We start from the raw sequence: 51528 nt of genomic DNA, 5'->3' as shown, positions 1-51528 counted from the left end.
TTTCGCGCTCGGTGATGTAGGCTGCCCGGTTTGTGCAACCATCCGGGTAAGCGATCACCTCGATAACGGAAAACTCCCAGTCGGTTATGTCCGATCCGCCCAAGGCCGCGTGGAACTTGCAGCTGGTTGGGTTGCTCAGGTGCTGCCACCAACGCAGCGTGAACGGCTGAGTGGTCTGGCCGACGTAGACCCGACCGCTGGACTTCTGCCGCACCTGGTAAATCACTGGCGGCGACCGGCCTTCGCTGGCCAGGCGGAACTCCGAAAGGTCACGAAACTTAGCGGCCGCCTGGCACTTCTCGGTGCAGTAGTCGTGGCTTTTCGTTTCGGTGTGCGGGTCGTTGTACTTGTCGATCAACTTGAAAACGGTGCCGCACTCCTTGCACGGCCTGTTCTCGAAGCGCCCCAGCAGGTAGCTGTCGTTCTCGTCGATCGGCTGGATGTGCAGCAAATACTCGTGCGCGTCCATGTCCTTGCGCAGCACGCGCGATGGGAACTGGCGTTCGTACTGATCCTCGACCACTGCCTTAGCCGACTTTCGGTCGGGCGCCTCGACCATTCCGCTGAACACTGGTGGCCAGGCCCACTCAGCCTCGCCGTATGCGCTTGTTGCCGGGCGGCGTCCCTTGATCTGGTAGTAGAACTTCGCCATGGCTTTCTCCATGCATGCGCCGCCCTCCATGGCTGGATGCGGCATGGTGGCAATTAGGGTTGGGATGGGGTATTACGGGGGACCGGCATGGGGCTGGATCAAAAGGAACTTGAAATGAATCACACAGCCAACGGGCCGTTTGAAATCACACTCAATCCGGAGCTCTTAAGCAGCACCGCTAAAGGAACTGGCCTTGGCCGAATGTCTCTAGACAAGCGATTTCATGGTGAGCTTGAAGCCACCAGTCAAGGTGAGATGCTGTCCTTCCGCAGCAGTGTTCAAGGTTCTGCCGGCTACGTTGCTATGGAAACTGTGCATGGAACCTTGCACGGTCGCAGCGGTAGCTTCGTACTTCAACACAGTTCGACTATGAATCGTGGGACACCCGTTCAGTCCATCACCGTCGTACCTGATTCCGGTACTGACGAGCTTTCCGGGCTAACTGGTAGCATGGTCATCACGATCACCGATGGGCAGCACTCATACAAATTTGACTACGCGTTACCGGATCATCAAATCTGATTTTCGTTGGCTGGCTGGCAGCGCAGAAAGGTCAGGCAGTGCGGACTTTGAAGGTCAGCATTGCCGCGGCGTCTTCGAAGCACTCGTCTAGCTCTTGGTAGGCCCGATACTTGGCCTGGCTGCGAGTGGCCGCCCATACGCGCCGAACGTAATGGCGCGCGTCGCCAAGCATGTACTTCACGTCATCCCAGTCATACATGCCGTTGGTGAGCACCTCGAACTGCTTCAGCGGCAGCTTCTCGGCCATCTCGCCGTACTGCATTTCCCAGGTTGGGTGGTAATTGCGGATGCGCTTCTTCGGGTCGCTGTCGAGGATTACGCCGATGTAATGGCCGCGGTCGGCGATGATCACGCCGGGCTCGCCGTTCGCGATTACACGGCGCCCGATCTCGGCTGGCACGTCGTAGTGGCGGCGAATGTAGTCGCAGTTGTAGTTGCTCATGGATCGCTCCTTGATCAGGCCGGGATGGGGAATTGCTTGGTCAGCGCCTGCTGCACTGTCGCGATGATGCGGCAGAGGTGGGCCCAGTCTGGGTTCGGCTCTTCGGCATCAGCCGGCAGAATCCACCACTCATCACCAAACACCTGGCGCATAAACTCGCGGTGTGCACCGCCGCATTCGTCCAGGGATGAGGTGTGGCTTAAGTCCTCGGCTTCGTCGAACAGGTCTCGCGCATCCTCGGCATCCAGGTCGCGGTCACGACGCATCTGCAGGATGATCTTGCGTGCCTTGCTGGCCAAAGCCTCTGCGCTGAATCGGCGTGACTTCAGCGAGCGGTCGAAGTAGCCGATGATGTAGGCCTCGTTCAGCTTGCAGAAGAACTGGCCTACCGTCAGGCCATCCCACATGCCTCCCCATTGGGCGTGCCAGGTCTTGTCGAAGCAGCTGACGGTGATCTTGCCCTTGCAGGGCGCAAAGTCTTCCAGGTAGACGCTGATCGGGTCCAGTCCATCGACGCCTGTGATCAGCAGCTTGGTGACTGTCGAGGTCTCGACTTGCATTGCGGTACTCCATGCATTCGCCGCCCTCCGTGGCCGGATGCGGCATGGTGAATTGATTGTTTGCGCTGTAGTCAGGCCAGGTCGGCGAGCAACAGCAGGCCTGTGTCGTCCGGGTCGTCGCCGAGTTCCAGGCCGGGCGCGCGAAGTTCGCGGCTCAGGCGGAACTGGTCGAGCCTGCGCACCACGGAACTGGAAAGCGTGATTTCGTGGCGCGGAGCACTGAGGAAGTGGCGGGCCGCTTCAGGCCCTAATTCATGGATACGGTGGATCAGCAGGGTCATGGCCTCGCCGTTTTCCTCAACTTCGGCCCATTCCATGATTTCAGCCAGGGCCTGGCGGGTGCCTCGTCCGGCTTTCATCCGCAGATCTTCGATACCGGCCTTGGCCTCCTTCTTCTTGCGCTTCTCGTCGCGCTCCTGCGGCGTCATCGCCATACACCACCTCCTTCAATCCGCTAGGCGGCAAGTGAGCTTGTGCCCGGTGCTGGTGGCGCTGCAGGGCCATTCGTTTGAGTTTCATGCGTGAGTTCCATATCGGCGTCGTGCCAGCCTGCAAGCCACCACCCGCCGTCTACGGTCATGTTTCCGTAGGGCTGGGAGAGGCGGCACTTTCCGTCTTGGCGGCAGGCCCGGCCCTGGTAGTAGGCCGTGGGGTAGATGAGGCGGAACCGTCGAGCCTTCATGGCTACGCCCCAGACAGGTGATGCAGCGGGGCGAAGGGGATGTCGTCGTCGAAGCTGTCGTAGTCCGGGCCCGGGGCGCCTTGCTGGTTCTGCGGCTGGGCCTGCGGGCGGCTCTGCTGGCGCTGCTGCTGGGGCCGAGGCTGTTGCTGCTGGGTTCCCTGCTGCGCCTGTTGAGGTGGGCTACCGGCGAACTTGATGATGATCACTCGGCCGGTGAGCTTCACTCCCTGGGAGTGGTCGGCCTTGGTGTAGGTCTCGACGTGGGCGTCGTCGATGGTGAAGTGCAGTTGCTGGCCCTTGAGCAGGTAGGGCGCCATGGCTTCGGCCTGCTTGCCCCAGAGCGTGGCGTCGACCCACTGAGTGGGGCGCTTGCCATCTTGGCCTTTGCGGCCATATTCGCAGGCCAGGGCCAGGTTGCAGACGGCATTCCCTTCAGGCGTGTAGCGCAGTTCAGCGTCGCGGCCCAGGCGGCCGATATCGGTAAGTGTTGGCATGAGCTATCTCTTATTTGATGCGGATCGAGGACTTGCCTCGCTCGATGTGAGCGCCTTTCACGACCTGCCCAGATTTAATGCGGTCGGAAATGGCTTTCTTGTCGGGGACAGTCGTCACCCTTGAGTCAACCAAGTCATCGGGAAGAGCTTTTTCATCGTCGATGATTACCGACTCGCGACCTTTGGCCAGGGTGATAGTGAAAAGAGGGCAACTGATCTTCGTTATGTTTGCCGCCTCCATGTTCTCGCGCAGGAAGTCAATGATCTGGCCCTTGCGGTTAGACATGATCCGTTTGCGCTCTTGAAGACGATTGATTTCCGCATCAACAGCTTCGATGTCTCCATCCATGTTCAGGATGATCCGGCTTACTGCCAACGCCTTGTCGTTGAACTCGGCTTCGATCGCGCCCATGGTGTCGCGAACAGCTATCGCCATATCTTCGTCGGCGCCATCCATCAGAACGGCAAGCTCCTGGAACTGGCCGGTCAATTCGTAAAGGGTGCTCATGCTGCGGCTCCCTTGCTGGCGAGGTTCGCTTCCAGAATGGCCTTGCGCTCATCGAAAGCTTCGGCAAGGCGCCGCAAGAATGCCGTTTCATTACGAGCCACTGCGCTTTTGACGTATCGTGTGTTGAGCGTTTTTAGCTCATGCATGGATACTGCGCCGCTCATGGTTTCAACGGCAGTTTTGAGCCATTCCAGCCTTTCTTGCTTCTGACGCTCTTCCTCGGCGGCCTTGTCTTCAGCCTTCTCGATAGCAACCTCGCTACGAACCGTTTCGACATATGCGGCGTCATCAAACATGCCCATATGAATATCGGCGGCAAATCCGAGGGGTTGGAGGCATTTGCCGATGGCGTCAGTGAGGGACTTTTTCGCCGCCTCCCAATCGGTGATGATTTTGCCTTGTTGAAGCAGTACGAAAGGTGTGTGCCCGTAATGCTGCACCGTGCACTTCTGGCCGTCCTTGCCCAGATACCAGAGCTCAATCTTCAAAGTGTGCAGCTTGGCGTTAATGCGAGGGGCATCCGGCCACTCTTTTGTCGGAGCCTGGAGTGGACCACCTTCGTCGAACCGATCCTCAAGTACCGTCCAGCCCCAGCCTTCACCACAAGGACCGAACACTTCGGTCGCCTTGCGCATCAGGTAGGTTGGTTTGATGGCGGTGCCCTTGAAGCCGCCCATGCCCGTGAAGTTCTTTGTGGCGCTGGGGTCGGTGGTGTCGACCTGGTCCCAGATGCGCATGTTGGTACTGGACATTGATAGCTCCATGCGCAGCTTTGAGCAGCGCTGTAGGTTTGAAGAGTTACTGAGTGACCTTCCCGGCGAATGCGCTTGCAAGCATCCAGGCGGTGCAAAGGAAGAGGGTGAGAGCAGACCCACGCCAGAAGGCGATGCGCTTGGCGCGCTGGTAGCAGGTCATGGGCATGACCTCGACCTGGCAATCGGCCGGCGCTTCAGCCAGTCAGCCTTGATCGGGTAGGGCAGATCCGCAACGCGCATGCCGACTGGGAACCGAACGGTTCCGCGGACTTGGGCAGCCATGACTTCCTCAATCTGCTCATCGATGAGCGATTTAACCGGTGCAGTGCTCATGCAACCTCCTTGCGCCGCTCGGCAACCCGGCGTGCGCGCTCGCAGTAGTGTTTGAACTCGTCGGAATCGAGAGCGCCGGCGGTGAAGTGATTCACGATCAGCGCCTCGAGCCGCTTATCTGCGCGGAGCGTGTACCGTTGCTCCAGCTGCGCTATTGCTTCACCGATGAGAACGTGGGGGCTCATAGCTCGGCATCCTCTGCATCCGCCTCGACCCCGGTCTGCGCATACTGCTCAAGGATCGACTCGGCGATTTCGTAGAGCTTGCCGCGGCTGTGGTCGCTCTGGCCGACGACTTCCCCGACCATGTTCTTCACGGAGCCGCCTGTTTCAGCTTGAAGCAGGAGCAGGGCCAAGGCGTTGAGGTCGTCTTGCTCGGCCTCCTGCAGTGCCTTGAGGTGCTCGGCGACCTTGGCAACGAACTGGTCTTGGCGGATGCCCACCGGTGGGCCAAAGCGTTGGCGGACCAGAACGTCAGCACCGCCAATCAATTGCTCTGCCTTGTCTTCAATCCATGCCTGGATCGCTTCTTGATGAGCTGAATCGTCTTCAGGCTCGGCGTTGTCGTAGAGCCATTGGGCTTTGCGTAGTGCTGACATGGTCGCCTCCAGGTGGTGGGTTACTCGGTGGGTGGGGATGGGAGGGGCTGCCAGTGGGTTGGCTCGTCGTCATCGCGGAAGCCACCATCCCAAGAAAGCCAGGAAGCGCCAGAGTCATACTCAACCTGCCCAAGGTAGGCGCCGGTGGAGCCGTGAAACTCGGCTTCGGACTTGCTCCACTCGATCCAGGCGCCCGCCGTGACTCGGTCCCCTTTTCGCAGGATGATTTCGGTGCCGTCACGCGGCGCCGAGTCGATCGTTTGCCAGCCGCTCATGCCACCTCCGGCCAATGGCGATTGATGCTCTCTTTCGCGTAAGGGGAAAGTCGCTGGAAGCTTTTCACCGTGCCGCATCCGGGCATGGTCCCCTCCAGTTCAACGCAGGCCTTGATGTCGCAGCGCCGGGAGCAGACCCAGCCGCCGTAGTGGCAGCGGTGCACTTCGCCGTCTGGCTCAGGGTGGTAGGCCAGGCCGCCCTTCCAAGAAGGCGACCCGCGCAACTTGAGGCCGCAGCCCCGGCACACGGCCTGGGTATCGGTGCAGTCATGCATGTACTGATCCTCTGGACCGCATTGGTCAGGAGCCAGGCGCGGGTGACCAAACCCAGCCATAAGACTGGCCTGGCACCTGCCAATGCGATCGATATGAAGGGAAGGGGATGCAGGCGCCCGGCGCTGCCCGGGAAGCATCTGGTCTGGCCGGGAAGGCCCCGGATTCGCCTGCGGTGATGCGATCTGCATCGGGGTGTGATCTGGCCGGGATTCGAACCCGAAAGGCTTACGTCGACTTCGGCAGCGCTACCTTATCGACCGCACTCTGCACGCAGAGCGCCCCTGTACCAAACGAGGCAAACGCCAAATTACACCCCGATGCAGCCTGCGATGGGGGGCAGGGCATCGGGCCGTCTTTCCGGCTGTCAGGGAATACAGCCTGTTTTTACAGGGTCAGGCTCCCTGTTTCCTCGCTTTCCACAGTCGAGGGAAACCGGCTAGGATCTTGGATCCACAGTCGAAATAAGGAACATCGTTATGACGGATTACATGGTGCGGGTTGAGCTGCTCAAAGCGAGCTGCGATGACTATGAAGATCTTCATGCCGGGATGGAGTCCCTAGGCCTGAACAAGACGGTTACCTTTGAGGACGGCAGCATTCGAAAGCTACCGATCGGCACTTACTATGGATCAAGCAAGCTTGAGATCACCGATCTTCGCGAGAGGATCAGGAACCTTGCAAATCCGCTCTCTGCACCCGGCGGGCCTTGGATTTTCGTATCTCAGTCCGAGACATGGTCTGCTTGGTTACCAACGACCTGAGACTTCCCGCCGCCGGCAAACGGTCTGCCTTTAGGCATTCCATCGGCCCAGTATTTAAGGTGATTCATCGCGATCGAGAAGGCTTCGTCAAAGCTAATGCTTTCGTCAGTCGCGATCTCCTGAACAATTTCCTGCACTCGATCTGTCTGTTCAGCGTTCATCGTCTTGCCCTCCAGGGCGGTTGATTTCCCGTCAGCCCCTCGTGAGAAGGGCTGCCAGTGAAATCGTCATGCTTGCGGGAAAGGAGACTATTTATGTCCCTTTCCAATCTATTTGGTGACGCTTTACATCACCTCGTGCATGAGGCGACTGATTGGTCAGTGTCCAGGCTCGCTACTGGCGGCAGCCTGGACTTACATCGCTCGTTGTTCCTCCGACCGCGACCCTGGTCCGCCGGATAACTGTTCTTGGCGCTTTACGCTGCACGCCCGGGGCAGTTGCCACCCCTCTGGACTGTTGAGGCCTGTCCATCGCTGCCTTTGAATCTGGGCCGGTGTCGATCCGGCAAGGTGTGTCGCTAAAGAGCAGGGCCGCTTGAGGCCCTCTGCCGGCTGCTTGTGTTTCTAATGCAAGTCGGCTTGCACGCATAAAAGCATGCTTGCTTATTTAATGCAAGCAAGCTTGTGTTTCTTTTTTGTACTGTATGTTTATCCAGTGTTCGCAGAGAGGGAGAAAATGGCCAAGCAGCAGAAGAAGGAAGCACTACAGGCTCGACAGGAGATGACCGGCTTGGAGCGGCTGGGCCTGAGAGTGTCGTCAATGATCAATCACCCGATCGCGCAGTTGCAGCGCTGGGTGACGATCCATCGGCTCGACACAGATGGGGATTTAGAATGGGAGGAGGTGATGGGGCTGCTTTCCGAAACGCCAGAGTTGGACCTAACCTTCAATGACGACGGAAGCGTGACAGTCAAGTGGGAGAAGCAGAACTCCGAGGATCGTGATGACCTGGTGATTTCGAAGGATTGGGAAGAAGAAGTGGAGGAGGCGGCGCCTTTCTGACAGCCAACAAAAAAGCCCGCTCAATGGCGGGCTTCTGTCTTAGTTGAGAGGCTTACGGCGCGTGTCCGAATTTGCGACGGAAGTCATCTTCAAGCATCTGACATGCTCCACTAATTATGCTGCGCGCATTGGCAGGTCCCGAATAGGAAGATTCCCGGTCGCGGCAAAGATCAATCGCAGCTCGCGCCTCGGACTTTGCCTTGCCTTCGGGGGTGCTGCCAACGTAGGCACCGAATCCCAGGAACGCCACAAGCAGCGCGACAGCCGTAATTGAGATCTTGGCCAGGACGCCCATTCCTTTTGGCTTGTCAACGAAGCCAGACGGGAGGACGATCTTCTGGCTCAGATCTGCTTGGCAATGTTTGCAGCGAATGGCTTCAGCCTTGATCGTCTCGGCACAGTAGGGGCATTGCTTCTCGGAAGGTTCCAATTTTGATCTCCTTATCGGGTCGCCCATCCAACCACCCCGGCCCAGCGCCATCACGCAAGCGAAGAAAGGCCCGCTCTACGTAAGCGTTCCGAGACAACAAATTGCAAATCCCAGCATTCCGGTGTTAGGTGCCGACTGCTTAAGAGGTCGAGTTCACCGGGAATGCTGGACTCACTATGCGCCAACGAATTTCTTGAATTTGTTAGGCTTTTACATACACCCATGCTGTCAACCCGGAGACAAGCCCCACTGCAACACGCTTGTAGTCGGAAACCTCGTAGGCATCCGCTGCACGTAGCTCTTGTGGGGTGATCTGGAAGACCATGCCTGAAACAGTTTCCTCAGGGTTTGCACTAGGGATGACAATCGGATGGTGTGTTTTCCCGCTAGTGGCAAGCACCTCTGGATCAGTAATTTCAACGTAGGACTCTTTGTAGCCGGCCATGCGATCAGGCTGCCCAACTAGCTCTCGGCCAAAGTTGGCTACCTGAACGGCCTTGTCCTGCAAGGTGCCATAAGAAAACAGCAAAACTTTAAAATCCTGATGCAACGTCATATTCCTTCCTTTAAGTTATCCATCACAAAGGCAAAACATTAGCTTGGTTAGGAAGCTAAATCCGGCGTCCAGCAGTGCGGCAGAAGCAGGCTTATATCAGTCGCACGATGTGTTGGCAAACGAGTCAGAGCGTCCTTCAAATAGGTGAGTTCGCCGGACGTTTACGGACCTGAGCCATAACGCAGGCAAAGAAAAGCCCGCCTGGGGGAGGGCGGGCTAAGTGTTCCACGGATGAGAATTCACCATGCCTGCGCCGGGGTGAAAATTTCGTGAAGGTATGAAAGAGCCCGCACAAGGCGGGCTGCTTTTCCACACGGGGTGCTGATCCGTCAGCTGATTTTAGTGTAGCCAAGCGATATCAGTTCGCCAGCTTTCTCAATCCTCTGGATCCCCAGATTCTTCCGGACTCCACCTGGCGATCAAGTCGACCAGCAATTCGGCAATGGCATCGCTGTTTTCTGATAGCACTTCAAGGTGCTCACTGACACGATGGTATGTCTCAGTGGAGCCTCGCTGGTCGATCCAAATCCCGATTTCTTCAATAGCTGCGCCCAAAGCATTGATGTTTTGATTCAGCCGGCTGAGCAGGGCAGGTGTCGGATCATCTGGAAGTGCGGCCATGTTGATTCCTCTAAGGTGCTGAGGAAAGCGTAGCAGGCAGTAAAAAGCTCGCCGACGCGAGCTCTCATGACTGGAGTAGTCAGTTATGGGGTTAGCCGTCCAAGTTAAGAGAGAGCATCAGTTAGAAGCCCAGACTGAGCCTGGCTTGTATGTAAATACGAAGGGGAAGATTCAGAAAGTTGTGACGATTGCTAGGGCTAATTGGTCATCAGTCATATGTGGCGGACTGTAGGCTGAATGATAGTACCGAACTGCCTGCTCAAACTGAGCGCCGCGAATTTCACCTTCTGAGCCAATGAATGCGAGGGCGTCGTCCTTCGCCTTTATCATCATCGAGGGGCCGTAGACTGTGAATGCTGTGGTTCCACCGAGGATCATCGTTGGAACCATGGTGGTGACTGTCAGGGTTCTCTCTACGGGGTTCTTGACTTCAAACGCTACAGCGCCAGCGCTGATCGATGCCATAAAGACAATCGCTAGGGTCTTCCATGATTCCATTCCTTGATGCTTCCATTGCGATCTGAGGGCGACACGATAGCAGAGCAGGGGATCAGCAGAAACAGCAATCCCGGCGCTGGGCCGGGCTGTATAAGGGTTCTTTTGTTTTAGCTGGGAAGAGATCTTAGGATTGGGGCGAGATATTGCATGAACCATGCACCAGGTGCCGCCCACCGTCGAGCCGACTACCTCCACTAGGCCGAGAGCACCCGCAGCGCTATCTGGCCCTTGGGCACCATGTTTTTCTCGATGCGATCAAGGCGAGTCTCGATCTTTCCAAGCGAGACCACTACAGTCATCCCGCCTTCAAGCGCTCGCAATCAGGCATGAAGAAGCCCGCCGAGGCGGGCTTTATTCTGAGGGCAGTCAGAGTATGCTGGAGGTCTCGGCGCAGCTCTTGGTTGGGCTTGCCCGGGCTCATTCCTTTGTCCTTTTCACTCGGCCCGCCTTCACCTCTTCGGCATACCCCTCCAGCTTGTCCTCGACATCCTGGAAGCGCAGAGCAATCTGCATCAGCTCGTTTGTTCCGTCTTCATCGCCGGCAGCAAGCAATTTCTTGGCAAAAACGAACAGATCCACGCCCGACCACTTGAGGGCAGCAGCTGCTTCTTTCAGATCGCGGTGCAGCTCTTGGTTGGGCTTGGTCAGGGGCATGGCTACACCAGATGAGCGTTCCAGACCAACAGTACCCGGGCCTGAATGTAGGTCTCATCGACGCGGATGTTTTCGGGCGGATGATTGGTGTTGTCCGAAACCATCTTGAAATAGTCGCGACCTTTCTTCTGCAGGCGCTTGATGTACTGGTGCCCCTGGTGCGAGAAAAAGTAGATCCCATCACCCTCAAATTCACGGATGCTCACATCCACGATTAAGGGGTCACGGTTTTTGATGGTAGGGGCCATCGACTGCCCCCGGCCTGTGATCAGCTTGAGGTGATAATGCTCTTTGAACTCGACGCCCAGTTCTCGTAGGTGCCTAGGGCTAACCCGAATGTCTTGCAGCATCTCCGGAAAGTCGTGAGTCACCTCGCCATCACCCATGGCGCCACTCACATCATAGTGGGCAATCCACACCTCATCCCCGACAAGCCCAGGCCGTGAAAAGTCGACAGTGACAACGTTCCCGGCCTTCAGCTCGGCCGCTGTTTCCTCAACCGCGCTTGCGATCATTCGGCGCGCGTCTTCAGAAAGATTCTTTCCATGCTTGGCAAGCATCTGTTGAACGAGATCTGCGGATGACTTCGTCTCTTGGTCTTCCGATTCTAGGTTCGGTGCTTCTTTACGACGCGGCGGCTCTCCCTTCCCGGATAGCAACCAATCGACTGTCGTGTCATAGCCGTCCGCAAGCGCGACCAGGTTTTCGTTCTTGATGTTCTCGGTGTCGCCGGCAAACCACTGACGCACAGCCTCATAGCTGATGCCGCAAGTGGTGGCTATGTCTCGTTTAACGCTCCGAACCCCAATAGCGGGCTTCCTCGCGACTACGAGTTTCGTAATTCGATCAGTGATTTTCATGAGGGCAATCTACAAGAGTGCTTGTCAAGCATGCTTGTTTTAAAAATACAAGCATGCTTGAATATGTGTATGAGCAAAGGAGGTCGGTATGACCAAGTCGCAAGCAATCAAGCATTTCGGCTCCATTTCCTCGCTGGCCAAGGCCCTCGGCGTTACGTACGAGGCTGTCCGTCAGTGGGAAATGGTGCCGGAGTTGCGCCAGTACCAAATTGAGCGAATCACCAAGGGCGCCTTGAAAGCCAGCCTGCAAGACGAAGCGGCTTAGTCATACGCCCCACCGATCCGCACAACCTCATTCCAACCGCAAGGAGCAACACCTGTATGGCCTACGACAACCCCGCCCATAAGCGCAGTGAAGTTTGCAAGCTCCGCTACAAGCCTGAGGACTTGCGTTATCTGCGCATGGAGGCGAAGCGCGCGGGCATGCAATTGGCTACCTACATCCATGACCTTTCGCTCATGGCTCGCCGCCTGGGCGCAGCTGAACTCATTCGCGAGATGAACGGCTTGGGTGAACAGGATAAGTCGGCCTAACGGGCCTTTGGAGGCCCAATGCACGAATCAATTTTCGATGCGTTGGAGGACGAGGCGAAAGATGAAGTCCGGCAGTTGAGTGCCGAGCTCGGATGGAGTCTCGAACACACCGCACAGGAATACCTCCGGGCAGGACAGTCGCTGGCAATCCAGCTCCAAATGGAGCGGATGAAAAGGCCAGCACAAGTCCTGTCTCTGGTGGGACACAAAAAGGCCCTCGATGTGGGCTGATTGTGGGAAGCGGGAGGCCCTCTTTGGGGCTTTTTGCAGGCACAAAAAAGCCGACGTACGAGGTCGGCTCATTTGCAAAACTAGAGAGGCCCGATTATGCAGAGCCAGATCGCTTCAAGCAATACCCAGAATCTCGCGCCACGAAATGCGAACCGCGAAAACGTGGCGCGCACTTTGTCGCTGTATGCGATGTCCCGATTGGGCGGGATCTGACATGCAGTTCACCGTGACGATCAACCAGGCAAAGGCGCTCGAATGGGGGCTCAACTCCCAGCAAGCGCTGCTGTTCGCGTTCGTCTACGGCTGCCCGAGCTGGGCAAAAGCGTTGAAGACGGATGACGGGATCTTCTTTGCACTGAGCAAGGCCAAGATCGTGGAAGAGTTGCCTTTGCTGACCGACAAGCCCGACACGGCCTATCGGATGCTGAAGGCCTTGGAAGAAGCCGGTTTGATCGAGCTTTCCAGCACTTCGAACATCACCCTTTTCCGCCTGACCGACAAGGCAGCTGAGTGGAACAAGAAGCAGGATGGGTCGGAAAAATATCCGACCCCACCACAAACCAATGGTCGGAAAAAAATCCGATCTACCTCGGAAAAATCTCCGAGCAAGGTCGGAAAAAAATCCGAGCCAGGGTCGGAAAAATCTCCGACAAATCAGGATACCAATAATCAGGTTACCAATCAGGATACCAGTCACAGCTTGCAGGACGGCTCGGACAAGCCGAACCAGTCCCGCGGCTTGGTGCTGGTTGTTGATCGCACCGATGCCCCCCGGGTTGAGATCCCGGCCGACATGCCTGGCCCCAAGGATCAGACCTGCAAAACCTTCAAGGTCTGGGCGAACTACGCCATGGCTTACCGTAAGCGTTACAGCACCTGGCCGGTGTGGAACGCCAAGGTCGGTGGCCAGCTCGGCCAACTGGTCGACCGCCTCGGTGCTGACGTCGCTCACCACGTCGCCGCCCACTACCTGAAAACCAGCGATGCGGCAGTTTTGCGCAAGTGCCACAGCCTCAACGAACTGCTGGTGAACGCCGAGAGCTACCACACCCAATGGGTGACCGGTCAGCGGGTCAACGGGACCACCGCGCGCCAGATGGAACGCACCGAAGCAAACCTGTCCGCAGCGGAACAGGCGGCTCAACTGGTTCTGGCCAAGCGCCAGGCAGGGGAGCGCAATGAATACCTGTGAAATGAACGATTCCCAGGTAGCAGGATTGGCCGCTGCCATTTGCGCTACGGCTGAAGCCATGGGGCAGGAAATGAACCCTGGCACTGCCGCGATGATGGCTGAGGACCTCTGCGCTTACCCAGTGGCTACCGTCCGCGGCGCCCTGAAGGCCTGCCGGCTTGAGGTCAAGGGAAAACTCGCCATGACGGACATCCTGCAACGAGTGCAGGCCGCTGACGGTCGCCCTGGCAAGGATGAGGCGTGGTCCATTGCCCTGACCGCCAGTGACGAAAGCGAGACCGTGGTGATGACTGCCGAGATCCAGCAAGCCATGGCCGCGGCGCAACCGGTGCTTGCGCTGGGCGACAAGGTCGGCGCCCGGATGGCGTTCATGAGCGCGTACGAACGGTTGGTTGCCGGAGCGCGGGCTGAGGCGAAGCCAGCTGCCTGGAGTGTTTCCCTCGGTTTCGATCCGGTTCGCCGAGTGACTGCCATCGAATCGGCTGTGCGTATGCAACTGATCACCCAGGAGTCGGGCACCAAGTACTTGGCCGATCTGCGCATCGCGCCCATCACCGAAGACGGCCAGGCCATCGCCGGACTGCTCACCGGTGCCCCTGTCCAAGCATCCCCGAAGCTGCGCGAGAAGCTCGCAGAAGTCCGATCAATCGTTGAGGCCGCTAAGGCCCGGCAGGACCGCGAGAAGCGCAAGAAGACCCAAGCCGATCGGGTCAATACGTATCTACGCAAGCGTAAGGCCCGCGAGGCAATCGCCGCGGCGCAATCGAAGGAAGGATTCTGATGAACATCGACAAATCAAAGTTGCAGCCCCTGCTGTGGGCAGTGGTAGGCGCCTGGAGGGCCGGCGGCCAGGAACTGCAGGAGCGCACCGACGCTTTGGATGGATTCCTTGGGGAGCACGCCGTGGAGGAGGTCGCCCTCCAGCTGCTGGCAGAGCTGAATCTTGCCTGCGAAGCGAACGACGCCTACGCCGCTGACAAGAAGAGGCTGGCATTTGCGCTAAATGATGCCAGGGCAGAGGCTGCGGCGCTGCGCAAGGATGCCGAGCGATACCGGTGGCTGCGCGATGAAGAGTACCTGCACGCCTGGGCTGACGTGCACGTGTGTGATGAGCTGCGCCGGGCAGAGCTCACGGACAAAGCCGTCGACGCAGCCATGGCGAAGGAGGTATCCCATGGCTGACCGTATCAGCGTCAACTGCCAGGCCAAGCTCTCCGAGGCCATCACCTGCCTGACCACCATGTACCGCGACAAGAAATTCGTGGTGGTGAGCCTGCGCCCTGGCAAGGACCGCACGTTGGACCAGAACGCCCTGTGGTTCGCTTTCTACAAGCGCATTGCCGAGATGACGCAGATCGGTGACGTATCGGAGGCCCGCAAGTACTGCAAGCTGCACCACGGCGTGCAGATCCTAATCAACGAGGATGAGGACTACCGAGCGGCCTGGTACCGAACTACTAAGCACCTCAACTACGAAGAGAAGCTTGGCCTGATGGGCGACTGCAAGCTGCTGGGGCCGGACGGTTTCCCGGTAACCAGTCTCTTCAATCGCGCCCAGGGCATCGCCTACACCAACCGTATCGTTGCTGACTTCACCGCCCATGGTGTGGTCTTCGACGACCTGCTGAGCCAGGAGGCCGCATGACGATCGAAAGGAAGCTGCCTAAGTCGAAAAAATGCTGTGTCGCATCGTGTGGGGCCTCATTCGTCCCTTCACGCATGGGGCAGGCTGTATGCAGTCCGGCCTGTGCGGCACTCGATGCCCCGCGTCATCGGGAAAAGGCCCGCAAGGCCATAGACCAGCGCGAGCGCCGCGAGGTCAAGGTCCGCAAGGAAAAGCTCAAGAGCCGCGGTGACTACATGCGCGAGGCCCAGGCCGAGTTCAACACCTACATCCGCCTGCGCGACCAGCACCTGCCGTGCATCAGCTGCGACTCGCTGCCCAATGATCACGACCTGATCACCGGCAGCCGCTGGGACGCCGGCCACTACCGCTCTGTTGGCGCCTGCCCGGAGCTGCGCTTCGAGCCGCTCAACGTCCACCGCCAATGCGTGAAATGCAATCGCAACCTGTCCGGTAACGCGGTCGAGTACCGCATCCGGTTGGTGCAACGCATCGGCGCCGACCGGGTGGCCTGGTTGGAAGGGCCTCATCGGGCCTGCAAGCACACCATCGACGACCTGAAGGCCATCAAGGCCGAGTACCGGGCAAAGATCAAACAGCTGAAGGAGGTTGCAGCATGACCACAGCATTGGCGTTTTTTATTCTGGCCGTGATGCTTGTGGCATCCGGCGCTGTGCTTGCCTGGGGTGCCGCAGTCGCCCGTAAGCACAGCTACGAGGAGTTTCTTTTGCGAAAGGCCAAGCGGAGGGGCGGCCCATGCAACTGAACAGCGCACGCCAAGCATGGCATGACTGCCTGTACACGGCCTGGGATAGCCAGGGCTCCTTCATCGAACAACTGGGCCTACTGGGCGCCATGGTGCAGACCACTGAAAAGCAGCGCAGTGCGAGTCATGCAGTGCACCAGGCGCTGGCAGGGCGGGTACAGTCGGCGATCGGCAAGCTGCACAGCCAGGTTCGCGCCTTCGGCAACTTCATGTACGCACCGGCCTGCAGTGACGACGATCGCGAGACCGCTGAAGAGGTTGTGTTTAACAACGCGCTGGCAAGATCTGGTCGGATGACGGCGGCGAAACGTGAGCGGTGCGAATACGTGGCCAAAGGTGTCATGTTCCGGTACCGCCGCATGCACCAGGGCGGGCAGTCTTCCTGTGAAGATCCCTTCGCAAGCCCTGAGTGGTTCAAGAAGTGGATCGATGATGTCTACGGCGTGAGCCTGCCATCGTGTGCATGGGCCAGGGACTGGGAGCCTTTCGTGGAGATCTGCTTCGAGGTGTGCGAGGACATCGATAAGGAGGCCCTCTCACCAATTGGGGCTGTTTTGTACGAAATGAAGGAGGCCGCTTGAGGGCCTATTGCGTTCCCGCACGCGTAGTGGCATAGTTTCCCCATCGTTACAGTTTTGCCTTAGGCAAATACCTAAAAGAAACCGGCCAATGAGCCGGTTTTTTTTATGCCCGCCAGAAACACAAAAGCCCCGACCAGTTCGGGGCTTATTCGTTTGCGCGGAATGGAAAAGAGAGGGCGACTTCAGAAGGTGTAAAGGCCACTTCCTGTAGCCGCCAGATCGCAGACTGTACCTGCAAGCCAGCCAAGGCCCTCACTGCTCGCGCGAGCGGGACGGAGCCTAGCAGAAAATCAAACGGACTTGCAGATGTTCAAAGAATTTCGTTGCGGAAAATGCAACCGACTACTCGCCCGCGTGGGTGAGTTCAGCCAGATCCAGATCAAGTGCACGCGATGCGCGACCTTGAATCATGTAAAGACCTCGAGTCTCGATTTATCGCCTTTGAGCGACATGAATGCGGCAGAGGCCGCGCAAATCATTCGACTTTAATAGGTGACAAATTATGGGTGCTCGTACACGTGTTCCTTTCACCGGCAGCGGCTCTTCGGTTCTTCCTGCCTACCAAACCATGTCTCCAGGCCAGTTCCTGCTTTCTCCAAACGGCCGCTTCAAGTTGCTGCTACAGCAAGATGCGAACCTGGTCATTCAAGACAAAGGCGTCACCGTCTGGGTGGCCAACGAAAGTCAGCCATACAGTATGACTACTCGCCTACGGAAGAAGGACCCCACAGCCTTCTACGTTCAGTATGGTGCGTTCTTGGACGACCGTGTTCGTATGCGTGTTTGGCTGACTGAGAACAGTACGTTTACCAGTAAGGATCAGTGGAACCGTACCCATCTGATCCTCCAAGACGACGGCAACATTGTCCTGGTCGATTCGCTGGCGCTTTGGAACGGTACTGGTGGTATTCCACTTGTTCCGGGATCGATCGATTCGGTCGTCTTCCCGGCGGGTACGGAATTGGTTAAAGGCCAGGTTTACCAAGCTGGTGCTAGCAAAATTTCGTTCCAGGCGGACGGCAACGTTGCCGCTTACGCCGCGGGCGGTGCTCTTGTGTGGTCGACCAAAACCCAGAATCGCGGCGCCCAACGCGCTGTCTTCCAGGCGGATGGCAACTTCGTAGTTTATGGCGCAAACAACACAGTGCTGTGGCAGTCGGGCACTGCAGGCTTCCCGGGTGCGGTCCTGCGGCTACAGCCTAACGGCGGTGTTGCGATCCTCCAGGAGAAGCCAGTTTGGGCTCGCTTCGGTTTCAAGCCCACCTATCGCCACATCCGACTGATCAACGTCGACAACGGTAACTGGAAGACCAAGGATATCTGGAGCTGGGCGTTCTGATCTTGGTGCTCTGAGACAGCTTTATCGATTGCCGATGTTAAACGGGGCGAAAACTTCGCCCATCCAAGAGAGCCACGAGCTCCAACTCCTCGCCTTTGAGCGACATGAGTCATTTAACTCTTCATTTGCTGTGCGTCGCAATGTTCGACGGCGCACGGTAAACATTCTTTTGAGGCATCGCCATTACGCGAGGCCGGTTCGTTTTCGGCTCCACCACACCCATTGCTCCAAGCTGGGAGTGCTGCTGGGGCCGCTCTGAACCAAAGGCTCGTCATATCGGTGGGCATTACACACATCTTTCGAGCACCTCAGGCAAGGTCGATATTGACCTAAAGACGGGGGCATTCACCATCAGGGGGCCGGCCGGGAACACCGTGATCGGGGACCTGGAGACGGGCAACGTTGTTGCCAGAATCGATGAAGAGCCTGCCGTCGAGCCATTGCGCCTTGGCGGGGTAACGCTCTACGGTGACCTAGCCCGCAACCTGGGCGATGTGCAGGCGATGCTGGCAGACCACGGCGTCGGTGAGCTGAGGCTTGTTAAGCCCCGCGGCGAGCCACGTAATGACGAGGCTTAAGCATCCATCAAAGGATCATCACTGACCTGACTGTTAAGCCAGTTTTTTCGTTCAACCCTTGGTTTTTTCATGGGGCTCAGTGAACACTGGCTCCTGAGCTAAAAACCACTCCAGTTCCTCGATCGGAACAGGCTGAATAGCGCGATCAGGCATTTTGATCGTGATTCCGTTGGGTACTGGTTCCTCGATCTTCTGATCGAGAGCAGTAACTCTTTCTAAGTAAGCAATCGCCGAGCCCGCTTGATACTGAAAGGCGCCCAAGTCGGAGAGCTCAAAACCATCTTCATGCAGCAATTTATTTCGATTTCGAGCGAGGTACTTGACTGACCCAACTATCTCGGGCGGTAACAAGTGAGCCACAGAGTCACATTTTTCTTGAAGGCCTCTGCCGTCCGCGCCCAGCAGGGTCAGCAGTGATTCGAGCTTCTTTGTCGCGTTGATGACTATTTCGAGCTGTGAAGTCATGACAGATGTCCGAGGGAGGCAAGCCTTGTGAGAAAGAGTTCTGTCGCTGATTTTGAAGCAGCCGTCTAGGTTGCCACTGGCTTGGGGTCAGGTCAAATATCGTCAACAACGACAGCACGTAGCCAATGCTCGCCTTACGCGGGCTTTTTTATTTATAGCTCCCCGAAAGGGAGGAACCGGAATGGCCCATATGCCAGACAAACCAGATACCTGGCTCATTATGCTTGCGTGGCTAAGCCAGCATGCACCCGCGTTCTATGCGGCCGGTCTGGCCGTGTCGATCTCAGCGTTACGAATCATTTATGGCGGCGGAACCAAGAAGGCAGCCTTCCTCGAAAGCCTGCTGTGCGGCTGTATCACCCTGGCGATGCTTTCAGGGCTTGAGTTGCTGGGCATCCCCCAGTCGGCTGCTGGAATCGTCGGCGGGATGATTGGCCTGCTAGGGGTGGACAAGATCCGCGCCTACGCCGATCGCTTCACTGGGTTCAAGTTGCCGGGACGTAATCCCGAGCAGTAAACCGCGCCACAAATTCAAGGTGCGTCATTTCGTGGCGAATCACTCACTCCTCAACACTGGGAACAACTCAGTTGGATTGCGCGATTCCATGTTCATCTTTGCGCACGCCGCACCTGCCAGCCCTTTGTTTGCATAGCTTGGCTTGAGTCGGATCTTTTCCTGGTTGTCGTAAACATCAAAGCCGCTCGACAGAGTATTAGCGTAGAAGCGACCACCTGAATGAAACGACTCCGTTGCTATTGGAACAGCTGGAACGATAACGAATCTTGGTTGCATTTTTTGTGCCTCCCCAGGCAGAGATTTAACTATTAGTCACTCATTTGGATGGCTGCCACAAACCTTCGGGATAGGCGACGGGTGGAGTCGACCATGATTCATCGAACAAAGGAGCTACCCATGGATAACCAGCACAAAAAAATCACCGGATACCGCGACCTTAGCCAAAGCGAGATCGACGGCATGAATTCGATCAAGGTGCTGGAAGCGGATGCCGGCGAGCTGTTCAAACAGATTGGCCAGATCGAGGGTGTTGACCCCCGGCTGCTGGCCCTGGCCAAGACCAACCTGCAGCAAGGCTTCATGTGGTTCGTTCGTTCGATCGCTAAACCTGCTGATCCGTTTAACTGAGGTGAGCGATGAGCATCAAGAAGACGCTTGTTCACTTCCATAACATCACGCTGACGTTGTCAGCGGATGACCTGAAGGCTGCATTGGTCGCCAAGTATGGCAGTGCTGCGGTGGAGGTACTGGGTGAGGGGGTGATCCTCCAGAACGCCAGTTACTCCACTTATTATCCAGACGAAGGTGTGAAGTTCACCTTTGCTCAGCCGCTAGAAGGGCACAACACATGACCACCATTGCCTACAAGGACGGCTTGATCGCCTACGACTCTCGCCAGACCCGGGGCGGAGTAATCGTTTCTGATGATTCCCCGAAGTGCCAGGTCGTCGACGGTGTCAGCTTCTTCCTGTCCGGCGCCGCGTGTGACGAGAAGGCCCTGATTGCGGCCTACTTCGGCACTCCATCGGCAGTTGCTGTGGAGTGCTCGGGCTATGCCGTAGATGGCGGGAAGCTACTGATGGTCGGCCATGACGACAAGACAGGCATCTGGCGGTAGGAGCTTGCCCCGTCCAACCCTGACGCTATCGGCAGCGGCTCGGCCTATGCCTTGGCTGCAATGGATATGGGGGGCAAGCGCAGAAGACGCGGTGCGCGCCGCCGTGAAGCGGTACATCTACACCGGCGGGAAGATCAGGACGATTCGCATAAGCGGGTAGGCGTGCCGCAGGTGAGTGCGGCACTTTTCCAGAAGAATCAAGCCGGATCAACTTTGTAGCCGGTACGAGCCTCCCGGTGTTTGTGCTCTAAGTCGATGAACTCGTCCGTTGGTTCGCTATCGAGCAGAAGTTCGGCATACCTTTCGGATTCTTGGCGAGTGAGACCAGCAAGCACCTCTCTGCCAGCCTCTACGTGAAGAGCATTGGTGGCGACCAGCAGGGCCCTGTTGGCGTAGGGGAGAAACAGGATATCGACACCCCTATTAAGCTGAGCGCAAGCAGCGTCGGCCTCAGGTTTAGATTGGTAAGGTCCGCCGACGTAGTCTCCGTCTGCGAGTGAGTCCTCAATCCGATAGCAGTATTGCTCCATCGGAACGGCGGGTGTTTGGGTGCCAGTTTTAATTGCGATGAGGTCAACGCGCGGTCGGTGTACAACACTGTATCTGTCATTCATGGGGCAATCCTTGTCAGTTGACCTTCACCAATACCGGCTATCGGCCATCATTACAAGTTGCAGGTGATGCATGAGCAGACCAACGCCGCCGGCCGATCTGCTTGATTCGCCTTTCCTCATGCTCCGCCCAGGCCCTGAAGTTTGGGAATGGATACAGCGGGAGATCCTGGCCGAGACCGGCAGCATCCACAACCCGGAGCATGCTCACCTGATCGACGCAAACATTGGTGTGCTCTGGGCTTCCTCTGCGTTCACCAAGAAGGGCAGAACAGTTCTGGGCCAGGCCGAGCAGCTGATGATCCGTGCAGGTGGGTGGCAGAAAACCCGGCAAGAGCAGCAGCTCCGCGACTGGTTCGGGCATGAGCCGGAGTTTCTCATCACCCTGGCCGGTGACTACTGCGCCCAGTGCAGTGAGGCAGAGTTCTGCGCCCTCATAGAACATGAGCTTTACCACATCGGGCACAAGCTCGATAAGTACGGCGCCCCGGCATTCACCGATGAAGGCATGCCCAAGCTTGAGATGCGCGGCCACGACGTCGAGGAGTTCGTTGGAGTGGTTCGCCGCTATGGGCCGAGCCATGATGTTCAGCAGCTGATTGACGCTGCAAGCCGGCCGCCTGAGGTGGCCAAGATCAACATTTCGAGGGCCTGCGGAACCTGTCTGCTCAAGTCGGCGTGATTCTGGACAGGCTCTGGACGGATGAAAGCCTATGGCAGCCCTCAGCAATGACGTGAAGGCCTTTATCGTTCAGGCCTTGGCGTGCTTCGACACGCCTTCACAGGTGGTAGAGGCCGTCCAGAAAGAATACGGTGTCGCAGTGACCCGCCAGCAGGTTGAAACTCACGACCCGACCAAGACCTCAGGAAAGGGCCTGGCCAAGCGCTGGGTTGCCTTGTTCGAGGATACGCGTAGGCGATTCCGTGAAGAGACCGCAGAGATCCCGATCGCGAACCGCGCCTACCGTCTTCGTGCCCTGGGCCGGATAGCAGAGCGCGCCGAGACCATGAAGAACCTGCCGCTTGCCATCCAGGTGCTGGAGCAGGCGGCCAAGGAGGTTGGCGACATCTACGTCAACCGGGCCACCAAGGTCGACGACTCATTAAATTCAGTACCACCAACCTCCGTACGTGTTGAGGTGGTCGACGCGAGGAAGCGGGATGCCGACGCTTAATGTGCCTCAGGCGCGGTTCCTCGCCATGCCTCACAAGTTCCGCGGCTTCGTTGCCGGGTTCGGCTCAGGGAAGACCTGGGTAGGTTGCTCCGGGCTCTGCCAGCACGTTTGGGAGTGGCCGCGAATCAACGCTGGCTACTTCGCCCCGACGTACCCGCAGATCCGGGACATTTTCTTCCCAACGATCGAAGAGGTGGCCTTCGACTGGGGGCTGCGCATCAAGATCAAGGAGTCGGACAAAGAGGTCGACTTCTACAGCGGCGGTCAATACCGCAGCACCGTGATCTGCCGGTCGATGGAGAAGCCCGCGACCATCGTCGGCTTCAAGATCGGCCACGCCCTGGTCGACGAGCTGGATGTTATGGCCAAGCTCAAGGCTGAGCAGGCCTGGCGGAAGATCATCGCGCGGATGCGCTACAAGGTTCACGGGCTCAAGAACGGTGTGGATGTTGCCACGACGCCTGAAGGGTTCAAGTTCACCTACCAGCAGTTCGTGAAGCAGATCAGCGAAAGGCCAGAACTGAAGACGCTGTATGGCTTGGTCCAGGCCAGCACCTATGACAATGAGGCGAACCTGCCGGACGACTACATCTCGTCCCTGGAGGATTCCTATCCGCCGCAGCTGATCAGGGCTTACTTACGCGGCCAGTTCGTCAACCTCACCTCCGGCGCTGTCTACCCCGACTTCGACCGTAGGCTGAATCACAGCAACGAGGTTGAGCGGGAGCGGGAGCCGCTGCTGATCGGCATGGACTTCAACCGGCTGAAGATGAGCGCCGTGGTGTATGTGCTCCGGAGCGGCTTGCCGATTGCTGTGGCCGAAGTCACCGATGGGCGTGACACACCGTACATGGCCGACCTGCTCAAGCGTCAGTACGCGAGCAAGGGCCACCCGATCCAGATATTCCCGGATGCCTCCGGCGCCAACTCCAGCAGCAAGAACGCCAGTGAGTCGGATCTGAGCATCCTGCAGCAGGCGGGCTTCTCCATTCGCGTGAACAGTACGAACCCTGCCATCGCCGACCGAGTGAATGCCGTGAATGCCCTGATCCTCAATGGCCAGGGCGAACGACGACTGAAGATCAACACGAACAGGTGCCCGCACCTCACCGACGGCCTGGAGCAACAGGCCTACGACAAGAACGGCATGCCGGACAAATCCAGCGGCGTGGACCACTTGAATGATGCCGGTGGTTACCCGCTGGCTTTCCTGTTCCCGATTTCCAAGCCGATGACGACGACTCAATCCCTGAGAATGTGACCATGAGCGATAACCCAAGCATCACGCTGCCTGCTGTCGACGCCATGCGCGCGTACTGGGCCGTGATCACGCCGCTCATGGGCGGGACGATGGCCATGCGTGCGGCGAGCAAGACCTTGTTGCCGCAATACCCCGCCGAGGATGACGATTCCTACAAGGAGCGCCTGCGCCTCTCGACGCTGTTGCCGGCGTATTCCGAGACAGTCGGCAACATGACTTCTCGAGTGTTCGCCGAGCCGCTGCAGGTCGGTGACGATGTGCCTGAGGCCATACAGGTGATGGCGAAGGATATCGACTTCGCCGGCAATGACCTCAACTCGTGGTCAGTGGAGTTCTTCCGCGAAGGCCTGAGCCATGGCCTGTGCCATGCATTCGTAGATCATCCGCCCACCCAAGACGTACGCACCCAGGCAGAGGAGCAGGCGGCCGGTGTGCGGCCCTATGTCGTGCTGGTGAAGCCAGAGCAGGTTTTGGGCTGGCGCTCCAAGGGCGGCGTCCTCACCATGGTTCGCTACATCGAGGTAATCGAGGAAGAGGACGGCGACTTCGGCGCCAAGTGCGTCGAGCAGGTCCGCGTGCTGGAACCTGGCAAGTGGCGCACCTACCGCCGCGCCGAGAAGGGCGGCGTATGGGCGCTGCATGACGAGGGCACCAACAGCCTGACCAGCATCCCTTGGGTCACGTTCTACACCGGGCGGACTGGCTTCATGACTGCCAAGCCGCCGCTACTGGAGCTGGCTCACCTCAACGTCAAACACTGGCAGAGCCAGAGTGACCAGGACAATATCCTGCATGTGATTCGAGTACCGATTCTGGTGCGGATCGGCGTGCAGCCGATTTTCAACGACCAAGGTCTACCGGTGCCGCCAGAGTTCAAGGTCGGCACTGGCTCACTGACCGACCTGCCGGCCACGGGCGACCTCAAGTATGTCGAGCACACCGGTCAGGCGGTCGAGGCCGGCCGTACAGCGTTGCAGGACTTGATCGGCGAGATGCGCATGGCCGGGGCCAAGCTACTGACTCCTGAAAAGGCTGCGACCAAGACCGCCACGCAAGCGGAGGAAGAGGCAGCTCAAGAGCTTTCCCCGTTGGCGCGCATGGCGAGCCACTTCGGCGACTGCCTGGCGCAGCTGCTGCAGTACATGGCTGACTATCGTGGCCTGGGCGAGGGTGGAGCGGTCGAGATGCGCGGCAACTTCGACGTGGACTACATGCCGGAGGTATCGCTTCCAACCCTGGTGGCCATGGCAAACGCCGGCATGATCTCCAAGGAAACGCTGTTCACCGAGATGCAGCGCCGCGGTGTGATCAGTGACGAATACGATTGGGACGAAGAGCTTGAGAAGATCGAGTCCCAAGGTCCTGCGCTCGGTGCGCTGTGATGAAGACGGCCAACGAGAGGTTGCTGAGTGAGCTGATCGGGCATGAGGTTGATCTTTCTAGGCTCAGCAATGGCCAGGTCAGGGCGATCATCAAGATCTTGAACAGCAAGGACACCGAGCTGCGGACTGCGCTCATCCAGGCAATCGACAATCTTGGTGCTGATCTGTCGGCGCCGGCTGTGGATAGGGCGCTGGCTGAAGTACTGCGCCTAAACCAGGCCACGTTCGTCGAGATCCGCCAGGCGCTGGACCAGGCCACCGACGGTCTGATCAGCTACGAGGTCGCCTTTCAACAGGGTGCGCTGCGTGCGGTTCTGCCTGCAGTGGTGCAAGAGGCTTTCCCTGTCGTTGCGCCAGCGTTCAGCCAGGTCAAAGCGATTGCGCAGGCCAGACCATTCCAGGGACGCCTGCTCAGGGAGTGGATGGCCGGCATCGAGACGAGCCGCGCTGCTGCAGTTCGCGACGCTGTCCGCGCTGGCGTAGTTGAGGGGCGCACGACTGCCGATATTGTCCGCACCGTCATGGGCACCCGGGCACAGAACTACGCTGACGGCATCCTGCAGAAGCCCAGGCGCGAGGTTGAGGCGGTCGTCAGGTCCGCCATATCGCACACCGCTGAAACGGCCAGTGACGCCGCCTACGAGGCCAACAGCGACATCATCAGCCATGTTGAATGGCTCAGTACCCTGGACACGCGCACGTCCTCCGATTGCCGCATCAGGGACCGCCTGCCGTACACCTTGGGCACCTACAAGCCAATCGGGCACAAGATTCCATGGCTAGCCGGGCCCGGGCGGATTCACTTCTGCTGCCGGTCGACCAAGATGCCGATCCTGAAGAGTGCATCCAGGCTTGGATTCAGCGATAGCGCGACGCGGGCCAGCATGGACGGACAGGTGCCGCAGTCGACCACATACGCGGATTGGTTGCGTCGTCAGCCGGCAGCGCGTCAGGACGAGATCCTCGGGCCAGCGCGAGCGCGCCTAATGCGGGAGGGCGAGTTGAAGCTTGAAGCCTTCTACAACGACAAGGGCAAGTTCCTGACATTGGATGAGCTGCATCAGAGGCGGATATTTAAGTCGATTGGTTCTTGAGATAGCCTGCTACCTTCCAACTCGGATGGTTCAGCATGAGTGAACAAATTCAGAATCAAATTTCCGGTGCTCTGGAGCAGCTGTTCAGTGCGGTATCTCAGCTGCAGGCTGCTTATCCAGGCAAACCGTTCACGCTTGACGGCAGATTGGTTGGCGACATAGGGGAGGTTGTCGCGAGCCTAAACTATGAGCTCACGCTGAATGAGGGCCTGACAAAGCACCACGATGCGATCTCTGACGATGGGCGGAAGGTGCAGATCAAGGCGACGTTTAGCAAAAACCTGACTTTTCCGGTGCATCACGTTCCTGATTACTACCTTGGAATCAAACTAAATCGGGACGGTACTTTTGACGAAATCTATAACGGCCCCGGGTATCTGATTAAGGAAGAGTTAAAACGGCGTGCGCCGACAAGCACAGGATTGCATGGCGGCCTTATGAGTCAGCTCATACGTATCAACAAAGATGTTCCGGAAGATCAGCGAATACCCAAACGCAAACTTTCAACATAACCCGCTTCGGCGGGTTTTTTTCTGCCTGCAGTTCGGATGAGCGGGGCGCAATTGGGCCGGAAGGCCTGCCAATGGGCGGATGCCCGGAGAACGATCCATGAAGCTCAAACTTGACGACAACGGCAATGTGGTCCTGCAGAACGGCCAGCCGGTCTATGTTCACGATGACGGCAAAGAGGCTCCATTCGACGCTGCTGCTGCCGTTACCAAAATCTCGGCATTGAACCGTGAGGCCCAGGGGCATCGCGAGGCCAAAGAGGCAGCTGAGGCCCGCGCCAAGCTGTTCGAAGGTATAGAGGATGCCGAGTCCGCCATCAAAGCGCTGGAGACCGTCAAGAACCTCAAGGAGGGTGATCTGGTCACTGCCGGCAAGGTCGAAGAGATCAAGTCTGCCGCCAAGCGCGCTGCTGAAGAGCAAGTTGCAGCAGCTGCCAAAGCGGCCGCAGAGCGCGAGAAGACGTTGCAAGGTGACTTGGAGAAACTGCAAGGCCAACTGCATGGCGAACTCATAGGAGGCAGCTTCAGTCGGTCGAAACTGATCGCGGAGAAGTTCGCGATTCCAGGTGACCTGGTTCAGGCCCGCTTCGGTCAGGCGTTCAAGATCGAAGAGGGCAAGGTGGTCGCCTACGACCAGGCCGGCAACAAGATTTTCAGTCGCGCCCGCCCAGGCGAGGTGGCGGACTTCGACGAAGCGCTCGAAGCCCTTGTCGATCAATATCCCTACAAAGACCAGATACTCAAAAGCTCCGGTGCAAATGGCGGCGGCGCACCTAACGGCAGCCACACTGGCGGCAAGCCACCTGAAGGTAAGGGCAACTTTGGCGGCAACAAAGAAGACCGCCTGCAAGCAATCAAATCCCAATTCCCTGATCTAGCCCAGCCCTGATCAGACCCTAGCTGTCATCCCGGATGGGGTACGGCGCACCAGGGCGGATGCCCGACAACCATTCATTGAGCCCGTCCGGGCAACAGCTATAGGAGCTCCAACATGGCGCTTTCCGATATGGAAGTTTTCAACACCTACTTCATGCCTGCGACCATCGAGACGCTGGCGCAAATGGTCGAGCGGTTCAACGCCGCATCCGGTGGCGCGATTCTACTGACCACCGAAGGCTTTGACGGCGACTTCCTGCAGACCAGCTTCTACGCTGGCCTGGCGGGCGCGCGTCGTCGCGTGAACCGTTACGGCAACAACGGCAACGTGAACGCGGTCGACCTGACCCAGCTCAAGCACAACACCGTCAAGGTCGCGGGCGGCTTCGGCCCGGTGCGTTATGAGCCGTCCCAGATGACCTGGTTACGCAAACCAACTGCCGAGGGCGTAGAAGTGGCGTCCCGCTACTTCGCCGAATCCCTGCTGCAGGACCAGCTGAACACTGCCATCGCCGCGTTGGTGGCAGGCATCGGCAACCAGGGCGCTGCCGCGGTCATCGACGTGTCGGGCAACAAGAAGGTGGACTACATCGCTGTGAACGACAGCCATGCGCTATTCGGCGATCACTCTAGCCAACTGATCGCCCAAGTGATGGATGGCGCCCAGTTCCATGCCTTCGTGGGCCAAAACCTCACCAACGCCGAGCAGCTGTTCAAGTCTGATGCCGTCCGCGTTGTCGACATCCTGGGTCGCTTGGTTGTGGTGACCGATGCTCCTGCACTCTACAGCGCTGCTGTGGCCGACCCGGCCGCGCCGGCCATGCGTCGAGTGCTATCCCTGGCCCAGGGGGCAGCCACTGTCCACGATGCCCGCGATCTGATCTCGAACATCGAGACGAGCAACGGCAAGGAGCGCATCGAGACCACCCTGCAGATCGACTACAGCTTCGGCGTAGGACTCCGCGGTTATGCCTGGGATGTTGCTAACGGTGGCGCCTCGCCGGACGACGCGGCGCTGGCCACTGGTGCGAACTGGGACAAGGTCGCAACAAGCATCAAACACACCGCCGGTGTCATGGCTATCGGCCAGGCCTGATCAACCACATGATGCGGCCTTTCGGGGTCGCTAACCTCGGAGACTGACATGTCCGAAAAAGTCATTTACGAGCCCCATCCGGTTACCGCCGAGCGCAAAGCTGAACTGCGCCGGGAGGGCTACAGGATCATTGACGTAAGCCTTGCGCCGGCTGCGTACAAGGCCTCCATGGAGAGCAAAGAGGATCCGCGAAGCCGCAAGGCGCTGGATGTGGCTCTGGATACGCTGCCAGGCGAACAAAGCGACCCGGACTATGTGGTTGGCAGCATGCGTAGCTTTTACGGTGATCTGTTCACGCAGGACGATGAAGCCCGCGTGCGCGAACTGGTGAAAGGGTCGACCAAGAAGCCTTCCCATGGCCTGCGCATTGATGACATCAAAGCCAAGCTGGCTGAGAAGGGCTTAGATTTCAACCCGGATGCAGAGCGAGGTGATCTGGCCAAGCTTCTGGATGAGGCCGTGTAATGACCATCTACATCACCGTCGAGCAGGTGGACGCCCTGCTTGGGCCTGCCTGGGCGCCCGACGGCCAGAAGGCCCGCGCGGTGCTGATGGCCAACACCTGGCTGACCAACTTGGGGCTGCCTGCATTTGACCCCGTGCCGGACGACGTGGTCCAGGCTGGCGCTGAGATCGCCCGGGAAGCCGCCGAGGGCAACATCTTCGCGGCCAAGGAAACCGGCGTGCTGAGTAAGTCCGTGGATGCTGATGGGGTGTCAAGCAGCAAGACCTATTCAGCTTCCGCCCGAAAGATCAGCGCTGGTGAGTCATTCGCCTTGGCGCTGCTGAGCCAATACCTGGGCACCGGCCAGGCAAAGATAGTGAGGGGCTGATATGGGCCTTCGAGGCGAGCTGCAGGCCGACATGGCCGAAGCCTTCAACACTGACCTGGCTGATGCTGTAAGTGCGGTAGAGGGCAGCAGGGCGGTGAAGGGTGACTACGACCCCGCAATTGGTGGCGCCCCAGAGACAACTGTCTTCTACACCGGGCGCGGCGTGTTTGGGCAGTACAAAGCCAGGGAGATCGACGGGGCGCGCATTCTCGCTTCCGACGTTCGCCTCAAGACCCTCCAGAACGAACTGTTCATGCAAGAGGGTGGCGTGGTCACAGTCATCGCCGCGGTACCGGCCATCAACGACCGCATCAGCGGCTACCGCGTGGTCAATGTCGGCCAGGACGCCGCCAAGGCTACCTGGACCATTCAACTGAGGAAGTGACCATGGCTCGCGGCTCCCACATGAAAGAGCGGTACGGCGGCCAGTCCGGCAGCTTTGCCCTAAGCCTCGCCGAGTTTGCACAGCAGGCCACCGATGCTATCGACGCGAGCCTACGCGAGATCGTCATCGAGCTGGGCGGTTCGCTGATCCGGATGTCGCCAGTTGATACCGGGCGATTCCGGGGCAACTGGCAGTTCAGCGTCGACACGCCGGCCAGCGGCACGCTTGACGAGGCGGACCCTTCAGGATCCGCAGCCACAGCGCGCTTGATTGGTGACTCCATCGCTTTCCGCGTCGGCGACTCAGCCTTCATCGTCAACAATCTGCCCTATGCCATTCCGCTGGAGTTCGGCCATTCCGACCAAGCCCCGGGCGGAATGGTGAGGGTTACCGTCGCTCGCTTTCAGCAGATCGTGCTGGAGGCAATCAGGAATAACCAGGTATGAGCCACGCACGCGCCCGCCAGGCAATTGAGATCAAGCTGGCCGCCTGGGCGGCTGCGCGCCCGATCCGGGTCGCGCACATGGAGGAGGACTTCGAGGCCGCTCCGGGCGAAACCTACCTCCGGGCCTTCCTACTGCCGGCCAGCACCACGACCCGCTACTTGGCTGCTGAGGCCTATGAGTACCGGGGCATCTACCAGATCAGCATCATCTGCCCGGCGGGCCAAGCCCTGGCTACTGCCGAGGCCTTGGTCGACGAGCTGAGCACACTGTTCCGCGTCGACACCGAGCTCAGCCGCAACGGCTTCGAAGGCTTGATCGTCGAGCCGCTGGAGCAGGGGCCCACCATCACCGAGCCGGCGACCTACACGGTCCCAGCCAGCTTCACCTACCAGGGTGTCGCAGACCAACCGCCCGCTGGGGCATAACCAACCGCCGCCCGGCGGGCATCAATGAGGAAATACACCATGGCCGCACGCTTCCCGCTGCCGAACGGAGCTACGCTCGAGATCGCCAGAGTCATTGGCGCCGCCGTAGCGTTCACTGCACTCACCAACGCAAAGCCGCCGGTGGCGACCGCTGCCGGTCACACTATCCAGAACGGCGACGTTCTGTTGGTCAACTCAGGCTGGGCACTCATCAGCGACCGCGCCGTTAAGGCCTCAAACGTCGCCGATGACGCGTTCTCTCTGGCTGGTCTCGATACCAGTGACGCAGAAAAATTCACCGCAGGCGCGGGCGTGGGTTCCGTGTATCCGGTTTCCGACTGGGTTCAGATCTCTAAGGTCACGTCGTTCAACTCGGCCGGTGGTGAGCAGCAGTATGCGACCGTCGGCTATCTGGAAGATGACGACGACAAGCAGTTCCCTACCAACCGCAACCCGACCACCTTGTCGATCGTGGTGGAAGACCAGCCTACCGCGCCTTACGTGCAGGCTGTTGAGGGTTACGACACCTCCAAAGAGCTCGCGGTGATCCGTATGAAGCTACGCAACGGTGACCAGATCCTGTACCCAGGCTACGTCAGCATCACCCCTGACCCGACAATGGAACGGAACAACGTCATGACCCGAACCATCAGCGTCGGTCTGTCTGCTCGTTCGCTTCGTTACCTGGCTGGCGCGTAAGGAGTTCCCATGGCAAAGATCAAAATCGCGCAGAACCCAACGTTCGGCGCAGCTGTGCAGCTTCCACGGGTGGGCTCCGATCCGGTGGAGGTTGGGTTCGAGTTTCGCTACTTGAACCGTATCGCGCTATCCGAGATGTTCGATCGCTGGAACAAGGCGCGTGACGCCTGGGCGGATAAGGCGAAGGAAGAGGGTGTCAGCTGGAAGGACGCCACCGCCGCCGAGATCGAGCTTCAGGCTGAGCAACTGAAGGATATCGTGGTCGGTTGGGATCTCGACGACGAGTTCAGCGACGACGCCATTCTCGACCTGGTGCGAACTTGCACTGGCGCGCCAAAAGCTGTCATCGACGCCTTCCAGAACGCCTATAACCCGGCACGCCTGGGAAACTGAGGGCGGCGGCCCGCGCCTGCTATGAGCGTGGCCCATCCGCCGAGCAGCTAGCGGCCTTGGGGCTTACGCCAGACGACATCGAAGAGGAAGAGGTAGAGGTCTGGCCGGACGCCTGGCCAGCCTTTCGCCTGCTCGAAGCGATGTCCACGCAGTGGCGGACGGGCATAGGCGGTGCTTCAGGCCTGGACTACTCGATCATCCCGCTCACAGCCTCGATGCTCGGCATCAAACGCCGCGAACTTCCCGACATTTTTCCCGACCTTCGCGTTATGGAGGCTGAGGCCTTGGCCGTCATGGCTGAGTCAGTGGCGTAGGGCAGCGAATGATGCGGCGAGATGGCAGGTTGTTCCGTGAGCAGTTGGGCGAAGTAAAAGCTGAAGGCGCCGATCACGGCTTGGTAAGTTCCCAAGGAGCATTTCTGGGCATACATAGGTGCAGAATTGGTTCTCCTTATCTTAGAATGCACGTTTCCCGCCCCTCAAAGGAATGAAATCGTGGTGAGCAACAATGCCATCTGCTGCCCGCAGTGCCAGGGTCAGCAAGTACAGCTCTTGTCCGTCATCCATGCCGCTGGGACTTCCCGAATTCAAACAACTCACCAAGCGCAATCCGGAATCGGACCGCGCGTAACTGTCGAGACCACCGGCCGGCATCAGACCGATTTGGCCGCTAGCGTCGGTCCACCCCCAGGTAAGCGCTTGCTGGGACCCGTAATCCTCACAGGGGTTGGCGCTATTATCCTGTACGACGGCCTCAAGCTGATGAACTCGTATTGGGGCGTCGATTGGAGCAGGTTCTTCATTGGCGTGACATTCATCGCCATTGGTGTGATCGGGTTTGTGCGTCACTGGAAGTTTAACGTCGCTCAGTATGACAAGTTGGAAGAGTGGCGCCGTACTTGGATGTGCCATTCCTGCGGTACCAGATTTCAACCCTCTTAACTCATGCCGCTCTCAAACCATACCTAAGCCCGCCTAGTGCGGGCTTTTTGTTGCCTGCCTGGAGCAGATCATGACAACGATTGCCTCCCTTGGCCTGCAGATCGACTCCGGCGATGCTGTCGAGGCTGCAAGCGACCTCGACAAGCTGGCAGACGCTGGCAAGCGTAGCGAGGAATCGGCGGGCAAGACCGGGCGCGCCTGGGAGTCAGCGCTGAGCGGGATGCAGGGAGATACCCGGCAGATTGTTCAGGAGCTGCAGGCTCTCAACGCCAAGCAGGCTGAGCTGGCACAGCAGATGATCACGGTCGGCCGTGCCGTGACCACCGCCGCGGCGGGCATGACTGCATTCAAAGCCGGGGCTGAGCAGGCTGGGCAAGCCCAGGCTGCGTTGACCACCGCCACGGACGCCGGGGCCCAGGCCAGCCGCCGTGCTGCAGAAACTGCTGATGATCAGCAGGCTCGCCTGTTGGCCATGGCGCGGTCATCCCTGGAGGCGAGTGAGTACGTCCAATCGCTGAACCGTGCAACCGCACAAACCGCCGAAGTTACCAGCCAGGCGAATGCCGTGCTGTCGGAGAACGCCAGCCGGCAGGCCGCCATCAACACCCGTGCACAAGCTTTGTTGGCGACAGAAGAGCGCCTGGCCGGATCCGCCAAGACCGCAGCCGCCGCCCAGCGCGATCAGGGCCAGGCTCTCGACGACCTGCTCGGTAAAATCGACCCTACGGTCGCAGCCATGAGCCGTCTGGATCAGATGGAGCAGAAGCTGCAGGGGTTCAAAGCCAGCGGTGCCCTCGACCCTGAGACTTTCGCTGAGTACAAGGGGAAGGTTGACCAGGCGAGGGCTGCCCTGGGCAGTGCGGATGCCGCGCTGAGCAGCACTGGCATGACTGCAAAGGCTACCGCTGCAGCGCTGCGAGGTGTGCCGGCTCAGTTCACTGATATTTTCACGTCGATCGTCGCTGGTCAGCCGATCATGATGGTTGCCTTGCAACAGGGTGGGCAGCTCAAGGACATGTTCGGCGGCATCGCGCCGGCGGCGAAGGCTCTGGGCGGCTATGTGCTTGGCCTGGTCAACCCGTTCACCGTGGCTGCAGCTGCAGCCGGTGCGCTGGCCTTGGCCTACTACAAGGGCGGCCAGGAGGCTGACGAGTACAACAAGGCGATCATCTTCACCGGCAACGCCGCGGGCACCAGCGCCGGGCAGTTGGCGGCTATGGCCCAGCAGGTGAGTGCCACTGTCGGCACAACTGGCGCAGCAGCTGAAGTGCTGGCCAAACTCGCCGGTAACGGCAAGATCGCCAGCGGCAGCTTCGAAGCTATCACTGAAGCAGCGCTCAGCATGGAAAAGGCCACTGGCCGCTCCATCGATGAAACGGTTGCCGAGTTCGCCAAGATCGCCAAGGACCCGGTTGCAGCCGCCAAGGAGTTGAACGACCAGTACAACTTCCTGACTGCATCGGTGTACTCGCAAATCGTGGCCTTGAAGGACCAGGGCGACACTATCGGCGCGGCCAAGCTGCTGACCGACACCTACGCCGACACCATCAGGACCAGAACCGGCGAAGTCACCGAGAACCTCGGCCTGATCGAAAGCGCCTGGAAAGGAATCAAGAGTGCGGCTGCCGAGGCTCTCGACGCCACACTGAGTGTTGGCCGGGCTCAGACCTTGGAGCAGCAGGCGGAGGTGATTCGCCTGCGGCTGCAGACCAATCAGGGGCGTGGCGGGCGCGCCGCTGCCATGGGGATTGAGACCCGAGACACCGAGAACGACAAAAGGGAACTTGCCTACCTCGAGATGCAGATTGAGGCAGAGCGGAGTCGTACCAAGTTTGTAGCAGATCGGGTGTGGGTAGAGCGAGATGGTATCGATGCAGCCGCACGCCTCAAACAAATCAGCGATACCAACCTCACCAATGAAGAGAAGCGCAACAAGCTGATCAAAGAGTATCGGCGGGATGTCGAGGCGCTGAGGAAGGCTAACCCGAATGACCCGTTGGTGCAGGCTGATGTTGTCGCCAAGACCATTCAGAACATCAAGGACAAGAACAAGGACCCGGCGGTCCGAGCCACAGCGGTAAACCTGACTGGCTTCAATGACTCAAAGAACTCGCTCGCGGCGATTCTCGCTGAGTACAAGAACGCCGAGAAAGAGCTGGATGCTGCCCAGAAGGCCGGCATTATCTCCCAGGAGTCTTACGCGGCCCAACGCGCAGCCATCATCGAGCAGCAGAAGGACGAGGTGACCAACGCCTATCAGGCGGAGATCGCGGCGCTTGAAGCTGCCAAGGGCAAGGCCGGCACCTCGGCTGCCCAGCGGGTCCAGCTGGACCAGAAGATCGCTGATGCCCGGGCCAACATGGTCAAAGCGCAGAAGGACGCTGATTCGGAACTGGCCGTGCTGGCCACGAACGAGGAGGGGCGGCTGCGCAAGCAGGCCCACGCGGTGCAGACCTACACCAGCGCGCTGGATCAGCAGGTGAAGGCTCTGCGCTTGCAGGGCCAGCGATCTGCCGAAGGCCTCGGCCTGGGCGACCGGCAGCGCGGCCTACAGGACCAGCAGAACGGCATCGCCGACCGGATCAATCAGCAGAAGCTGGACCTGGCCAACCAGTACGGTGACGGCTCCCGCGGCATGAGCCTCGACGAGTACAACCAGAAGCTGGCGGCCCTCGACAAAACCCAGCGCGACCTGCAGGAAACTGCGATCGCCAACTACAACGACATGACCACTGCCCAGGGCAGCTGGAGCGCCGGCGCTTCGTCGGCCTTCCAGAACTACCTTGAGTCGGCCCGGGATGTCGCCGGGCAGACCAAGAGCCTGTTCATCAACGCCTTCAGCTCGATGGAAGACTCAGTCGTTAACTTCGCCATCACTGGGAAAGGCTCGTTCGCCGACTTCACCAAGTCGATCCTGGCGGACATGACGCGGATTGCCACCCGGCAGGCTGCCTCCGGGTTGCTGTCGAGCATTGCCGGCAGTGCGCTGGGGGCCTGGTTCGGTGGCGGCAGCACATCCACCACGCCTGGCGCCAGTGCGGCGGATTACAGCCCGGCGATCATGGACAACTTCGTCACCGGCCAACGTGCCGCCGGCGGCCCGGTAGCGGCGAACTCGCTCTACCAGGTTAACGAACTGGGCCCGGAGCTGCTGAATCAGGGAGGGAAGACCTACCTGATGATGGGGGCTGAGGGCGGCACGATCACGCCGCTGGGGGCTGGGCCTGTATCCGCCGCAGCAGCAGGAGCGGGTGGTGGATCGACAATCCAGATCAGTGCACCGGTAAGCGTTGTTGTTCCAGACCGCAGCAGCGAAGGCATGGAGCTGGATCAAGAACTACTGCAGCAGAACATGCAGAAGCACATGAAGACTGCTGCAGAGCGAGCTGTGGCCGAGTCCTGGCGTCCAGGCGGCATCAGCTATCGAAATGCAAACGGGAGGCGCTGATGGCTATCGAGACTTTCAGCTGGGCGACTGAGCGGGGTGAGAAACCCGAGATCAAATACCGGGTGAGGGAGTCGCGATTCGGCGGAGGGTACAAGCAAACCGTCGGCGATGGCCCGAACAACAAAGAAGATTCCTACCCGGTGACGATCACCGTGCGTAAGCAGAAAGCTTTGAAAGTAATGGAGTTCTTTGATCGCCACGCCGGTGCAAAGGCATTCCTTTGGACCACGCCTATGGGGCAGTTGGGCTTATTCACATGCAATGACCCTGCACCCGTCCCCGTAGGCGGCGGGCTCTTCAAGATCACCGCCACATTCGTTCGGTCTTTCCATCCGTAGGAAATCACTATGTCACTCATCAGCGATATCCAGACGCTTGCGCCTGGTAATGAAGTGCTGCTGTTCGAACTGGACGGCTCGGACTTCGGTGCTGACATTCTCCGCTTTCATGGGCATGCGATCCCGCACACTCCTGAGGAGCTGGCCGCAGCCGGTGTCGATGCTGACCAGCTGCCAGCTAAGCCAATCTGGTGGCAGGGCAACGAGTATGGCGCCTGGCCAATGCAGATCGAAGGCATCGAAGCCAACTCGGATGGCACGGCGGTACGGCCTGTACTGTCGGTTGGTAACGTCAACGGTCGCATTACCGCGCTTTGCCTCGCCTTCGAAAACCTCGTTGAGTTCAAACTCACCATCCGGCAAACGCTGGGCCGGTACCTGGACGCCGCGAATTTCCCCGGCGGCAACCCCGAGGCTGACCCTACAGAGGAGGCAATCGAGGTCTGGTACATCGACCAGAAAATCAGCGAGAACGGCACCATGGTGGCGTGGGAGCTGGCCAGCCCGGGGGATGTCGGCGGCGAGACGATCGGACGCCAGATGACGACGCTTTGCCATGAGGCAATGACTGGCGGCTATCGAGGGCCGGTTTGCGGCTACACAGGTCCCTATGTCGATGAAGAGGGCAACCCTACCGACGATCCGGTCAAGGATGTCTGTAGTGGTTGCCTTGGAACTGGCTGCGAAGCGCGCTGGGGTGCCGAGAACGAACTGCCGTTCGTGGGGTTCCCCGGCGTTTCTCTTATTGCACGGAGCTGACCATGCGCAAACACATCCTGGCCGCCGTGCAAGCGCACGCCGCGGCTGAGTACCCGCGCGAATGTTGCGGGCTGATCTTGGCCATCGGCCGCAAGCAGGTCTATGTGCCGTGCACCAACACCGCAAGCGACCCAGTCGAAGAGTTCCGGATCGCGCCTGAGGAGTACGCTGCAGCGGAAGACCGGGGCGAGGTGATCGGCATCGTGCACTCGCACCCAGACGCCACCAGCAGGCCGTCACCGCGTGACCTGGCCATGTGCGAAGCCACGGCACTGCCCTGGCACATCCTGTCCTGGCCTGAAGGCGATCTACGCACCATCACCCCAAGCGGCAGCACGCCGCTGCTGGGCCGACCATTCGTGCACGGCGCCTGGGACTGCTGGCAGGCCTGCGCGGACTGGTATCAGCGGGAGTGGGGGTTGGAGTTTCCGGCCTACGCCCGGGAGGACGGTTGGTGGGAGCAGGCCACCGGGCCCAGCTTGTACGAGCAGGCCTACGAGGCGGCAGGCTTCTACCAGGTCGACCGTCCGCAGCGCGGCGACATGATCGTCATGGAGGTGGGGCGCACGGCGCACCCGAACCATGCCGGTATCTACCTGGGCGCCGACCCGCAGTTGCCCGACGAGCAGGTCCAGGTGTTCGGCCAGGGCCCATTCCTGCTACACCATCTGTACGGCAGACCATCAGAAATCATCGTGTTCGGCGGGCCTTGGCTTGCCCGGACACGCCTTGTGTTGCGTCATAGGGGCGCGAAGTCACTTATATGAGGCGCTGACACTTTAGGAGAACGGTATGAATAGGTCGTCCTGGATTAGAGTTCAGTCGATTGCAAATCTTGCGACATTTTCTGGGGGCACCCCCCAGGAGCTTCACTCGGTAGTAGTGACTGACGTTATGGTAGAAGCTGCAAAAGAGTACTTTTACAGCCTCTACGATCCTTCTTTCACAGATACGATAATCGAAGATTTATTTAGGATTATGTCAGTGCTTCAGCCGAGGGCTCAGGCAGTACAAGCAGAGCCTCTTGAACTTTGTTAGCTATTTCATCGAATTGCTTAAATTTGTCTTTGGCTGCTTCGGGTGATTCACCCTGAATGAGGATGTGCGCTAGAAGCTCAAGGTTTGTACTCGTGAATATAAGGTTTAGTGAAAGAAGCTTCAGATTTTCAAGCGTAAACTCTTTTATCAGTTGTTTGCCCTCAGAGTTTAGGCGGATGTCGCAGGCCGCGTTTGCGTGCTCAGCACCTTCTGGGGATTGATACCACTGCCAGTGTGCAACTTCGTTACGGATTTTTGAAAGATCTTCGTAATCTTTAAGGCAGCTGTTTAGACGCTCCAAGATTGGTGCATGGGTTTCGGGCTGGGATGTTTTGGTCTTATAGTTTGCGAAATCCTTAACCACGCGCAAGAAGCTATTTGCGCGCAAGCCTAGAGCCTTTGCAAGAATGAAGCTTTTTGGGCTTGCTATTCCGGTATAGTGCTGAAACAGCTTAAAAAGAGGCGTCTCGCACAGCGCATGATTGACCGCTATTTGGCCTATCTCTCGCTTCATTGCATCACTAGGGCCCGCCCTATACCCCCACTTTTCTGATTCCTTACTCATCTAAATCTCCTAGGTCAGCAATACCCCAGTCCATGGGCTTGCAGGCAACGGACTGGGTTAGTTTCAGGCTTGCTCTTGGTAATAATTAATTGTTTCTTTCAAAGAGCTGGAAAATTCGTAAATCTCATCGAGAGAGTTGATCGGATGCCGGGTTTCATTTTTGTCCTTATCAAAAATTCCTAGATATTTTTGTGATCGGTTGAAATGAAGTCTTGCGATTGGCTTTCGATTGTTGTCGTCGAGTAAAATTCCGAAATAACTTTGCGTGTCACGGTGAGCAATGCGTTTTGCGTCAACTACAGTTCGAACTATTGCTTTTACAATATGGAAACCTTCAAGCTCCTCCATTGTGGTGAGAACTCGATCTTCCGCAGCTTCGATGGAGTCTGCCTGAGTCTCGTTTATAACGTTTTCGGCAGGGGTCGGATAGGGAACTCCGCTGATTGCTGATTTCAGCCGATCATTGATTTGGTCATTTATGAACTGTGAGGCGGCTTTTCGCGTGAGTAGCGCGAATTGTTCTCTTACCTTTTGGGTTATCGCACCATCGTATATTCGAGAAGCGAAAAAGCGTACGAAGTCATCGTCAGGGTTACTGAATTGAGTCGACATCTCTCGCTTTATCTGGCCGACATACTTAAGCTCGCCTGCTGCATTGATAATGGAGTCAACGTCAAAGGCTGACTTTGTAAGCTTCTGTAATTCTGGTATTACATGCTCATCAATGTCCAGTAGGTCAATTTCTAAGAATGGCTTTTCATCCATTTTATTAGGGGCGTCTAAGTCGGTAAAAAACTTATACAGTCGGCCGTTTGTTAGGATGGATATTCTTGCGGTAGTTACATGGAAGTATCGGAATAGTTGGCTTGCATGGTTGATGTTAAGTGGCTCGCCTACTTTTTTTGTCTCTATAAGGATCTGAATCTCCCCACCTTTCAGAATCGCGTAGTCGATCTTTTCACCTTTTTTGGTGCCTATATCGCACACGTATTCTGGCACAACCTCCGAAGGATCGAAGACGTCGTAGCCTAGAACAGTATGGATAAACGGCATCACGAAAGCTGTTTTTGTGGCTTCTTCTGTTTGGATCGTTGATGCCAGTTGTTTTACTTTGGCCGACATCACATTTAACCGCTCTACAAATTCCATTTTCAGCTCCAATGCAACACCGCCCGCTTTTGGGACCGTACAGGCGTAACGCTACTACGGCGCTGCAGAGATAGAGTACTGAGAATTTATCCACACTGGATGCCCGGCCAGGTCCGCGCTAAAGTCACCCATTTCAAAGGAGGGATCACATGCGAATTCTGATTGGGGCGGTTGCGGTGGCGCTGCTGGCGGGGTGCGTGTCGCCGAGCGACTTGAAAGGCAATACGCCCACTGTAAGCGCGAGCACCAAAAAGTCGCCCAAAGCGTACGCACTCTGCGTGTTCCCAAAGTGGCAGGATGCCCGCTCTGAAGCGGTGATATCGGAAACTGCAGATGGCTATCGTCTGGTTATCGGGGCCATGCAGCTAACGGACGAGTTGCTCGAGGTGAAGCAGATCCTGACAGGTAGCTCAGTCGCCTTCTACCAACGGGTTGCCTGGATGCCAGGGGTTGGTAGGTCCGCAATCGAAGATGCAGTGAAGTCCTGCCTCTAGCCACCAGCGAGCTCAACTAGCCGCCTTCGGGCGGTTTTTTTATGCCTGGAGAAAGATGTGAAAGCCACAGCAGCTCACTACACCCCAAAGACCAAAATCCGCCTGTTCGGCTTCCTTCGGAAGAAGTACGGCAAGGAACACAGTTACCTGCTGGATCGGGGTGACCCACGGGAGGCAGCCAAAGCTATAGATGTGAATCATCCTGGCTTTGCTCGCGACATGGTCGATGCCGAAAGTCGAGGGCTGAGGTTCGCGATCTTCAAGAACGGCAAAAATATCAGTGAGGGCGACCTTGATCTTGGCGGTGCGCGGGAGCTTTGGTTTGTTCCGGTCGTTGCAGGCAGCAAGCGCGCCGGCTTACTGCAAACGATCATCGGAGCCGTGATCTTTGTTGCCTCATCCTTCGTTCCAGGGATGCAAGGGTGGGGGCATTCACTTGGCGCATCACTGGCCCTGGGCGGGGCCATCCAAATGCTCAGCCCCCAGGCCAAAGGCCTGTCACAAAGCGCTGCACCGGAAAACCTGCCGTCCTACGCCTTCGGCAGTGCCAAGAACACGACCGCCAGCGGCAACCCGGTGCCGATCTGCATCGGCGAGCGCCGGTGGGGTGGAGCGATCATCTCGGCATCTATCTATGCTGAGGACAAGACCTAGTCATATGGGTGTCTGCTTGTTAAGTGAGTATCTATAAACAAATTTCTCGTCATAGACTGATTTGAATTTTATTTCTAAATCTAAATCGTCGTAACTTAGGAATGAAAATATAGCTTTTGGGACGGCGCATTTTGAGTTATTTCGAAATTTTACTAGGTCGACTTCTTCTTGGGTTTTGAATGAATCACCAGGGCGCGGTGCTCCGAACTTATAGCACATGCTGTCGATCCCTAGCTGCGAAAGCGCTGGAACAATTGAACTGGCCTCCAGCCTTTTTCCTTTTACGAAATATGTGATTTCTTCAACAAAAGCTGGGCCTAACCCGTTGTTAAAAATAACGATGCGATAGTTTTCATCGAGAGTACGATAAGCGTTGATGCGCGGCTCTACGCTTTTGAAGTAGTGCGTCCTCGTTAGATAGGATTGATAGGCGGTTGTGAATAGCGCTAGTAGGGAAATTACTATAGCGCATATCTCAATTATGGGCTTTTTGTTTGTTTGTGTTGGGCGAAACTTTACTTTTAAGTGCATGTCAGGGTTACTTGTCATTTGCTTATTCAGCAGGTTCTTAAAAATTAGTTGTCGCTATCGATTCTACACTCTCCGCCATTGGGCGGATTTTTTTGCCTGGAGGAAGCATGGGCGCAGCACAACACCTGGAGATCCGCGGCGCCAAAGGAGGTGGTAGCAAGCCGAAGCAGCCGACAGAGGCACCGGATAGTCTGCAGTCGACGAACCTGGGAAAGATGCTGATCGCCGTAGGGGAGGGCGAGTTCGAAGAAACACCAACGGACGAGGACATCTTTTTCGACAATACGCCCATTGCGGACGCCAGCGGCAATGTGAACTTCCCGAACGTGAAGTGGGATTGGCGGTCGGGCAGCATCGAGCAGAGCTATATTCCGGGCATTCCTGCGATCGAGAACGAGACCACCGTCAACGTTGAGTTGCGTAGCGATAACCCGTGGTCCCGAGCATTGAGCAACATTCAGTTGTCGGCCGTGCGCCTGCGTTTCAGTTGGCCGCGTCTGGCCAGTCAGGACGAAGGTGGCAACACCAACGGCTATCGCATTGAGTACGCAATTGATGTCGCCACAGACGGCGGTGCCTATCAGCAGATGCAGCTGGGGGCGGTGGACGGCAAGACCACCAACGGTTACCAGCGCTCCGTGCGGGTGGACCTGCCGAAGGCCACCAGCGGATGGATGATCCGCGTTCGCCGGATAACCCCGAACCAGAACTCAGGCACCATCGCCGACACGATGACCATCGCAGGCTACACCGAGATCATCGACCGCAAACTGCGTTATCCGAATACCGCGTTGCTCTACATCGAGTTCGACGCCCAGCAGTTCCAGAACATCCCGGCCGTCACGGTGAAGTGCAAGGCCCGGAAGTGGCCGGTACCGGCGAACTACGATCCGTTGACCCGGACCTACACCGGGGTATGGGATGGCACCTTCAAGCAGGCGTGGACCAACAACCCAGCATTCGTTACCTATGGCCTGTGTGTGGAAGATCGTTTCGGCCTGGGCAAGCGCATCAAGCCTTGGATGGTCGACAAGTGGGAGATGTACCGGATCGCCCAGTACTGCGATCAGCTCGTGCCGGACGGGATTGGCGGACAGGAGCCGCGCTTTCTGTGCGACTTGAACCTTCAGGGCCGGGCCGAGGCCTGGACGCTGCTGCGCGACCTGTCGGCGATCTACAGGGGCATGGTCTATTGGGCCCAAGGCTCTCTGTTCATGCAGGCAGATATGCCGCGAGCGCAGGACATCGACTACGTGTTCACTCGGTCCAATGTGATCGATGGCGAGTTCACCTATGGCGGTGCCGAGAAGAACACCCACTACAGTCGTGCGCTGGTCAGTTACGACAACCCGGCCAACAACTACGATACCGACGTAATCCCGGTCACTGACCTGGCTCTGCAGCGCAGGTACCGTGACCGGCCGATCGAGATTTCTGCTATCGGTTGTACCCGGGCATCAGAGGCCCAACGCCGCGGTAAGTGGATACTGCTCAGCAATAGCCAAGACCGCACTGTGACCTTCAAGACTGGTATGGAGGGGCGCATTCCGCTGCCAGGCCATGTGATTCCTGTGGCGGACGAACTGATCGCAGGGCGCCCGAACGGCGGCCGGATCGCCGCTGCGGCGGGCCGTGTCGTCACGCTCGACCGCGATACGCAGATCAAGGCTGGAGACCGCCTGATCATTAACCTGCCCAACGGTCGCGCCCAGGGCCGCACCGTCGAGTCGGTCAGTGGCCGTGCTGTTACGGTAACCACGGCCTATAGCGTTGCGCCGGAGCCGGAGCTGCAGTGGGCGATCGACGCCGACGACCTGGCTATCCAGCTGTTCCGCGTGCTCAGGACGGTGCGCACCGTTGAAGGCGATTACGAGATCACTGCGCTCGAGTTCAACCCGAGCAAGTTCGCGCACATCGACACCGGCGCCCGCCTGGAAGAGCGGCCGATCAGCGTGATCCCGATCACCGTCGTTCCTCCGCCGGCGAGCGTAGCCCTAACCTCGAGCTATGCCGTGGACCAGGGGATCGCGGTCAGCACTATGACCATCGCCTGGCCGGCCGTGAACGGCGCTGTGGCCTATGACGTGGAGTGGCGAAAGGACAGCGGCAACTGGATCAAGCTGCAGCGCACAGGCGCAACCTCGGTCGACGTGACGGGCATCTATGCCGGCGCCTACCTGGCCCGTGTGCGGGCGGTGAGTGCCTTCGATATCTCGTCGATCTGGAAGAGCTCCAGCCTCACGCAGTTGACCGGCAAGGCCGGACTGCCGCCGGCGGTGTCGCTCCTGAACACCACTCCGCTGGTCTACGGCATCAAGCTGGCCTGGGGCTTTCCTGCTGGCGCCGAAGACACCCAGCGGACGGAGATCTGGTACAGCAAGACCACCTCGCGCGACGACGCGATCAAGCTGGGCGACTTCGCCTATCCGCAGGCCGAGCACGAAATGCACGGCCTGGCCGGCGGCGTGTCGTTCTTCTTCTGGGCGCGCCTGATCGACCGCACCGGCAACATCGGCCCGTGGTTTCCGGCAGGCGTTGGCGTCAACGGCCAGTCCAGTTCTGAACAGAGCGAGTATGAGGAGTACTTCAAGGACAAGATCGGCAACGGCGCGCTGTACCCGGAGCTGCGCGAGGAGATCGCGCTGATCTCTGGCCCGCCGACCTTGCCGGGATCGGTCAACAATCGCCTCAAGGAGATCAACGACCAGCTGCAGGAGCAGATCGACGCGATCGGCGACGTGGTCGACGCGCTTGAGTACGACCCGGCCAAGGCCTACGCCCTGGGGGACAACGTGCGCCAGGGCCAGCGCTTGTATGTTGCGATCCAAGCTGTGCCGGCTGCCGCCGGCGGTAGCAACGCGCCTCCGAATCCAGCCTACTGGCTCGACATCGGCCAGGTGGCCAGGACGGAAAACGGCACCGCGGCGCGCGTGACCGTGGTGGAGACCAAGGTAACCGAACAGGACGGCAAGCTGACCGCCCAGGCCCAGCGCATCGATGGTGTTCAGTCGAGCCTTGACGGCAAGGCAGACGCCTCTACGGTGAATACGCTGGCCAACCGGGTGACCCAGACAGAGCAGGGGCTGACAAGCCAGGGCTCGTCCATCACCGGGCTCACCAATAGCTTGCAGACCACCGACAGCAAGGTCACCGCTGCGCAGCAGGCGGTTCAGGCGCTGAGCAACACGGTCAGTCAGCAAGGCAACACGATCACCAGTCAGGGGACGGCGATCACACAAATCAAGTCGTCTATCGGCCAGCAGCCGGACAACCTGGTGCTCAAGGGCAACTTTGAGGACGGGATTGTCGCGCCGTGGGGTGCCGCGACAACGACAGTGGTTGCCACAACGGCGCACCCGTCAGCCGGAAAGGCCATTGCGTTCTACGAGGCCAGCTTCTGCGGCCAGGACCAGAACATCCTCACCGCGCCTGGTGAGCAGTTCGACCTGTCTGCCGACGTTTACCGCGCTGAGATGACTGCAGGGCAAACCGGTAGCTTCCAACTGCGCTTCGCCGACAAGAATGGCTTGAACCTCGGCTACTTCGACGCCTTCACATTCTCTGCGGGCGGTGGTTTCCAGACCTTCAAGGGGCGGATCACCGCGCCTGCAGGGGCGGCTTCGGCTCGGTTTGTCTCTCGCCTACAGCCGGCGGGGGGCAGGGCGCTGTGGTGCAACATCGTTGGCCGCCGGGTAACCGCGGCGGATTCAGCGAATGCGGAAGCGGTCTCGAGCCTGAGCTCGACGGTGACCCAGCAGGGCACGACGATCACCAGCCAGGGCCAGGCGATCACCAACCTCACCAGCCGGGTAACCAGTGCCGAAGGCGTCAACAGCGCCCAGGCCCAGGCGATCAGCCAGCTCGATACCAATGTCACCCAGCAGGGTGACCAAATCACCGCACAGGCAACTCGCCTGGACGGTCTGTATGTCCAGGTGAACCCAGAGCAAGCGGGGACCACTGAAGGTTTTGCTGGCAGCAGTTCCAGCTCGGTCGGGGTCTGGTCCGAGCAGTCGGCCCGGATTGAGGACGGCATCGCTACGGGGCAAAGGATTGACACCGTGCAGGCGCAAGCCGGTGAGGCAAACGCCTCGGTCCAGATGCTGAGCGAGGTAGTGGCGGGTGTCGATGGAAAGGTTTCCGCTCAATCGACATGGAAGACCGAGACGAACTCAAACGGCAAAAAGGTTGCAACCGGTATCGTTCAGGGAAGCAATGGCGAGGTTGGGGAGATCCTACTTTCTGCCCAGCGTGTAGCCATCATCGATGGCATCAACGGCGTGGAAGGGAACCTGTTCGTTTTCCAGAACGGCCAGCTCTTCGTCAACCAGGCATTTATCAGCCAAGCGTTCATCAAGGAGATCGTGCTCGGCATGACATTGCGCTCTGCTGCGGTCAACTCGCAAGGGCTGCCGCTACTGGAGATTAACGTGCCAGCTGGGACGCTGACATTGCGCGGACAGACGGCAGATGGTTCGGTGTTGCTCAACAACTACGGGCTGTATGTCTACGACCTGAACTACATCGAGCGCACAGGCGTGGGGAGGATGACCTGATGGCGTTGTACGGATTCAGGACCAGGGATGCAGCAGGGGTGGTCACTTTCGACACCTCTGTTACACCTATCCGGTCCCTGAAGATGATGACAGTCGCCGGGGACGGCAGCTTCGACCAGTACATCTCGATTCCGGAGATTCAGGCACAGTCATTCGTCGTTGTTGACACCCTGGAGGACCGGGGGGAATTCACTTATTCTCCTGCCGCCTGGTACTCGGCCGGCACTCTGCACCTGCGGCAGCCGCTCACCAATACCTGGCAAGTGATGATCCTGTCTCAGGGTGGAGAGCCGTTCACCGCGACCGGCTCGTACGGCATCAGGAGCAGGAACGACAACATCCGCATGCAGATCGATGCGGTGAATCGAGTGCTCAGTGTTCGTCACAGTGGCAGCTTCCAGTTTGGCCAACAGGCCATACCTGGCCAGCAGTCGCAGGTCATCGAGTGGGCGGACATCAATTTCCCGGCACCCATCACGACGTACGAAAGGCCCATGGTCTTTTTGAATGCGGCTGACTACATGATGGTCGGCAACTTCTCGGTCAAAGGCAGCCCGGGGAACTGGACAGGGTTCAGGCTGAAGGCCTGGCCGCACCCCCTTCACGGTGATGCCTGGCGACACTTCATGACCATCAAGTGGTTCTGCTCCAGCTACATGGCAGACAGCTCGCCGCCAGGGGAGTACGGCATATCAGTTAGGGATGCCAACGGTGTACGGCTCTTTTCTACATCCACAAACATCACTTCACTGAACAGTCAGCCCGCCACCAACTCGTTCATTCAAGCAGGAGACCCGATCACTGGCTCGGCCTACTACGCGCCAAGCCAGCAGATGCCCTGGACCGGCAGCTATGAAGACTACGTGCTGGCTAATGCCTTGTTCTCCTGCACGAACATCACGCAAACGACCCAGCCAATACGGGCGAACTACGGGGGCTTCTGGCCCGGCAACAGGGGAATGCTCCAGATGTACGTCGATAACGGCTCAGGGATCAACCCCCTTACCGCCAATGGCCGGACGCTGTTCGCAGCGCGGCCTATGAAACCGATTTGAGGAGTCTTTAATGGCCAAACAAGCAATCAACCTTGGAACTGTGCCCTCTGGAGTCGGTGGTGATACGCCGCGTGCAGCCTGGACCAAAGCCGTTGCGAACTTCGATGAGCTGTACGCACAGCTGGGAGGCAACACTCTCCCGGCGGCTATTCCAGTGGCCAAGGGCGGCACCGGTGGCACCACCCAGGCGACTGCCCGGACGGGTCTTGGTCTTGGGACTGCCGCCACTTCGAACAAGCAGGCCAGCGCGACCGATGCAACTGCTGGCGCCTTGCTTACTGTCGGAGGCTTCGGCCTCGGCGCATTGGGCGGCGGTCCAGCATCAACGCCGAACTCGGCTTACCTGAATGGGTTCTACAAGTTCGGTGCTGGTGCTGCTGGAAGTCCATTCGCCGATGCCGGCGGTTCGCTGCTGGTCAACAGCCTCGGCGGAAACTACATCCAGCAGATCGCGATGACGGCGACCGCAGGCAACCTTCCTTTCATCACCGCGCGCCATTTTTCCAGCGAGGGTAATCCAGGGGCCTGGGTAACGCTCTACCACACGGGCAACACAATCCGTGCCGCTGACGGCACTTTGAAGGCGATCTGAACATGAGCAGAGCGGCAATCAACATCCTTGGCAGTACCGGGGAAATTATCGACATCGCCTCATTGGGCAAGGCTGAAATCACCTGCGAGCACGCTGGCCCTGGCCATTACCTTGTGCACGGAACGCAGGGTTTGGTCCCTGCGCCTGAAGGTTGGGGCTATGCCCTCAACACTGTCGACAGGGATGCGTCGATTGCGATCGCATTTGATGACGATGTCCTGGCCGTGACTGCAACGGTGGGCGGGCAGCCTGCGGACCTGCAGCACAGCATCACTCTGCATGTCGCGGTTGAGGCTCTGCCTGCGATTCAACCGCCGCCCCCTGCAAAGCCCGAGCCTAGCGACCCGCTGCTCCTGGCTCAGCAAACCCAGGCACGGCTGCGAGAGATTGCCGACTATCACATTGCCCCACTGCAGGATGCGGTAGACCTGGAGGAGGCGACAGAGGAGGAGGCGGTAGCGCTCAAGGCCTGGAAGAAGTATCGCGTAGCGCTGAGCCGCGTTCACGATCAAGAGGGCTATCCGACCTCCATCGATTGGCCTCAACAGCCCGCCTGACATCAAGCTAACCCCATCGCACCCGCCATCGAGCGGGTTTATTTTTGCCTGGAGAATCGCATGTCCCCTTTGACCGAGCAGCAATTGCTGCAAATCCTCCCGAACGCCCGCCCAGTCGCGGGCATTTTTTTGCCTGCGCTGAACCGGGCCATGGCGCGCTACAAGATCGACAGCCCGGTGCGCGTGGCCGCGTTCCTCGCCCAGATCGGGCATGAGTCGGGTCAGCTGCGCAACCTGGTGGAGAACCTGAACTACAGCGCCGAGGCGCTGGTGCGCACCTGGCCCGGCCGGTTTACCGCAACTTCAGCGGCAGTCTGCGCGCGGCAGCCGGAGAAGATCGCCAACATCGTTTACAGCGGGCGCATGGGCAACACTCGCCCGGGGGACGGCTGGCGGTACCGTGGGCGTGGCCTGATCCAGCTCACCGGGCGATCGAACTATGCCGCCGCCGGCGCCGGCCTGGCCCTGCCGCTGGGGGACAACCCCGAGCTGCTCGAGCAGCCCGAGCACGCCGCCATGTCCGCCGCCTGGTGGTGGTCGACCCACGGCCTGAATGAGCTGGCCGACGCCGGCCGCTTCCAGGACATCGGTAGCGTGATTAACACCGGCAAGCCTGGCCGGGTGCCGCACGGCGCCGCTGAGCGAAAGGCGCTATATGACCGCGCGCTGAAGGTGCTGGCGTGATCAGCTGGCGCACGATCGGTGCAGCGGCATCGCTGGCGCTGGTGGCCTGGGCGTTCTGGGGCACATACGAGCATGGACGCTCGACCATGGATGCTGAATGGCAGGCCAAGAGCGAGAAGCAAGCCAATGAATTCCAGGCTGAACGAGAAGCTGCTGCTGTGGCGGTGATCAACTGGCAGGACGCAGAGCAAGCTCGGCGCCGCGCCCTTGAAGATCGGCTACAGGCCAGCGATAAATCCCACCACCAGGAGCTGACCAATGCTCAAGCAACCCAAGCTCGGCTGCGCGATCGCCTCGCTACTTCTGATCTCCGGTTGTCAGTCCTACTCGCCGCCCCAGCCCAGGGTAGTGGCTGTGGGGTGCCAGCCACTACCGGCGCCGGCGGCGTGGTTCATGGAGCCCCGCGAGTCGAACTTGACCCAGCAACTGCTCAACGAATTGTCGCCATCACCGATGCCGGTGACCAAGGATTGATTGCCTTGCGGGCGTGCCAGGCCTACGTCCAAGGCATCGAGCAGTGATCTGGAAAAAACCAAGCCCAGACGGCTGCTTTCGACCCTTTGCGGCCGTTCGTGGATGACCTAAACCGGCCAATACCAGCCAGTCGCATGCTTACATGACCGGCTAGAGCAGAACCTCGCTAGAAAGCGCAGTGGATTCGGATGCTGACGGACAACAATAAGCATCCGGCTGTGCAAGGTACAGAAGGGCACTTAAGCCATCGCCTACCCCGTCACCTCAGTAGAGATGGCGCAGGTCATGCTTGACCACCGCATCGACCACCAGGCTGGTGGCCTTGCCCAACAGGCCCGTACCGTTCATGTGCTCGGACAGCATCTTGGAAAAGGCTGGAATCTGCCTTTCGTCCAGGTGTGTTGCGCGATCCCACAAGCCCGCGGCCAGCAGTGCTGGGCAGTGCTGGAAGCGATAGCGCTCGACGTTCACGACGGTAGCGACCCGAGGTGGCTTGCCGTTGATTGCCAGTGGGGCGAGCAAGTTCGAGTCGTTGTTCAACCAGGCGCGCCCGGCCACGGATAAAACCGTGTCGGTGCCGGGCTGAAGGAAGGACAGGCGCAAGGCGCCATCGACGAGAATATTGCTCAGGCTGCAGGCAACCTTGTTGCCAGGGCGTTCCGGTACCAGCAGAGTGTGGCGATCCAGTACCTGTACGAAACCAGCCGGGTCACCTCGTGGCGACATCTCGGTGGCGTCGGCCTGGCGCTGCGTAAGCATCAGCAGGTACGGCGAGGCGGCGATAAAGGCCTGCGCTGGCTCGGACAAGGCCTGCCCTGTGTCAGCTAAAAAGGGCGTGGTGTACTCTCTGGCCCGCCAGAAATCGGCGCGTACCTTGGCTCGCGAACAGTGCAGGAACAGCGCCTCGGCGCGAAACTCCAACAGCTTTCCGGCCCGCAGAGAGCCCCGGCCATTGGCGCGCAGGCTGAACCCCACGCCGGGAAGGATGAAATACAGACTGCAGGCCATCTCCTCTATCGGCTGCTGTGAGATCGCTTTGTCTGCCGGGCAGGGCAGCAGGATGTCCTGGCCCTCGGCCCGTAACACTGGATGGTGGCGCAAATCGAGGTACTCGATATCTAACCGCGGGTCGGCGAAGCCGACGGCGCAAACCGTCGCTTGGCGGATCATCAGCAGGCAGTGCTCATCCAACTTGCGCTGCAGGCGTTTGTGCATCATCGCCGGTGGTGGCGGAATCAGTGCGCGCAAGGCGCTTAACGATTCGATTCTGTGCTCGGGCATAGCAGGTCTTCCTGTGCCATGGTCGTGTCGTCGATGCTAGGCAGTCCGATGACGGCTGGCCATGGCTCTGCGGTTCAACCTGTATGGCTTTTGGTTGCAACCTGCACTTGCATGGCCGACGGCTGGCCGCCGCTCTGCACCGTGCGTTAGAGTCGTTACCCAAGCAACTACCAAGAGCAAGTCCGATGGTCAGAAGTACCACCGTATCGGCCGTCGCAGTGCTGGATCTGCACGACCAGTTGCTGAATCTCGGCGTGGTCACTGCAACCCAGTTGCGGGAGGCCGGGGTGGAGGGTGCCAAACTTCTCGACCAGGGGGCTGCGGCATCGCCGATCCAGGAGCAGCGTGTCGACGAGACCCAGTTACTGGCGCTGTGGCAGTTCGCCGCGAACAACACGCAATTGCCGCATATCGGCCTGCTGATCGGGCAGACCTTCAACCCCGCCACGCATGGCGTGCTGGCTAGTTGGTTGCGCCAATGCAGTCGGGTGAGCGAGGTGCTGGAAGTGTTCCAGCGGCATATCGCGCTGATGAACCCTTCGGAGAGCTGGCAGTACAGTGAAACGGCAGATGCTCTGGTGCTGGAGATCACCTTTGCCCCCGGCAAAACCTACCCGCAGGCCGCCATCGAACGCAGCATGAGTGCAGTGCTGCGCTGGAGCCGGGAGATGACCGGCGTAGAGCTGCGGCCTCTGGCGTGCGAGTTCGCTTTCCCATCCCCGGCCTACCATGCGCACTATGTCGAGCTGTTCGGCAGCGAGCTGCGCTTCGACAGCGAGAGAAACAGCCTCCACCTGCCGCGCG

The 51528-nt window shown here is 58.8% G+C and carries 73 protein-coding genes (2 of these 73 cut by a window edge); 48 read left to right on the top strand and 25 right to left on the bottom strand.

Features of this window, described 5'->3' with window-relative positions:
* Window positions 1-652: the 5' portion of a GIY-YIG nuclease family protein gene (locus LOY54_RS14425; RefSeq protein WP_093382390.1), read on the bottom strand. It extends 110 nt beyond the left edge of the window; the window shows 652 of its 762 coding nt (coding positions 1-652); its start codon is at window positions 650-652; its stop codon lies beyond the left edge, outside the window.
* A gap of 87 nt (window positions 653-739) precedes the next feature.
* Here LOY54_RS14425 and LOY54_RS14420 point away from each other — a divergent pair, with 87 nt between their 5' ends.
* On the top strand, window positions 740-1174 hold the full coding sequence (locus LOY54_RS14420; protein ID WP_224793739.1) for a DUF3224 domain-containing protein: 435 nt from the start codon (window positions 740-742) through the stop codon (window positions 1172-1174).
* Window positions 1175-1205: 31 nt separating this feature from the next.
* Here LOY54_RS14420 and LOY54_RS14415 read toward each other — a convergent pair whose 3' ends face one another.
* The 12 genes from LOY54_RS14415 to LOY54_RS14360 form a co-directional block, all read right to left on the bottom strand.
* A complete protein-coding gene (locus LOY54_RS14415; RefSeq protein WP_195884213.1) occupies window positions 1206-1616 on the bottom strand; it encodes a hypothetical protein in 411 nt (136 codons plus the stop codon).
* Between the two features lie 14 nt (window positions 1617-1630).
* Window positions 1631-2176 (bottom strand): hypothetical protein, encoded by a 546-nt coding sequence (locus LOY54_RS14410; protein ID WP_195884212.1) that lies wholly within the window; start codon window positions 2174-2176, stop codon window positions 1631-1633.
* Between the two features lie 71 nt (window positions 2177-2247).
* Window positions 2248-2610: a hypothetical protein gene (locus LOY54_RS14405; RefSeq protein WP_195884211.1), complete on the bottom strand. Its 363-nt coding sequence runs from the start codon at window positions 2608-2610 to the stop codon at window positions 2248-2250.
* A 250-nt stretch (window positions 2611-2860) separates the two neighbouring features.
* Complete coding sequence (gene ssb, locus LOY54_RS14400) at window positions 2861-3352, bottom strand: single-stranded DNA-binding protein (RefSeq protein ID WP_195884210.1); 492 nt, start codon at window positions 3350-3352, stop codon at window positions 2861-2863.
* 10 nt (window positions 3353-3362) lie between these two features.
* Window positions 3363-3860 (bottom strand): siphovirus Gp157 family protein, encoded by a 498-nt coding sequence (locus tag LOY54_RS14395; protein WP_258593600.1) that lies wholly within the window; start codon window positions 3858-3860, stop codon window positions 3363-3365.
* Window positions 3857-4612 (bottom strand): hypothetical protein, encoded by a 756-nt coding sequence (locus LOY54_RS14390; protein WP_258593599.1) that lies wholly within the window; start codon window positions 4610-4612, stop codon window positions 3857-3859. The genes LOY54_RS14395 and LOY54_RS14390 overlap by 4 nt, the downstream gene beginning before the upstream one ends.
* Before the next feature lie 159 nt (window positions 4613-4771).
* A complete protein-coding gene (locus LOY54_RS14385) occupies window positions 4772-4948 on the bottom strand; it encodes a hypothetical protein (protein ID WP_258606842.1) in 177 nt (58 codons plus the stop codon).
* Window positions 4945-5133: a hypothetical protein gene (locus LOY54_RS14380; protein WP_254468200.1), complete on the bottom strand. Its 189-nt coding sequence runs from the start codon at window positions 5131-5133 to the stop codon at window positions 4945-4947. Before LOY54_RS14380 ends, LOY54_RS14385 begins: the two co-directional genes overlap by 4 nt.
* Entirely contained in the window at window positions 5130-5546 is a 417-nt protein-coding gene (locus LOY54_RS14375) for a hypothetical protein (RefSeq protein WP_258606841.1), read from the bottom strand. The genes LOY54_RS14380 and LOY54_RS14375 overlap by 4 nt, the downstream gene beginning before the upstream one ends.
* Before the next feature lie 20 nt (window positions 5547-5566).
* Window positions 5567-5821, bottom strand: a complete 255-nt coding sequence (locus tag LOY54_RS14370) for a DUF551 domain-containing protein (protein ID WP_045194494.1) — start codon at window positions 5819-5821, stop codon at window positions 5567-5569.
* Window positions 5818-6096 (bottom strand): hypothetical protein, encoded by a 279-nt coding sequence (locus LOY54_RS14365; RefSeq protein WP_045194492.1) that lies wholly within the window; start codon window positions 6094-6096, stop codon window positions 5818-5820. Before LOY54_RS14365 ends, LOY54_RS14370 begins: the two co-directional genes overlap by 4 nt.
* Window positions 6097-6818: 722 nt before the next feature.
* A complete protein-coding gene (locus LOY54_RS14360; RefSeq protein WP_156160167.1) occupies window positions 6819-7019 on the bottom strand; it encodes a hypothetical protein in 201 nt (66 codons plus the stop codon).
* A gap of 514 nt (window positions 7020-7533) precedes the next feature.
* On the opposite strand from LOY54_RS14360, the gene LOY54_RS14355 reads away from it, so the two are divergent.
* A complete protein-coding gene (locus LOY54_RS14355; RefSeq protein WP_258593594.1) occupies window positions 7534-7860 on the top strand; it encodes a DUF1654 domain-containing protein in 327 nt (108 codons plus the stop codon).
* Window positions 7861-7912: 52 nt separating this feature from the next.
* Here the strand turns inward: LOY54_RS14355 and LOY54_RS14350 are convergent, their stop codons facing one another.
* From LOY54_RS14350 to LOY54_RS14325, 6 genes are all read right to left on the bottom strand, one after another.
* Window positions 7913-8290 carry a hypothetical protein gene (locus LOY54_RS14350; protein WP_258606840.1) on the bottom strand — a complete coding sequence of 126 codons (378 nt, stop codon included), beginning with the start codon at window positions 8288-8290 and terminating at the stop codon, window positions 7913-7915.
* Between the two features lie 202 nt (window positions 8291-8492).
* Complete coding sequence (locus LOY54_RS14345; RefSeq protein ID WP_258593590.1) at window positions 8493-8846, bottom strand: gamma-glutamylcyclotransferase family protein; 354 nt, start codon at window positions 8844-8846, stop codon at window positions 8493-8495.
* A gap of 375 nt (window positions 8847-9221) precedes the next feature.
* Window positions 9222-9467: a hypothetical protein gene (locus LOY54_RS14340; RefSeq protein WP_258593588.1), complete on the bottom strand. Its 246-nt coding sequence runs from the start codon at window positions 9465-9467 to the stop codon at window positions 9222-9224.
* A gap of 171 nt (window positions 9468-9638) precedes the next feature.
* On the bottom strand, window positions 9639-10139 hold the full coding sequence (locus tag LOY54_RS14335) for a DUF2388 domain-containing protein (protein WP_309475556.1): 501 nt from the start codon (window positions 10137-10139) through the stop codon (window positions 9639-9641).
* 243 nt (window positions 10140-10382) lie between these two features.
* Window positions 10383-10619, bottom strand: a complete 237-nt coding sequence (locus LOY54_RS14330) for a hypothetical protein (RefSeq protein WP_258593586.1) — start codon at window positions 10617-10619, stop codon at window positions 10383-10385.
* A 2-nt stretch (window positions 10620-10621) separates the two neighbouring features.
* Window positions 10622-11479, bottom strand: a complete 858-nt coding sequence (locus tag LOY54_RS14325) for an XRE family transcriptional regulator (RefSeq protein WP_258593584.1) — start codon at window positions 11477-11479, stop codon at window positions 10622-10624.
* Between the two features lie 88 nt (window positions 11480-11567).
* Between LOY54_RS14325 and LOY54_RS14320 the strand changes: the two genes are divergently transcribed.
* The 13 genes from LOY54_RS14320 to LOY54_RS14260 all read left to right on the top strand — a co-directional run bounded on the left by LOY54_RS14320 (window position 11568) and on the right by LOY54_RS14260 (window position 18324).
* Window positions 11568-11744, top strand: coding sequence for a Cro/CI family transcriptional regulator (locus LOY54_RS14320; protein WP_258606839.1), 177 nt, complete (start codon window positions 11568-11570; stop codon window positions 11742-11744).
* 56 nt (window positions 11745-11800) lie between these two features.
* Window positions 11801-12013, top strand: a complete 213-nt coding sequence (locus LOY54_RS14315; RefSeq protein ID WP_045194481.1) for a hypothetical protein — start codon at window positions 11801-11803, stop codon at window positions 12011-12013.
* Window positions 12014-12031: 18 nt separating this feature from the next.
* Window positions 12032-12244 (top strand): hypothetical protein, encoded by a 213-nt coding sequence (locus LOY54_RS14310; RefSeq protein ID WP_045194480.1) that lies wholly within the window; start codon window positions 12032-12034, stop codon window positions 12242-12244.
* A gap of 214 nt (window positions 12245-12458) precedes the next feature.
* A complete protein-coding gene (locus LOY54_RS14305) occupies window positions 12459-13436 on the top strand; it encodes a phage replication protein (RefSeq protein ID WP_258606838.1) in 978 nt (325 codons plus the stop codon).
* Window positions 13423-14217 carry a hypothetical protein gene (locus tag LOY54_RS14300; protein ID WP_258606836.1) on the top strand — a complete coding sequence of 265 codons (795 nt, stop codon included), beginning with the start codon at window positions 13423-13425 and terminating at the stop codon, window positions 14215-14217. Before LOY54_RS14305 ends, LOY54_RS14300 begins: the two co-directional genes overlap by 14 nt.
* Window positions 14217-14618 carry a hypothetical protein gene (locus LOY54_RS14295; RefSeq protein WP_258606834.1) on the top strand — a complete coding sequence of 134 codons (402 nt, stop codon included), beginning with the start codon at window positions 14217-14219 and terminating at the stop codon, window positions 14616-14618. The genes LOY54_RS14300 and LOY54_RS14295 overlap by 1 nt, the downstream gene beginning before the upstream one ends.
* The gene (locus tag LOY54_RS14290; protein ID WP_258606833.1) at window positions 14611-15081 is read left to right on the top strand and encodes a hypothetical protein; all 471 of its coding nucleotides are present in this window, start codon (window positions 14611-14613) and stop codon (window positions 15079-15081) included. Before LOY54_RS14295 ends, LOY54_RS14290 begins: the two co-directional genes overlap by 8 nt.
* Entirely contained in the window at window positions 15078-15680 is a 603-nt protein-coding gene (locus LOY54_RS14285; RefSeq protein ID WP_258606832.1) for a recombination protein NinG, read from the top strand. The genes LOY54_RS14290 and LOY54_RS14285 overlap by 4 nt, the downstream gene beginning before the upstream one ends.
* Complete coding sequence (locus tag LOY54_RS14280) at window positions 15677-15826, top strand: hypothetical protein (RefSeq protein WP_258606831.1); 150 nt, start codon at window positions 15677-15679, stop codon at window positions 15824-15826. The genes LOY54_RS14285 and LOY54_RS14280 overlap by 4 nt, the downstream gene beginning before the upstream one ends.
* Window positions 15817-16407, top strand: coding sequence for a hypothetical protein (locus tag LOY54_RS14275; protein WP_258606829.1), 591 nt, complete (start codon window positions 15817-15819; stop codon window positions 16405-16407). The genes LOY54_RS14280 and LOY54_RS14275 overlap by 10 nt, the downstream gene beginning before the upstream one ends.
* 306 nt (window positions 16408-16713) lie before the next feature.
* Window positions 16714-16896, top strand: a complete 183-nt coding sequence (locus tag LOY54_RS14270; protein ID WP_093382470.1) for a Com family DNA-binding transcriptional regulator — start codon at window positions 16714-16716, stop codon at window positions 16894-16896.
* 13 nt (window positions 16897-16909) lie between these two features.
* On the top strand, window positions 16910-17746 hold the full coding sequence (locus tag LOY54_RS14265) for a putidacin L1 family lectin-like bacteriocin (RefSeq protein ID WP_258606826.1): 837 nt from the start codon (window positions 16910-16912) through the stop codon (window positions 17744-17746).
* Window positions 17747-18120: 374 nt separating this feature from the next.
* Window positions 18121-18324, top strand: a complete 204-nt coding sequence (locus tag LOY54_RS14260; RefSeq protein ID WP_258606824.1) for a hypothetical protein — start codon at window positions 18121-18123, stop codon at window positions 18322-18324.
* Window positions 18325-18375: 51 nt separating this feature from the next.
* Here LOY54_RS14260 and LOY54_RS14255 read toward each other — a convergent pair whose 3' ends face one another.
* Window positions 18376-18789, bottom strand: a complete 414-nt coding sequence (locus tag LOY54_RS14255; RefSeq protein ID WP_258606822.1) for a hypothetical protein — start codon at window positions 18787-18789, stop codon at window positions 18376-18378.
* Window positions 18790-18970: 181 nt separating this feature from the next.
* Here LOY54_RS14255 and LOY54_RS14250 point away from each other — a divergent pair, with 181 nt between their 5' ends.
* Window positions 18971-19306 (top strand): phage holin, lambda family, encoded by a 336-nt coding sequence (locus LOY54_RS14250; RefSeq protein ID WP_093382485.1) that lies wholly within the window; start codon window positions 18971-18973, stop codon window positions 19304-19306.
* A 39-nt stretch (window positions 19307-19345) separates the two neighbouring features.
* On the opposite strand, the gene LOY54_RS14245 is transcribed toward LOY54_RS14250, so the two are convergent.
* The gene (locus LOY54_RS14245; RefSeq protein WP_258606819.1) at window positions 19346-19582 is read right to left on the bottom strand and encodes a hypothetical protein; all 237 of its coding nucleotides are present in this window, start codon (window positions 19580-19582) and stop codon (window positions 19346-19348) included.
* Window positions 19583-19702: 120 nt separating this feature from the next.
* Between LOY54_RS14245 and LOY54_RS14240 the strand changes: the two genes are divergently transcribed.
* From LOY54_RS14240 to LOY54_RS27455, 3 genes are read left to right on the top strand one after another with little or no spacing between them, the layout of a single operon-like run.
* Window positions 19703-19933, top strand: a complete 231-nt coding sequence (locus LOY54_RS14240) for a hypothetical protein (protein WP_258606817.1) — start codon at window positions 19703-19705, stop codon at window positions 19931-19933.
* A gap of 8 nt (window positions 19934-19941) precedes the next feature.
* The gene (locus LOY54_RS14235; protein ID WP_258606815.1) at window positions 19942-20157 is read left to right on the top strand and encodes a hypothetical protein; all 216 of its coding nucleotides are present in this window, start codon (window positions 19942-19944) and stop codon (window positions 20155-20157) included.
* On the top strand, window positions 20154-20423 hold the full coding sequence (locus LOY54_RS27455; protein ID WP_309475646.1) for a hypothetical protein: 270 nt from the start codon (window positions 20154-20156) through the stop codon (window positions 20421-20423). Before LOY54_RS14235 ends, LOY54_RS27455 begins: the two co-directional genes overlap by 4 nt.
* A gap of 197 nt (window positions 20424-20620) precedes the next feature.
* Here the strand turns inward: LOY54_RS27455 and LOY54_RS14225 are convergent, their stop codons facing one another.
* A complete protein-coding gene (locus tag LOY54_RS14225) occupies window positions 20621-21037 on the bottom strand; it encodes a hypothetical protein (protein ID WP_258606813.1) in 417 nt (138 codons plus the stop codon).
* A 70-nt stretch (window positions 21038-21107) separates the two neighbouring features.
* Between LOY54_RS14225 and LOY54_RS14220 the strand changes: the two genes are divergently transcribed.
* The 20 genes from LOY54_RS14220 (at window position 21108) to LOY54_RS14125 (ending at window position 37861) form a co-directional block, all read left to right on the top strand.
* The gene (locus LOY54_RS14220; RefSeq protein ID WP_258606811.1) at window positions 21108-21716 is read left to right on the top strand and encodes a putative metallopeptidase; all 609 of its coding nucleotides are present in this window, start codon (window positions 21108-21110) and stop codon (window positions 21714-21716) included.
* A gap of 31 nt (window positions 21717-21747) precedes the next feature.
* Window positions 21748-22209: a DUF2280 domain-containing protein gene (locus LOY54_RS14215; RefSeq protein WP_258606809.1), complete on the top strand. Its 462-nt coding sequence runs from the start codon at window positions 21748-21750 to the stop codon at window positions 22207-22209.
* Window positions 22196-23470, top strand: coding sequence for a terminase large subunit (locus tag LOY54_RS14210; protein WP_258606807.1), 1275 nt, complete (start codon window positions 22196-22198; stop codon window positions 23468-23470). The genes LOY54_RS14215 and LOY54_RS14210 overlap by 14 nt, the downstream gene beginning before the upstream one ends.
* A gap of 2 nt (window positions 23471-23472) precedes the next feature.
* A complete protein-coding gene (locus LOY54_RS14205) occupies window positions 23473-24852 on the top strand; it encodes a DUF4055 domain-containing protein (RefSeq protein ID WP_258606805.1) in 1380 nt (459 codons plus the stop codon).
* Window positions 24852-25946 (top strand): hypothetical protein, encoded by a 1095-nt coding sequence (locus tag LOY54_RS14200; RefSeq protein ID WP_258606803.1) that lies wholly within the window; start codon window positions 24852-24854, stop codon window positions 25944-25946. Before LOY54_RS14205 ends, LOY54_RS14200 begins: the two co-directional genes overlap by 1 nt.
* Before the next feature lie 35 nt (window positions 25947-25981).
* Window positions 25982-26458: a DUF6998 domain-containing protein gene (locus tag LOY54_RS14195; RefSeq protein ID WP_258606802.1), complete on the top strand. Its 477-nt coding sequence runs from the start codon at window positions 25982-25984 to the stop codon at window positions 26456-26458.
* A 97-nt stretch (window positions 26459-26555) separates the two neighbouring features.
* The gene (locus LOY54_RS14190; protein ID WP_258606800.1) at window positions 26556-27344 is read left to right on the top strand and encodes a DUF6651 domain-containing protein; all 789 of its coding nucleotides are present in this window, start codon (window positions 26556-26558) and stop codon (window positions 27342-27344) included.
* Between the two features lie 102 nt (window positions 27345-27446).
* Window positions 27447-28427 (top strand): major capsid protein, encoded by a 981-nt coding sequence (locus tag LOY54_RS14185; RefSeq protein WP_258606799.1) that lies wholly within the window; start codon window positions 27447-27449, stop codon window positions 28425-28427.
* Between the two features lie 48 nt (window positions 28428-28475).
* A complete protein-coding gene (locus LOY54_RS14180) occupies window positions 28476-28892 on the top strand; it encodes a hypothetical protein (protein ID WP_258606797.1) in 417 nt (138 codons plus the stop codon).
* Window positions 28892-29260 carry a hypothetical protein gene (locus LOY54_RS14175; protein ID WP_195884177.1) on the top strand — a complete coding sequence of 123 codons (369 nt, stop codon included), beginning with the start codon at window positions 28892-28894 and terminating at the stop codon, window positions 29258-29260. The genes LOY54_RS14180 and LOY54_RS14175 overlap by 1 nt, the downstream gene beginning before the upstream one ends.
* A 1-nt stretch (window position 29261) precedes the next feature.
* On the top strand, window positions 29262-29645 hold the full coding sequence (locus LOY54_RS14170; protein WP_195884176.1) for a hypothetical protein: 384 nt from the start codon (window positions 29262-29264) through the stop codon (window positions 29643-29645).
* Window positions 29646-29665: 20 nt separating this feature from the next.
* Complete coding sequence (locus LOY54_RS14165; protein ID WP_195886001.1) at window positions 29666-30091, top strand: HK97 gp10 family phage protein; 426 nt, start codon at window positions 29666-29668, stop codon at window positions 30089-30091.
* Entirely contained in the window at window positions 30088-30516 is a 429-nt protein-coding gene (locus tag LOY54_RS14160; RefSeq protein WP_195884175.1) for a phage tail terminator-like protein, read from the top strand. The genes LOY54_RS14165 and LOY54_RS14160 overlap by 4 nt, the downstream gene beginning before the upstream one ends.
* 39 nt (window positions 30517-30555) lie before the next feature.
* The gene (locus LOY54_RS14155; protein WP_045194438.1) at window positions 30556-31215 is read left to right on the top strand and encodes a phage tail protein; all 660 of its coding nucleotides are present in this window, start codon (window positions 30556-30558) and stop codon (window positions 31213-31215) included.
* 9 nt (window positions 31216-31224) lie between these two features.
* Window positions 31225-31608: a phage tail assembly chaperone gene (locus LOY54_RS14150; RefSeq protein WP_258606795.1), complete on the top strand. Its 384-nt coding sequence runs from the start codon at window positions 31225-31227 to the stop codon at window positions 31606-31608.
* Window positions 31609-31664: 56 nt separating this feature from the next.
* Entirely contained in the window at window positions 31665-31922 is a 258-nt protein-coding gene (locus tag LOY54_RS14145; RefSeq protein ID WP_258606793.1) for a DUF1799 domain-containing protein, read from the top strand.
* A 697-nt stretch (window positions 31923-32619) separates the two neighbouring features.
* Complete coding sequence (locus LOY54_RS14140) at window positions 32620-35997, top strand: phage tail tape measure protein (protein ID WP_258606791.1); 3378 nt, start codon at window positions 32620-32622, stop codon at window positions 35995-35997.
* Window positions 35997-36335 (top strand): phage tail protein, encoded by a 339-nt coding sequence (locus tag LOY54_RS14135; protein WP_258606789.1) that lies wholly within the window; start codon window positions 35997-35999, stop codon window positions 36333-36335. The genes LOY54_RS14140 and LOY54_RS14135 overlap by 1 nt, the downstream gene beginning before the upstream one ends.
* Window positions 36336-36344: 9 nt before the next feature.
* Window positions 36345-37094, top strand: coding sequence for a phage minor tail protein L (locus LOY54_RS14130; protein WP_258606787.1), 750 nt, complete (start codon window positions 36345-36347; stop codon window positions 37092-37094).
* Between the two features lie 2 nt (window positions 37095-37096).
* On the top strand, window positions 37097-37861 hold the full coding sequence (locus LOY54_RS14125) for a C40 family peptidase (RefSeq protein ID WP_258606785.1): 765 nt from the start codon (window positions 37097-37099) through the stop codon (window positions 37859-37861).
* Between the two features lie 209 nt (window positions 37862-38070).
* Here LOY54_RS14125 and LOY54_RS14120 read toward each other — a convergent pair whose 3' ends face one another.
* Together LOY54_RS14120 and LOY54_RS14115 are read right to left on the bottom strand one after the other, a co-directional pair.
* Complete coding sequence (locus LOY54_RS14120; RefSeq protein WP_258606783.1) at window positions 38071-38697, bottom strand: hypothetical protein; 627 nt, start codon at window positions 38695-38697, stop codon at window positions 38071-38073.
* Between the two features lie 63 nt (window positions 38698-38760).
* Window positions 38761-39846: a type I restriction endonuclease gene (locus LOY54_RS14115; RefSeq protein ID WP_258606781.1), complete on the bottom strand. Its 1086-nt coding sequence runs from the start codon at window positions 39844-39846 to the stop codon at window positions 38761-38763.
* A 149-nt stretch (window positions 39847-39995) separates the two neighbouring features.
* On the opposite strand from LOY54_RS14115, the gene LOY54_RS14110 reads away from it, so the two are divergent.
* From LOY54_RS14110 to LOY54_RS14075, 8 genes are all read left to right on the top strand, one after another.
* Window positions 39996-40340: a hypothetical protein gene (locus LOY54_RS14110; RefSeq protein ID WP_258606779.1), complete on the top strand. Its 345-nt coding sequence runs from the start codon at window positions 39996-39998 to the stop codon at window positions 40338-40340.
* A gap of 57 nt (window positions 40341-40397) precedes the next feature.
* On the top strand, window positions 40398-40994 hold the full coding sequence (locus LOY54_RS14105) for a tail assembly protein (RefSeq protein ID WP_258606777.1): 597 nt from the start codon (window positions 40398-40400) through the stop codon (window positions 40992-40994).
* Between the two features lie 638 nt (window positions 40995-41632).
* Complete coding sequence (locus LOY54_RS14100; RefSeq protein WP_258606776.1) at window positions 41633-46081, top strand: phage tail protein; 4449 nt, start codon at window positions 41633-41635, stop codon at window positions 46079-46081.
* Window positions 46081-47136 carry a hypothetical protein gene (locus LOY54_RS14095; RefSeq protein ID WP_258606775.1) on the top strand — a complete coding sequence of 352 codons (1056 nt, stop codon included), beginning with the start codon at window positions 46081-46083 and terminating at the stop codon, window positions 47134-47136. Before LOY54_RS14100 ends, LOY54_RS14095 begins: the two co-directional genes overlap by 1 nt.
* Window positions 47137-47146: 10 nt before the next feature.
* Entirely contained in the window at window positions 47147-47728 is a 582-nt protein-coding gene (locus tag LOY54_RS14090) for a hypothetical protein (RefSeq protein ID WP_258606774.1), read from the top strand.
* 2 nt (window positions 47729-47730) lie between these two features.
* Window positions 47731-48285, top strand: a complete 555-nt coding sequence (locus LOY54_RS14085) for a tail fiber assembly protein (protein WP_258606773.1) — start codon at window positions 47731-47733, stop codon at window positions 48283-48285.
* A gap of 60 nt (window positions 48286-48345) precedes the next feature.
* The gene (locus LOY54_RS14080; protein WP_258606772.1) at window positions 48346-48969 is read left to right on the top strand and encodes a glycoside hydrolase family 19 protein; all 624 of its coding nucleotides are present in this window, start codon (window positions 48346-48348) and stop codon (window positions 48967-48969) included.
* Window positions 48970-49007: 38 nt separating this feature from the next.
* On the top strand, window positions 49008-49490 hold the full coding sequence (locus tag LOY54_RS14075; protein WP_408980593.1) for a lysis system i-spanin subunit Rz: 483 nt from the start codon (window positions 49008-49010) through the stop codon (window positions 49488-49490).
* Window positions 49491-49707: 217 nt separating this feature from the next.
* On the opposite strand, the gene LOY54_RS14070 is transcribed toward LOY54_RS14075, so the two are convergent.
* Window positions 49708-50724 carry a hypothetical protein gene (locus LOY54_RS14070; RefSeq protein ID WP_258606771.1) on the bottom strand — a complete coding sequence of 339 codons (1017 nt, stop codon included), beginning with the start codon at window positions 50722-50724 and terminating at the stop codon, window positions 49708-49710.
* 185 nt (window positions 50725-50909) lie between these two features.
* Here LOY54_RS14070 and LOY54_RS14065 point away from each other — a divergent pair, with 185 nt between their 5' ends.
* Window positions 50910-51528, top strand: partial view of an AraC family transcriptional regulator gene (locus tag LOY54_RS14065; RefSeq protein ID WP_195884151.1) — the 5' portion only. 398 nt of this gene lie beyond the right edge of the window; the window shows 619 of its 1017 coding nt (coding positions 1-619); it begins with the start codon at window positions 50910-50912; its stop codon lies off the right edge, out of view.

It is taken from the genome of Pseudomonas sp. B21-032 (assembly GCF_024748965.1).
GTDB lineage: Bacteria > Pseudomonadota > Gammaproteobacteria > Pseudomonadales > Pseudomonadaceae > Aquipseudomonas.
The sequence above is the reverse complement of the archived record's forward strand: the minus strand, read 5'-3'. Positions and strand labels throughout refer to the sequence as shown.

Coding starts and splice junctions, on each gene's coding strand:
- LOY54_RS14200 (WP_258606803.1), top strand. CDS start 24,852: ATGAAGACGGCCAACGAGAGGTTGCTGAGTGAGCTGATCGGGCATGAG.
- LOY54_RS14245 (WP_258606819.1), bottom strand. CDS start 19,582: ATGCAACCAAGATTCGTTATCGTTCCAGCTGTTCCAATAGCAACGGAG.
- LOY54_RS14270 (WP_093382470.1), top strand. CDS start 16,714: ATGTTCAAAGAATTTCGTTGCGGAAAATGCAACCGACTACTCGCCCGC.
- LOY54_RS14115 (WP_258606781.1), bottom strand. CDS start 39,846: ATGGAATTTGTAGAGCGGTTAAATGTGATGTCGGCCAAAGTAAAACAA.
- LOY54_RS14095 (WP_258606775.1), top strand. CDS start 46,081: ATGGCGTTGTACGGATTCAGGACCAGGGATGCAGCAGGGGTGGTCACT.
- LOY54_RS14395 (WP_258593600.1), bottom strand. CDS start 3,860: ATGAGCACCCTTTACGAATTGACCGGCCAGTTCCAGGAGCTTGCCGTT.
- LOY54_RS14205 (WP_258606805.1), top strand. CDS start 23,473: ATGAGCGATAACCCAAGCATCACGCTGCCTGCTGTCGACGCCATGCGC.
- LOY54_RS14415 (WP_195884213.1), bottom strand. CDS start 1,616: ATGAGCAACTACAACTGCGACTACATTCGCCGCCACTACGACGTGCCA.
- LOY54_RS14110 (WP_258606779.1), top strand. CDS start 39,996: ATGCGAATTCTGATTGGGGCGGTTGCGGTGGCGCTGCTGGCGGGGTGC.
- LOY54_RS14410 (WP_195884212.1), bottom strand. CDS start 2,176: ATGCAAGTCGAGACCTCGACAGTCACCAAGCTGCTGATCACAGGCGTC.
- LOY54_RS14380 (WP_254468200.1), bottom strand. CDS start 5,133: ATGAGCCCCCACGTTCTCATCGGTGAAGCAATAGCGCAGCTGGAGCAA.
- LOY54_RS14250 (WP_093382485.1), top strand. CDS start 18,971: ATGGCCCATATGCCAGACAAACCAGATACCTGGCTCATTATGCTTGCG.
- LOY54_RS14320 (WP_258606839.1), top strand. CDS start 11,568: ATGACCAAGTCGCAAGCAATCAAGCATTTCGGCTCCATTTCCTCGCTG.
- LOY54_RS14310 (WP_045194480.1), top strand. CDS start 12,032: ATGCACGAATCAATTTTCGATGCGTTGGAGGACGAGGCGAAAGATGAA.
- LOY54_RS14355 (WP_258593594.1), top strand. CDS start 7,534: ATGGCCAAGCAGCAGAAGAAGGAAGCACTACAGGCTCGACAGGAGATG.
- LOY54_RS14215 (WP_258606809.1), top strand. CDS start 21,748: ATGGCAGCCCTCAGCAATGACGTGAAGGCCTTTATCGTTCAGGCCTTG.
- LOY54_RS14120 (WP_258606783.1), bottom strand. CDS start 38,697: ATGAGTAAGGAATCAGAAAAGTGGGGGTATAGGGCGGGCCCTAGTGAT.
- LOY54_RS14280 (WP_258606831.1), top strand. CDS start 15,677: ATGACCACAGCATTGGCGTTTTTTATTCTGGCCGTGATGCTTGTGGCA.
- LOY54_RS14325 (WP_258593584.1), bottom strand. CDS start 11,479: ATGAAAATCACTGATCGAATTACGAAACTCGTAGTCGCGAGGAAGCCC.
- LOY54_RS14375 (WP_258606841.1), bottom strand. CDS start 5,546: ATGTCAGCACTACGCAAAGCCCAATGGCTCTACGACAACGCCGAGCCT.
- LOY54_RS14330 (WP_258593586.1), bottom strand. CDS start 10,619: ATGCCCCTGACCAAGCCCAACCAAGAGCTGCACCGCGATCTGAAAGAA.
- LOY54_RS14370 (WP_045194494.1), bottom strand. CDS start 5,821: ATGAGCGGCTGGCAAACGATCGACTCGGCGCCGCGTGACGGCACCGAA.
- LOY54_RS14405 (WP_195884211.1), bottom strand. CDS start 2,610: ATGGCGATGACGCCGCAGGAGCGCGACGAGAAGCGCAAGAAGAAGGAG.
- LOY54_RS14080 (WP_258606772.1), top strand. CDS start 48,346: ATGTCCCCTTTGACCGAGCAGCAATTGCTGCAAATCCTCCCGAACGCC.
- LOY54_RS14070 (WP_258606771.1), bottom strand. CDS start 50,724: ATGCCCGAGCACAGAATCGAATCGTTAAGCGCCTTGCGCGCACTGATT.
- LOY54_RS14085 (WP_258606773.1), top strand. CDS start 47,731: ATGAGCAGAGCGGCAATCAACATCCTTGGCAGTACCGGGGAAATTATC.
- LOY54_RS14130 (WP_258606787.1), top strand. CDS start 36,345: ATGTCACTCATCAGCGATATCCAGACGCTTGCGCCTGGTAATGAAGTG.
- LOY54_RS14100 (WP_258606776.1), top strand. CDS start 41,633: ATGGGCGCAGCACAACACCTGGAGATCCGCGGCGCCAAAGGAGGTGGT.
- LOY54_RS14340 (WP_258593588.1), bottom strand. CDS start 9,467: ATGGCCGCACTTCCAGATGATCCGACACCTGCCCTGCTCAGCCGGCTG.
- LOY54_RS14365 (WP_045194492.1), bottom strand. CDS start 6,096: ATGCATGACTGCACCGATACCCAGGCCGTGTGCCGGGGCTGCGGCCTC.
- LOY54_RS14090 (WP_258606774.1), top strand. CDS start 47,147: ATGGCCAAACAAGCAATCAACCTTGGAACTGTGCCCTCTGGAGTCGGT.
- LOY54_RS14285 (WP_258606832.1), top strand. CDS start 15,078: ATGACGATCGAAAGGAAGCTGCCTAAGTCGAAAAAATGCTGTGTCGCA.
- LOY54_RS14150 (WP_258606795.1), top strand. CDS start 31,225: ATGGCAAAGATCAAAATCGCGCAGAACCCAACGTTCGGCGCAGCTGTG.
- LOY54_RS14225 (WP_258606813.1), bottom strand. CDS start 21,037: ATGAATGACAGATACAGTGTTGTACACCGACCGCGCGTTGACCTCATC.
- LOY54_RS14385 (WP_258606842.1), bottom strand. CDS start 4,948: ATGAGCACTGCACCGGTTAAATCGCTCATCGATGAGCAGATTGAGGAA.
- LOY54_RS14265 (WP_258606826.1), top strand. CDS start 16,910: ATGGGTGCTCGTACACGTGTTCCTTTCACCGGCAGCGGCTCTTCGGTT.
- LOY54_RS14195 (WP_258606802.1), top strand. CDS start 25,982: ATGAGTGAACAAATTCAGAATCAAATTTCCGGTGCTCTGGAGCAGCTG.
- LOY54_RS14240 (WP_258606817.1), top strand. CDS start 19,703: ATGGATAACCAGCACAAAAAAATCACCGGATACCGCGACCTTAGCCAA.
- LOY54_RS14160 (WP_195884175.1), top strand. CDS start 30,088: ATGAGCCACGCACGCGCCCGCCAGGCAATTGAGATCAAGCTGGCCGCC.
- LOY54_RS14305 (WP_258606838.1), top strand. CDS start 12,459: ATGCAGTTCACCGTGACGATCAACCAGGCAAAGGCGCTCGAATGGGGG.
- LOY54_RS14360 (WP_156160167.1), bottom strand. CDS start 7,019: ATGAACGCTGAACAGACAGATCGAGTGCAGGAAATTGTTCAGGAGATC.
- LOY54_RS14235 (WP_258606815.1), top strand. CDS start 19,942: ATGAGCATCAAGAAGACGCTTGTTCACTTCCATAACATCACGCTGACG.
- LOY54_RS14185 (WP_258606799.1), top strand. CDS start 27,447: ATGGCGCTTTCCGATATGGAAGTTTTCAACACCTACTTCATGCCTGCG.
- LOY54_RS14390 (WP_258593599.1), bottom strand. CDS start 4,612: ATGTCCAGTACCAACATGCGCATCTGGGACCAGGTCGACACCACCGAC.
- LOY54_RS14255 (WP_258606822.1), bottom strand. CDS start 18,789: ATGACTTCACAGCTCGAAATAGTCATCAACGCGACAAAGAAGCTCGAA.
- LOY54_RS14420 (WP_224793739.1), top strand. CDS start 740: ATGGGGCTGGATCAAAAGGAACTTGAAATGAATCACACAGCCAACGGG.
- LOY54_RS14125 (WP_258606785.1), top strand. CDS start 37,097: ATGCGCAAACACATCCTGGCCGCCGTGCAAGCGCACGCCGCGGCTGAG.
- LOY54_RS14300 (WP_258606836.1), top strand. CDS start 13,423: ATGAATACCTGTGAAATGAACGATTCCCAGGTAGCAGGATTGGCCGCT.
- LOY54_RS14135 (WP_258606789.1), top strand. CDS start 35,997: ATGGCTATCGAGACTTTCAGCTGGGCGACTGAGCGGGGTGAGAAACCC.
- LOY54_RS14155 (WP_045194438.1), top strand. CDS start 30,556: ATGGCCGCACGCTTCCCGCTGCCGAACGGAGCTACGCTCGAGATCGCC.
- LOY54_RS14190 (WP_258606800.1), top strand. CDS start 26,556: ATGAAGCTCAAACTTGACGACAACGGCAATGTGGTCCTGCAGAACGGC.
- LOY54_RS14290 (WP_258606833.1), top strand. CDS start 14,611: ATGGCTGACCGTATCAGCGTCAACTGCCAGGCCAAGCTCTCCGAGGCC.
- LOY54_RS14315 (WP_045194481.1), top strand. CDS start 11,801: ATGGCCTACGACAACCCCGCCCATAAGCGCAGTGAAGTTTGCAAGCTC.
- LOY54_RS14295 (WP_258606834.1), top strand. CDS start 14,217: ATGAACATCGACAAATCAAAGTTGCAGCCCCTGCTGTGGGCAGTGGTA.
- LOY54_RS14170 (WP_195884176.1), top strand. CDS start 29,262: ATGGGCCTTCGAGGCGAGCTGCAGGCCGACATGGCCGAAGCCTTCAAC.
- LOY54_RS27455 (WP_309475646.1), top strand. CDS start 20,154: ATGACCACCATTGCCTACAAGGACGGCTTGATCGCCTACGACTCTCGC.
- LOY54_RS14275 (WP_258606829.1), top strand. CDS start 15,817: ATGCAACTGAACAGCGCACGCCAAGCATGGCATGACTGCCTGTACACG.
- LOY54_RS14220 (WP_258606811.1), top strand. CDS start 21,108: ATGAGCAGACCAACGCCGCCGGCCGATCTGCTTGATTCGCCTTTCCTC.
- LOY54_RS14165 (WP_195886001.1), top strand. CDS start 29,666: ATGAAAGAGCGGTACGGCGGCCAGTCCGGCAGCTTTGCCCTAAGCCTC.
- ssb (WP_195884210.1), bottom strand. CDS start 3,352: ATGCCAACACTTACCGATATCGGCCGCCTGGGCCGCGACGCTGAACTG.
- LOY54_RS14140 (WP_258606791.1), top strand. CDS start 32,620: ATGACAACGATTGCCTCCCTTGGCCTGCAGATCGACTCCGGCGATGCT.
- LOY54_RS14175 (WP_195884177.1), top strand. CDS start 28,892: ATGACCATCTACATCACCGTCGAGCAGGTGGACGCCCTGCTTGGGCCT.
- LOY54_RS14180 (WP_258606797.1), top strand. CDS start 28,476: ATGTCCGAAAAAGTCATTTACGAGCCCCATCCGGTTACCGCCGAGCGC.
- LOY54_RS14345 (WP_258593590.1), bottom strand. CDS start 8,846: ATGACGTTGCATCAGGATTTTAAAGTTTTGCTGTTTTCTTATGGCACC.
- LOY54_RS14210 (WP_258606807.1), top strand. CDS start 22,196: ATGCCGACGCTTAATGTGCCTCAGGCGCGGTTCCTCGCCATGCCTCAC.